Raw genomic sequence first — 46394 nt, 5'->3', positions numbered from 1 at the left:
CACGGAAATCACCAAAATACTTCGTGATCGCCGCCGTCAGCGTCGTCTTGCCGTGGTCAACGTGACCGATCGTCCCGATATTGACGTGCGGTTTCGTCCGTTCAAACTTTGCCTTTGCCATCTAGGGCCTCCTGATCGCGGGGCGTGGCTTGACAGGCCCCCGGGTTAGTGTGCGCCGCGATTTATAAGGCGGTCGAGGAAAAATCAAGGGCGCGCGTGGGGTTTGTCACTGCCGCCGCGCCGAGCCTGTCGCAGGCCGGACGACCCTGCGGGAACCGCTTGCCCGCAGCGCGCGTTCGCGTCTCATCGACGCCGTGCTCGGCGGCGCGGACCCAACGAGAGGACAGAACCATGAGCTTGATGAAATCGCTTGCCCGTGTCGCCGCCGGTGTGATGCTGGCCAAGGGAATCGGTGCCGTCATGAAGAACCGTCAGTCGGGTTCGGCCGGACAGCGTCCGACAGGTTCGCATTCAGGTCATGGCGGGCTGCTGGACAGTATTCTTGGCAACAACACCTCGGGCGGCAGCGGCGGCAGCCTCAGCGACATGCTGGGCCAGGTGCTGGGCGGTCGACAGTCGGGATCGGCTGCGGGAAGCGGCCGGCCCTACGGCGGCGCGAATTCCGCTGGCGCCCAGGGGGGGCTTGGCGGCATTCTGGATCGTCTGGGCGGCAGCGGCGGTAAATCCGGCGGGCTCGGCGGCATCCTGGGGCAGCTTGGCGGTGGACGCACCGGTCAGGCCAGCAGCCAAGGCGGACTGGGCGACCTGCTTGGGGGGCTGCTTGGCGGGTCCGCTGCCGGTGCGGGTGCAGCCACGGCAGGCGGGCTGGCGCGCAAGGATTCGCAGGCCAGCAACGACGCAAGCTTCGGCGAATTGTTCAACGATTCGGTATCGCGCAACGACGAGCCCGAGATCGCTCCGACCCCGGAACAGAACGCCGTCGCAGGGCTGATGCTGAAGGCGATGATCCAGGCCGCCAAATCGGACGGCACCATCGACGACGCCGAAAAGCAGCGGCTTCTGGGTCATCTGGGTGACGATCTGGACGATGAGGAACGCCAGTTCATCCGCGAACAGATGGCGGCACCGGTCGATGCGCAGGCCCTGGCGCGCGAGATTCCCGCGGGCATGGAATCGCAGGTCTATCTGATGTCGCTGCTGGCGATCGATTTCGACAGCGCGGCCGAGGCGCGCTATCTGCACGATCTGGCACAGTCCATGCGGCTTGACCGCGACACCGTCAACGCGATCCACAGCGAGGCCGGCGTCACGCTGCTTTACAGCTGAGCGCCGACTTGGCAGATCATCGCAAGTTCGTGATCCGGTCCGAGTTTGATTGATCGGCATGGCGGGCTCTGCCAAGTTTCCACAGGAAGCTAAGACGCAGAAAACGTCATCATTTCATACAGGAGCCAGCCATGCGCCTCACCACCTCTGCCGCGATCTGCCTTTTCGCCGCCCTTCCCGTCATTGCTACGGCACAATCCGCCGAAGATGCGCTTGAGGCGCGTCACGGATATATGAAGATGCTTGCGATCAACATGGGCAAGCTGTCGGCCATGGCAAAGGGAGACATGGCCTATGACGAGGCTGCCGCGTCGACCGCCGCCGCGAACATCGTCGCGCTGACCCAGTATGATGTGCCGTCCCTGTTCATCGAAGGCACCGCCGAGGGCGAGGCCGAAGGGTCCGAGGCATTGCCCGCGATCTGGGAAAATCCCGACGATTTTGCGACCAAGTTCACCGAACTGGCCGATGCGGCGGCGGGCAGCCCCGAAGCCGTGATGGGCGGGCAGGACAATATCGGCCCGGCACTGCAGAAGCTGGGCGGAGCCTGCAAGGCATGCCACGACGACTATCGCAAGAAAGACTGATGTCAGAGGATCAGGCACGCAGGGTCAGGGTCTGGGATCCGGCCCTACGTTTCTTCCACTGGGCGTTGGCTGCATTGGTCGTGACGACATGGATGCTGGGCAAGTTCGGCCCCAACGTCATGACCCTGCATTTCTGGTTCGGCTATGCGATCATCGCATTGCTGTTGTTCCGCTTGGTTTGGGGGCTGGTCGGTCCCAGATCCGCCCGCTTCTCCAGCTTTGTCAGGGGACCGGCGGCCGTTCTGGGCTATGTTCGACATCTCGGCCGGCGCGAGCCAAGTCACTGGCCGGGCCACAACCCGCTGGGGGCACTGTCCGTCATCGCGATGCTGGCAGCCCTCGCCTGGCAGGTCGGGACGGGCCTGATCTCGGACCCGGACGATTTCATCAATGTCGGACCGCTGGCCGACAAAGTCGGCAGCGAAACCGCGGGTGACGCGGTCGGCTGGCATCACTGGGGTGCGACAGCGATCCTGATCCTGGTCCTTCTGCATGTCGCCGTGATCCTGTTCTATCGCGTCTGGAAGAACGAGGATCTGGTCGGGCCGATGCTGACCGGCTGGAAATGGGTGCGCAAGCGCTGATCCCGAACACCGATTCGACCGGGCCCTGCCCGGTCACATCGCGCACGCGGCGGGCCTGCCCGCCGCGTTCATCCTGATTGCAGGACAATCAGCAATAACGAGCGAGGGGACAAGCCCCTCGCGCATGACCTGACCAGCGACCGTGGGTCGCCGGTCGGAAGGGTCGGCAATGCGCAGCGGATCAGGCGAACTTGTTGTCGCGCGGAAAGCCGCGCGGTGCCATGCGACCGGCGCCCGCGCGCTTGCCAAGCCATTCGCCCAGATCGCTTTCGGTGCGGGTCTTGCCGCCGCTCATCGGCCAGCTCAGCCCTTCGGCCAGCGTCACGAAGGTGGCATCCGACAGGCTGTCGGCCGCCAGCAGCCCACCGCCACTGCCAAAGCGTTGCAATCTGACACCCTTGCCGCGCGCCATCTCGGGCAACTCGGTCAGCGGAAAGACCAGCATCTTCCTGTTGGTGCCGACGACCGCCACATGATCGCCGCTGACGGGCTTGCACAGCAGCGCCTCGCCGTTCAGCACCTGCTTGCCGGTCTTGGTCTGCGCCAGGATGTCCGAGGCCGCGACCACGAAACCGTCACCCGCCTTCGAGGCGACCAGATATTTCTCGCCATCGCGCCAGGGGAAGACCGCAATCACCTCTGCCTCGTTAGGCAGTTCGACCATCAACCGCAGCGGTTCGCCCATGCCACGTCCCCCGGGCAGGCCGTTCGCGGGCAGCGTGTAAAAGCGGCCGTTCGAGGCAAAGACCATCAGCTTGTCGGTCGTCTCGGCGTGCAGCGCGAAGGCCGGGCCGTCGCCGTCCTTGAACTTCAGTTCGGCATCCAGCGGCTGATGCCCCTTCATCGCGCGGATCCATCCCATCCGGGACAGGATCACGGTCAGCGGCTCTCGCTCGATCATCGCATCCATGTCGATCGGCTCGACATCGGCAGCCTCGGTGATCAGCGTCCGGCGCTGGCCCTCGGGCGTGGACTTGCCGAACAGGTTGCGGACCTCCTTCAACTGATCGGCGATGCGCGACCACTGCGCGGCCTCATCGGCCAGCATCGCCTGCAGCGTCTCGCGTTCTTCCAGCAAACCGTCGCGTTCGGCGCGCAACTCGATCTCTTCCAGCTTGCGCAAGGCGCGCAGGCGCATGTTCAGGATCGCCTCGACCTGCACATCCGACAGCCCGAACTCGGCGATCATCACCGCCTTGGGATCGTCCTCGTAGCGGATGATCTCGATCACCCGGTCAAGGTTCAGATAGGCGATCAGATAGCCTTCCAGCACCTCAAGCCGGGCGGCGATCTTGTCCAGACGGAAATTCGCGCGCCGGACCAGCACCTCGCGGCGGTGATCCAGGAACGCGCGCAGCACCTCTTTCAGCGAACAGACCTTGGGCACGCGCCCGTCGATCAGCACATTCATGTTCAGGCTGAAACGCACCTCAAGATCGCTGACGCGATACAGCGCAGCCATCAGCTGTTCGGGGTCGACATTGCGCGCGCGCGGTTCCAGCACGATGCGGACATCCTCGGCGGATTCGTCGCGCACATCGGCCAGGATCGGGATCTTCTTGGTCTGGATCAGCTCGGCCAGCCGCTCGATCAGACGCGATTTCTGAACCTGGTAGGGAATTTCGGTGACCACGATCTGCCACTGGCCGCGGCCCAGATCCTCCTGCTCCCACTTGGCCCGGACGCGGAAGGCGCCGCGGCCGGTGCGATAGTTCTGGGCGATCGTATCAGCGCTTTCGACAATCACGCCGCCGGTCGGAAAATCCGGCCCCTTGATCAGCGTCGCCAGCGTGTCGTCGCGCGCATCAGGCGTCTTGATCAGATGCAGGCAGGCGTCGATCACCTCGTGCAGGTTATGGGGCGGGATGTTGGTGGCCATGCCCACCGCAATCCCCGACGCGCCGTTGGCCAGCAGGTTCGGAAATGCTGCAGGCAGCACGACGGGTTCGTTCAGCGTGCCGTCGTAATTGGGGCGGAAATCGACCGAATCCTCGGTCAGCCCGTCCATCAGCGTCTCGGATGTCTGCGCCAGCCGCGCCTCGGTATATCGCGCGGCGGCCGGGTTGTCGCCGTCGATATTGCCGAAGTTGCCCTGCCCGTCCACCAGCGGATAGCGCATGGCGAAATCCTGGGCCAGGCGCGCCATCGCATCATAGATCGCAGCGTCACCGTGGGGGTGATAATTGCCCATCACGTCGCCGGTGATCTTCGCGGACTTCCGGAAGGCGCCGTTCGGCGAAAGACGCAGTTCGCGCATCGCGTAAAGAATGCGGCGATGCACAGGCTTCAGGCCATCGCGCGCATCGGGCAGTGCGCGGTTCATGATCGTGGACAGCGCATAAGTCAGATATCGCTCGCCGATGGCGCGGCTCAGCGGTTCGGACTGCGTGTTCCGTTCGGGGTCGATAGGAAGATCGTCGGACATGACGCATTGGATAGGCCGCGCGGCGATGCCGGTCCAGCCGGAATTTCACCTTCGGAACGGGGCAAGCCGCATGGCGTTGTTCCGGGCGATCGGATAAAAAGGCCACAGTCGGCCATCAGGGGAACGACGGCAGCGAAAATGATAAGACTTCTTGTGTTGATGTCCGCGACGCTGGTCGCACTTTACGCCGTCATGTCAGTCTATGGGGCAGGCGATCCGCGTGCGCAAAGACAGCAGACCGCGTCCCCTTCGCCACGCTCTGCCGCGCAGGACGCTGGCGCGCGGGATCTGATCGCGCGCCCCGAAGGTCGCACGCCCCCTGCGACGACCGGCGCTGCACCAGCACCCGGGAACAAGGATGCCGATGCGCCCTCCGCGGCGCCCGAAGTCGTCAGCGTTGCGACCCAGACGCCCGAGCGGGTCCAGCAATTTCCCGGACCCGCGCTGCGTCCTTCGCCCGAATATGCGGGGCAGGAGCAGCAGGCAGTCGCAGCACCGCCGCCCGGCGCGCAGGGCCCGATTCTCTATGTTACGGGCAGCAGCGTGAATTTCCGCGCCGGACCCTCGACTGGGGACCGGGTGATCGGTGCGCTTGGTCAGGGGGCGGCGGTCGAGGCGCTGGGGCCGACCGACGGCGCCTGGGTCAATATCCGCGATACAAGCGGGCGCACCGGCTACATGTCGGGCCAGTTTCTGACCAGCAACGCGCCGAACTGACATGACTGGACGGGTACTGATCACCGGCTGCTCGTCGGGCATCGGTCTGGATGCGGCGCGCCGGATGCAGGCCGAAGGCTGGCAGGTGGTCGCAACCTGCCGTCGGGAAGCAGACATCGCCGCCCGCCGCGCCGAGGGGATGGAATGCCATCACCTGGAACTTGCCGATCCGGAAAGCATAACCCGGCTGGTCCGGCAGGTATTGTCCGGCGGACGGCTGGACGGGCTGGTGAACAACGCGGCCTTTGCGCTGCCCGGCGCAGTCGAGGATATTTCCCGCGACGCGCTGCGCGCCATTTTCGAGGCCAATCTTTTTGGCACGCATGACCTGACGACGCGGCTGATCCCGCATTTCCGCGAACATGGCGGCCGGATCGTCAATATCAGCTCGGTTCTGGGTCTGGTCGGGATCCCCTGGCGCGGTCCCTATGTCGCCACGAAGTTCGCGATGGAGGGGCTGACCGACGTCCTGCGCCTGGAGATGCACGGCACCAAGGTGCAGGTCGTCACGATCGAACCGGGACCGATCGCCAGCCGCATCCGGGTGAACGCGATCCCGCATTTCGAAAGATGGGTGAACTGGCAGGACAGCGCACGGGCCCAGCAATATCGCGACACGCTGCTGAAACGGCTGTATCATCCGTCCGGCAAGGATCGCTTCGAATTGCCGCCCTCGGCGGTCAGCGACCGGATCCTGCGGGCGCTGACCGCGACAAGACCCGCGCCGCGCTATTACGTCACCACCCCAACCTGGCTGTCGGGCGTCGGCCGCAGGCTGCTGTCCACGCGCGCACTGGACTGGGTCGCCCGCCGCAGCTAGGGTCAGCCGCGAAAGGCGGTGCCCATGCAAGACAAGCCCCTGTTCTATCTGGTCGTGCTGGCCGTTCTGGTGGTGCTGGCGATCCTTGTCACCGGCATCGGCGGCTTTGCCAGGGGCGGTGAATTCAACCGCAAGCATGGAAATCGCCTGATGCGCTGGCGGATCATCGCGCAGGCGGTGGCGGTCGCGCTGATTCTTCTGTTCCTGTGGATGAGGTCCGGCTGATGGTCGTCCTGAACAAGATCTATACCCGCACCGGCGACAAGGGCGATACCGCGCTGTCCGACGGCAGTCGCGTGGCCAAGCATGACCCCCGGGTCGAGGCCTATGGCACGGTGGACGAACTGAACGCCACGCTTGGGCTGTGCCGCCTGCACGCGGGCGGTCGCATGGCCGACCGGATCGCGGTGATCCAGAACGACCTGTTCGACCTGGGCGCCGATCTGGCACGTCCCAACATGCAGGCGGACGATCAGGCAGGCTATCCGGTGCTGCGCATCGTCGATTCACAGGTCGCGCGGCTGGAATCCGAGATCGACGAGATGAATGCCGATCTGCAGCCGCTGCGCAGCTTCATCCTGCCCGGCGGCTCGGTGCTGGCGGCGCATCTGCATCTGTCGCGCACCGTCGCCCGCCGGGCCGAACGTCGTGCGACCGAGCTGGCGACCGGAGGCGATGCCAACGGCGCCGCGATCCGCTATCTGAACCGGCTCAGCGATTGGCTTTTCGTCGCCGCCCGTCAGGCCAATGGCGGCGGGACCGAAGACATCTTGTGGGTCCCCGGCGCCAGCCGTTAGCGCCCCACAACGCTGCGTCGCGGCAATGCTGCGCCGCAAACGCGGCGTCCGACGACGTTTTTCTGCTGTAAATGGGCAGAACCTGCCGATAACAAAGCCACGACAAAGGACGCAACCAAGGGAGAGCAGCCACATGAAGGTTCTCGTGCCGGTCAAGCGCGTGATCGACTACAACGTGAAGGCCCGTGTGAAAGCGGACGGATCTGGTGTCGATCTGGCGAATGTGAAGATGTCGATGAACCCCTTCGACGAGATCGCTGTCGAAGAGGCGATCCGGCTGAAGGAAAAGGGTGTCGCCGAGGAAGTCGTCGCGGTCAGCATCGGCGTCAAGCAGGCGGCCGAAACGCTGCGCACCGCGCTGGCCATGGGCGCCGACCGCGCGATCCTTGTGATCGCTGCCGATGACGTGCACCAGGACATCGAACCCTTGGCCGTCGCCAAGATCCTGAAAGCGGTGATCGACGAGGAGCAGCCCGGGCTGGTCATCGCCGGCAAGCAGGCGATCGACAACGACATGAACGCGACCGGCCAGATGCTGGCGGCCCTGCTTGGCTGGAGCCAGGCGACCTTCGCCAGCAAGGTCGAGATCGAGGGCGAGACCGCCAAGGTCACGCGCGAGGTCGACGGCGGTCTGCAGACCATCGAGGTCAAGCTGCCGGCGATCGTCACCGCCGACCTGCGCCTGAACGAGCCGCGCTATGCCTCGCTGCCCAACATCATGAAGGCCAAGAAGAAGCCGCTGGACGAAAAGACCGCCGCCGATCTGGGCGTCGACGTCGCGCCGCGGCTTGAAATCGTCTCGACCCGCGAGCCCGAGGGCCGCAAGGCCGGGATCAAGGTCGGCTCGGTCGACGAGCTGGTGTCGAAACTGAAAGAAGCGGGGGTCGTGTGATGGCTGTTCTTCTGCTGGGTGAAGTCACGAATGGCGAACTGAACCGCGATGCCACGTCCAAGGCCGTGGGTGCGCTGAAATCCCTGGGCGACGTGACGGTGCTGTGCGCAGGCGCACATGCCAAGGCGGCGGGCGAGGAAGCTGCCAAGATCGACGGCGTGGCCAAGGTGCTGGTCGCCGAGGATGCGCTGTATGGCCACCGGCTGGCCGAACCGGCCGCGGCGCTGATGGTGTCCCTGGCGGGCGATTACGACCATATCGCCGCCCCGGCCACGACGGATGCCAAGAACATCATGCCGCGCGTTGCGGCACTGCTGGACGCGATGGTGATTTCGGACGTGTCGGCGGTAATCGACGCCGACACCTTCGAACGCCCGGTCTATGCCGGCAACGCCATCCAGACGGTCAAGTCGAAGGATGCCAAGAAGGTCATGACAGTCCGCACCGCCAGCTTTGACGCGGCGGGCGAAGGCGGCCCGGCGCCGGTCGAGGCGATCTCGGCGGCCGAGGATCCGGCGCTGTCGAAATGGGTCGGCGACGAGGTGGCCGAAAGCGACCGTCCGGAACTGACCTCGGCCGGGCGTGTCGTGTCGGGCGGACGCGGTGTCGGATCAAAGGACGATTTCGCGATCATCGAAAAGTTGGCCGACAAGCTGGGTGCCGCCGTCGGCGCATCCCGCGCAGCGGTCGATTCGGGCTATGCCCCGAACGACTGGCAGGTCGGTCAGACCGGCAAGGTCGTGGCACCGGAACTTTACGTCGCCGTCGGCATCTCGGGCGCGATCCAGCACCTTGCCGGGATGAAGGACAGCAAGGTCATCGTCGCCATCAACAAGGACGAGGAAGCGCCGATCTTCCAGATCGCCGATTACGGCCTGGTGGGCGACCTGTTCACCACCGTGCCGGAACTGACCGAAAAGCTGTAAGCGGCATTCGATCCAGAAAATCTTCCCGTCGTTCAATGCGGGAACCGGGGGCTTGCCCCCTGCCGACCGCCCCCACCCGGGGGCGGTTTTGCATTGCAGCATCTGGCCGCGACCCCTATCGTCGCGGCGTCAGCAAGAGAGGTGGGGACATGACGATTCAATCGGTTGGTGTGATCGGTGCGGGTCAGATGGGCAACGGCATCGCCCATGTCTTCGCGCTGGCTGGATATGATGTCCTGCTGACCGATGTCAGCCAGGACGCGCTGGACAAGGCGCTGAGCCTGATCGACAGGAACCTGGAACGTCAGGTCAGCCGCGAGAAGATCTCGGCCGAGGACAAGAAGGCCGCGATGGGCCGGATCTCGACCACGCTGCGGCTGTCCGACCTGGGAAAGACCGACCTGGTGATCGAGGCCGCCACCGAACGCGAGACGGTCAAGCAGGCGATCTTCGAGGACCTGCAGCCGCATCTGAAGCCCGAGACGATCCTGACTTCGAACACCTCGTCGATCTCGATCACGCGGCTTGCCAGCCGCACCGATCGGCCCGAGAAGTTCATGGGTTTCCACTTCATGAACCCGGTTCCGGTCATGCAGCTGGTAGAACTGATCCGCGGCATCGCGACCGATCAGGCCACCTTCGAGCTGCTGCACGAGGTGGTCAGGAAACTGGGCAAGACCGCCGCCAGCGCCGAGGATTTTCCGGCCTTCATCGTGAACCGGATCCTGATGCCGATGATCAACGAGGCGGTCTATACGCTGTATGAAGGCGTCGGAAACGTGAAGTCGATCGACGAATCGATGAAGCTGGGCGCCAATCACCCGATGGGGCCACTGGAACTGGCCGATTTCATCGGACTGGATACCTGTCTTGCCATCATGAACGTGCTGCACGACGGTCTGGCCGATACCAAGTATCGCCCCTGCCCTCTGCTGACGAAATATGTCGAGGCCGGCTGGCTGGGCCGCAAGACCGGGCGCGGCTTCTACGACTATCGCGGAGAGACGCCAGTTCCGACACGCTGAATGTCGTTTTTGGGCGCGAAGCGTGCAGCAATTCATCATTGACTGGCGGAACAATCAAAAAACCGACAGGAAGGGAAATCCATGACCACCCTGAAGATATCGACCGTTGCGTTGCTGCTGACGGCGACGGCTGCGCCCGTTCTGGCAGACGAGGCTGCGACCTGCGGCACGGTCCGCTATTCCGATCCGGGCTGGACCGACATCACGGCCACCAACGGGGTCGCGGCAACCTTGCTGGAGGGTCTGGGTTATACGCCCGAGATCGCGACACTGTCGGTTCCGGTCGGCTACGAGGCGCTGAAGAACGGCGACACCGATCTGTTCCTGGGCAACTGGATGCCCGCGCAGCAGAAATTCCGCGACGACCTGGACGCGGCCGGCACCATACAGGAACTGGTCCAGAATCTGGAAGGCGCCAAGTTCACCCTTGCCGTGAACGCACCGGGCGCCGAGGCCGGCGTGGCGGATTTCGCGGATCTGGACGCGCAGAAGGATGCCTTTGACGGCAAGATCTACGGGATCGAGCCCGGCGCGCCCGCGAACCAGTCGATCCAGGCGATGATCGATGCGGACGAATTCGGCCTTGGCGACTGGACGCTGGTCGAATCCGGCGAACAGGCGATGCTGGCTCAGGTCGGCCGGAACGCGAATGCCGGCACGCCGACCGTATTCCTGGCCTGGGCGCCGCATCCGATGAACGAAGCGCTGCAGATCACCTATCTGTCCGGTGGCGACGAACGGTTTGGTCCGGATTACGGCGGTGCGACGGTGCACACCCTGGCGCGCACGGAATGGGTCGAGGCCTGCCCCAACGCCGCCAAGCTTTTCGGTCAGCTTGTCTTCGACGTGTCGATGGAAAACGTCCTGATGGGCAAGATCCTTGAAGATGGCATGGACGCGAAAGAGGCTGCCAGGGGCTGGATCGCGGATCATCCCGAGGTCGCGGCAACATGGCTTGAGGGCGTGACGACGCTGGACGGCCAACCCGGTAACGACGCTGTCATGGCTGCGGTAAGCAAGTGAAACCCAATATCCTGATTCTGATGGCGGATCAGCTGTCGGGGGTGCTTTTCCCCGACGGCCCCGCCGACTTTCTGCACACGCCCAACCTGCGCAGGCTGGCCGAACGCTCGACGCGGTTTGCCAACAGCTATACCGGCAGCCCGCTTTGCGCGCCCGGCCGGGCCAGCTTCATGTCCGGGCAGCTGCCGCGACGCACGCGCGTCTATGATAACGCGGCCGAATTCTGTTCCGACATCCCGACCTACGCCCATCATCTGCGGCGCGCGGGCTATCAGACCTGCCTGTCGGGCAAGATGCATTTCGTCGGTCCCGACCAGATGCACGGGTTCGAGGAACGGCTGACGACCGACATTTACCCGGCCGATTTCGGCTGGACGCCGGATTATCGCAAGCCGGGCGAACGGATCGACTGGTGGTATCACAATCTGGGCTCGGTCACCGGTGCAGGCGTCGGCGAGATCAGCAACCAGTTGGAATATGACGACGAGGTTGCCTATAACGCCTGCCGCAAGCTGTATGATCTGGCGCGCGGAAATGATGCGCGCCCATGGTGCCTGACGGTCAGCTTCACCCATCCGCATGACCCGTTCGTCGCCCGCCGCAAATACTGGGACCTGTATGAGGGGGCGCCGGAACTGGCCGCGCCCGAGGCTATTCCCTATGACCGACAGGACCCACATTCCAAGCGGCTGATGGATGCCTGCGACTGGCGCAATTTCGATATCAGCGACGACCATGTCCGGCGGGCAAGACAGGGCTATTTCGCCAATATCAGCTATGTCGACGACAAGATCGGCGAGATCCTCGATGTGCTGGAAAGCACCGGGCAAGAGGCGATCATCCTGTTCCTCTCGGACCATGGAGAGATGCTGGGCGAACGCGGGCTGTGGTTCAAGATGAGCTTCTTCGAGGGCTCGGCGCGCGTGCCTCTGATGATCTCGGCGCCGACGATGCAGGCCGGGCTGGTCGAAACGCCGGTCAGCACGATCGACGTGTTGCCCACGATCTGCGATCTAGCGGGCATCCCGATCTCGGATATCGCGCCCTGGACCGACGGTGAATCGCTGGCCGACGGCGGCGCAAATCATGGCCCCGTCGCGATCGAATACGCCGCCGAAGGCAGTATCGCGCCTCTGGTGGGATTGCGGGACGGACGCTGGAAATACGTCGCCTGCAAAGCCGACCCAGAGATGCTGTTCGACCTGCAGGCCGATCCCCATGAACGCCACAATCTGGCCGAAGATCCCGCCCACGCGGAAACGCTTGGCCGGATGCGCGGGATGGCGGATCAGCGATGGGATCTGGACGGCTATGACGCCGAGGTGCGCCAAAGCCAGGCGCGACGTTGGATCGTCTATGAGGCGTTGCGCAACGGATCCTATTATCCGTGGGACTATCAGCCTCTGATGAAGGCGTCCGAACGCTACATGCGCAACCACATGGACCTGAACGTCTTGGAGGAAAACCAGCGCTTTCCACGCGGCGACTGACCGAATTCCGCACGGGGAAACATTCGAGGGGGCCGGTTTCCCGGCCCCCGCGTCTTCGGCTTGACCAGCGGATCAGTTGGCGGGCTTGTCGCCGCGCTGTTCCATGAACTGATCGAATTCCGCCTTGTCCTTGGCCTCGCGCAGCTTCTGCAGGAAGTCGATGAACTCGCGGTGTTCATCTTCCAGGCGCTTCAGCGTCTCGTCGCGATAGGCATCGAAGGCCGAGTTTCCGGTGGGCGCGGCGTGATAGCGCGGCGCGTGGCTGCGTTTGCTGCATCCGAACATGCGTTTGCTCCAGATCATATAGGCAAGGATGGCTAGACCGACCGGCCAGAACAGCACGAAACCAAGGATCATCGCCACGATCCATGCGGCCTTGCCGCGTTCGTCCAGCCAGTCACGGGCGCGGCCCAACGGCCCCGGACCGCGCGAGGCGTTCAGCGGGTAGGCCGACATCTGATACGATGCGCTGTGCATCTGTGTGATCCCTCCATGTTAATGTTAATCACATTTACATAGATGGGTGCCCGAAGGCTCGCGTCAAGTGTCGCGCAGATATTTTTCAATCGCCGATCAATCCCAGCCCGCGCAGATAGATGATGACGCCGCTTTCCAGCATTTCGGACGGCTCGACCGGGGTCCGCCCGCCGGGTTTTCCGCGCGAGAACAGTTCGACCACGCCGTGGCTCAGCGCCCAGACATGGTTGGCGACCATGCGCGGGGGTGGCCGCCGTTCGGGCGGCAGACGCTGCGCCAGTGCCTCGGCTGCTTTCAGCAACATGCCCTGGGCCCGCTCGGATGCCAGCGCCAGCTCGGCGTTTCCGGCGATGGAAATGCCGGATTCGAACATCGCCATGTAATATCCTGGGCGCTGCCGGGCGAAATCCAGATAGGCCTGCCCCATCCGCAGAAACGCCGTCAGCGCGCGCGGGCGCCCGGCATCGAACGCCGCTTCCAGCCGTGCGGCGAAATCCAGAAAACCCTGCCGCGCGACCTCTTCGATCAGATCCTCGCGCCCCTTGAAGTGCCGATACGGCGCGGCCGCCGAAACGCCCGCGCGGCGCGCGGCCTCGGCCAGCGTGAAGGCTTGCGGCCCCAGATCCTCGATCAAAGCGGCCGTCGCCTCGACCAGGGCCTGCCGAAGATTGCCGTGATGATAGGATCTGCGTTCGGACAAATCGGCGGCCTTACATGCCTTCGCCGAAATAATCGCCGACCAGCGCTTCCAGCGCGTCGGCCAATGCCTCGGCCTCGGGGCCCGAGACGGTGACGGTGACGGTCGATCCGCGCGGCGCGGTCAGCATCAGCAGTCCCATGATCGAATCGCCCGACACGCTCATCCCGTCCTTCGCGACCTCGGCCCGAGCATCGAAACGTTCGACCACATCGACGAACTTGGCGCTGGCCCGCGCGTGCAGGCCCTTTTCGTTGATGATTGCCAGTTCACGCGTGACGGTCTGGCTCATCTGGCGGGCGATCCCATGTCCAGGACGCTTTCCGGTGGGACGTTGTAGGAATTGATGTATTTCCGCCCGGCTTCCTTGGCGAAGGCCACGGCGTCGGCCACCGGAAGATGGCGCGACTTCGCCAGTTTCACCAGCATCGGCAGATTGGCCCCGTAAAGAATGGTCCGGTCCCGGAAGGCGCAGGCCGGCAGCGACAGGTTGGATGGCGATCCGCCGAACAGATCGGTCACCACGACGACCCCATCGCCAAGATCGACGGCATCGGCGGCGGCCCGAATCTCAGAGGTCTTGGCGGCACGATCATGGTCATCCTCGATCGCGACAGCCGCGATTCCGGCCTGCGGCCCGACCACATGCTCTACCGCCGAACGATATTCCCGCGCCAGTCCACCATGCGCTACGATGACAATTCCGATCAACGCGCCCCACCAAGTCCAGAAGCCGGCGCGCCGCGATCATCGCGGTCACGCTCGGACGAATGCTGCGCCGGTGCCGTCCCCCTGCCCCCGAAGGACAGTTGCATCGGCATTCGACGCTCCAGTTCACGATGCCTTATTGACACTGGCCACCCGGCATCTGCAAGCGCGACCGACATCTTCTCCGCCAAAGTGACGGAACGGTGTTGCCCTCCGGTACACCCAAAGCCGATCGAAACATGCGATTTGCCCTCTTCCAGATGTGCGGGCAGCAGAAACAGGATCAGATCGCGGATACGCCCGAAGAATTCCGCGAATCGGGGATCGGCGGCGACAAAGTCCTGAACCTCGGGATCCTGGCCGTTCATCTGGCGCAGCCCGGCTTCCCAATGCGGATTGCTCAGACACCGGCAGTCGAACATCAGATCCACGCCGCGCGGCACCCCGCGCTTGTAGCTGAAGGAATGCAGCGACACGCTGAGCCCGTGATCGGGACGGATGTCGAACCAGCGGGTCAGTTCCGCCTTGAGGTCGTGCGGGGACAGTTCGCTTGTATCGACCAGCACTTCGGCGCGCGATCTGATCGGCCCCAGCAGATCCAGCTCGTTCGTGATCCCGGACAGGGGCGAACCGTCGGGCGCCAGCGGATGGCGGCGACGCGTTTCGTTGTAGCGGCGCACCAGCACATCCAGCGCGCAATCCAGAAACAGCACTTCGGGCGCATAGTCCGGATTGCGGGTCAGCCGGTCGATCATCTCGATCACATTCGCCGCAGAAAAATCGCGGTTGCGCACATCCAGCCCAAGGGCCAGCGGTGTGGGACGGCCCGGACCGTCCAGCAGCCGCGGGATCAGCGACAGCGGCAGGTTGTCGATCGCCTCGAAGCCAAGATCTTCAAGCACGTTGATCGCGGTCGATCGCCCGGCGCCCGATGGCCCGGTCACCAGCACAACCCTTTGTGCCTGCTGTGCGCCGGTCTGCGTGTCGTCCGACGTCGCGACCTCATGCGCCATGCCGCACCGATCTTCCATTCCCGTGTCACTACCTTTCATGCCACGCGCCCGGCCACCAGAAACTGCCGCAACGCAGCATAAAGATGCGGGCGATACGGCCCGAGAACAAGTGGCAAGGCGATACCCAAAAGGTCATGTTCTCGCGATTTCGGCAGCCGATCCGTCTCGGACCGGCCCAGATCGGCGATCGCGGCCAGTTGGACGGGGCCATGATCCGACGCCGCAAGAATCCCAACGCCACGCGCCTCGATGCGTCCGCACAGCGGCGCGGGGCAACTGGCGATCAGCGCCGCGCCATCGCGGGTCACATCAGTCCGGTCATCGGCCACAAGCGCCGCGCCGACCGCCATCATCTGCAACGCGAGACATGATTTTCCCGCCCCCGACGGACCCAGAATCAGCAGACCGCGCCCGTCGACCGCGATTGTCGTGGCATGAAGCTGCACCATGCGAATCACCTTTCCTTCCCGATCATTGCCGGAATTGGTTAACTTTGCGCCCGAAACGCCGCCGAGCGACCTATGTTGGCGATAACATTTTACGTTTGCGCTAACCGTTAGCGCGCCCGTCTTTTTTCAGCTCCCGCGCATGCTATAGCCCGCGCATACTGCGTCACGGAACTGTCGCAGGCGAGCATGAAGTCAGGAGCGTTACAGACATGAACACGCGCGTAAACCCGAACTGCCGACTGGAAGATCAGGGTATTGAGGGCCTCGGCCGGGTTTATTACAACCTGCTGGAACCCGCTTTGATGACCGAAGCGGTCGCCCGCGACGAAGGGCGGATTGGTCTTGGCGGCGCCTTTCTGGTGACGACGGGCGCCCATACCGGCCGGTCGCCCAAGGACAAGTTCGTGGTCCGCACCCCCGATGTCGAAGACACGATCTGGTGGGAAAACAACAAGCCGATGGCCCCCGACGCCTTCGACCTGTTGCATCAGGACATGCTGGCGCACATGAAGGGCCGCGACTACTTCGTTCAGGATCTGTTCGGCGGCGCCGATCCCCAGGAACGGTTGGATGTCCGCGTCGTCACGGAACTGGCATGGCACGGTCTGTTCATCCGTCACCTGCTGCGCCGCCCCGAAGCCGCCGAACTGGCGACCTTCAACCCCGAGTTCACGATCATCAACTGCCCAAGCTTCAAGGCCGACCCCGCACGCCATGGCTGCCGCGGTGAGACCGTCATCGCACTGAACTTCCAGAAGAAGCTGATCCTGATCGGCGGCACCGCCTATGCGGGCGAGAACAAGAAATCGGTCTTCACGCTTCTGAACTACATCCTGCCGGGCAAGGGCATCATGCCGATGCATTGCAGCGCCAACCACGCGCCGGGCGATCCCGATGACAGCGCGATCTTCTTCGGCCTGTCGGGCACCGGCAAGACGACGCTGTCGGCCGATCCAAGCCGCGTGCTGATCGGCGATGACGAACATGGCTGGTCGGATAACGGCATCTTCAACTTCGAAGGTGGCTGCTATGCGAAGACCATCAACCTGTCGGCCGAGGCAGAGCCTGAAATCCACGCCACCTGCTCGCGCTTTGGCACCGTGATCGAGAACATGGTCTTTGATCCCGACACGTTCGAGCTGGATTTCGAGGACAACTCGATCACCGACAACATGCGCTGCGCCTATCCGCTGGACGCGATCTCGAACGCGTCGGAAACCAGCCTTGGCGGGCACCCGAAGAACGTGATCATGCTGACCTGCGATGCCTATGGCGTGCTGCCGCCGATCGCGCGCCTGACGCCGGCGCAGGCCATGTATCACTTCCTGTCGGGCTTCACCTCGAAGACACCGGGCACCGAGGTCGGCGTGACCGAACCTGTCCCGACCTTCTCGACCTGCTTCGGTGCGCCCTTCATGCCGCGCCGCCCCGAGGTCTATGGCAAGCTGCTGGCCGACAAGATCGCCCAGTACGGCGCAAGCTGCTGGCTGGTGAACACCGGCTGGACCGGCGGCGCATTCGGCGAAGGCTCGCGCATGCCGATCCGCGCCACCCGCGCGCTGTTGTCAGCCGCGCTGGACGGCAGCCTGAACGATGTCGAATTCCGCAAGGATGCGAATTTCGGGTTCGAGGTGCCGGTATCGGTGCCGGGCGTGTCGGACGTGCTGCTGGACCCGCGCCAGACATGGGCCGACCGTCAGGCCTATGATCGGCAGGCACAAAAGCTGGTCCAGATGTTCAGCGACAATTTCGCGCAGTATCTGGAAGCCATCGACGACGAAGTGCGCGCCGCAGCCATCGGCTGAAGGGCAGCGCAAGACCTGCGAAAAGGCCGCGCCCGCGCGGCCTTTTCCTCATTCGCCGGGCAGGCCGTCCCGGGCGCTCGCGCCCACAAGCCAATGCAGGAACGCGGTCATGGCCGGGGTCGCCCGACGATCCGATGGCCATGCCAGATAATAGCGCCCGGCCGGGACGCTGACGCCGAACGGCTGCGTCAGCCGCCCCTGGGCGATGTATCTTTCGAACATGGCCACCGGCAGCAGCGCCGCACCCGCGCCGGATGCCGCCAGTTCGGCAAGCGCCACCGAACTGTCAAGAACCGGCCCCTGCACCGCCGGACAGACCACGCCCGCGGCGTCAAACCAATCGGGCCATTCCGCGCTGCGATAGCTGCGCAACAAGGTCACCTGCGCCAGATCGGCCGGATCCAGCAGCTGCCGCGCCAGGTCCGGCGAACAGAGCGGCGACAACGGGGCCTCGATCAGCGGCACCACCTCGTGCCCGGTCCATCCGCCGGTGCCAAACCGGATCGCCATGTCCAGCCCCTCGCGCAGGATCTCGACCCGGTTGTTGTTGGTCGCGATGCGCAGATCGATCCGGGGATGCGCGCGCCGAAACGCGTCAAGCCGGGGCATCAGCCAGCCAAGCGCAAAGGTCGTGTTCACACCAACCTGCAGCACCTCAATGTCGCGCCGGGCGTTCAGACGCTCGATCGCTCGTGACATCGCATCGAAACCCTGCTCCAGCACCGGAAACAGAAGGCGCCCCTCATCGGTCGGCGCCAGACCGCGCGAGGTGCGCAGAAACAGCTTTGCCCCGATCAGATCCTCCAGTCGGGCGATCTGATGGCTGACGGCAGCCTGGGTCACGCGCAATTCGGTCGCGGCCTTGGTGAAACTGCCTTGACGCATCGCGACCTCGAACACGCGCAGCGCGTTCAGCGGCAGATCGGGACGGTCCATGAAATTACCTCACCTAATGACAGGCCATAAGATTTGTCGTTTGCGCCGCTTCTGCAAGCCGAAATAGAAAAGTCTCATGACATGACCTCATGTCCTGACCCGCGCCCACCGGCGCAAATCATGAAGGAAATCACCATGCGGTTGACCGCCTCTTCCCTGTCGCAGATGGCGGCAGGGTTCGCCCTCGGCCTGTCTCTGGCCGGCGCCTCGCTGGCCGAAACACCTGTCGAAACACTTGCCGCCACCGTCGCGCAGATCGAAAGCCAGTTCGACAGCCGCGTCGGCATTGCGATTGTCGATACCGGGTCGGATTTTACCTGGTCCCATCGCGACGATGAACGCTTCCTGATGAACAGCACGGTCAAGGTGCCGATCTGCGGCGCCGTTCTGGCCCGCGCCGATCTCGGCAACCTTGCGCTGTCCCAGAAACTGCCCGTTCAGCAATCGGACCTCGTGGAGTATGCACCGGTCGCGGAAAGGCATGTGGGCGGCGAGATGACGATCGCGGAACTTTGCCTCGCCGCGATCGACCAAAGCGACAATACGGCCGCCAATCTTCTGATCGATCATCTGGGCGGACCGCAAGCCGTCACCGGGTACTTCCGCGACCTGGGCGATCGGGTCAGCCGTCTGGACAGGTACGAACCCGCACTGAACCGCTTTGCGCCGGGCGATCCACGCGACACGACGACCCCGGCGGCCTTTGCGGAATCGCTGCGCAGGATGCTGCTTGGCGATGCGCTGTCCCCCGTCGCGCGCGATCAGTTGACCGAATGGATGCGCCATGGCGGCGTGACCGGCAAGCTTCTGCGCCGTGACGCCCCCGCCGGCTGGCGGATCCTCGACAAATCGGGCAGCGGCGACCACAACCGCAACATCGTGGCCGTCATCAACCCTGATGATGCTGCACCATGGATCGTGACGATCTTCCTGTCCGACATGGACGCCGATTTCGCCACCCGCGACGCCGCACTGCAAAGGATCGGCAGCGATGTCGTGGCGCTGATCCGCGGCTGACCTGCTGGCATCTCGGCAGCAACAACAAACCCCGCGCCACCGCGCGGGGTTTTCGTATCGCGTCGGGCGGCCATCGGCCGCCCGTCCTTGTGACAGCGGACAGGATCAGCCGATCTTGCCGCCGCCCTGCTTGGTGATCGCCACGACCGACGGACGAACCGGCATCGCATCGTCGAAATCGGGCCAGCGGGTTGACAGATCCTCGTAATAGGACGGACGGCCAAAACCTTCCCAGTCATCGCCGCCATCCGCCGGATGCTGCACCGCCACGAAGAAGGTCGTCAGATCCGGCGTCGGACACGGGCCACACATCTCGGCACCGACCGGCACGCGATAGAACAGCCGCGAGGTGCCGCGTGCGGCGCCTTCGGTATCCATCGCCCACAGGCCGTCCGTCCGGCCGGTATCCGACGGCGAATTGCCGTCGGTCGACACCCACAGCCGCCCATCGCTGTCCACCGCGCAGTTGTCCGGCATCCCGAACCAGCCATTCGCGGTCGTCTCGGTCGAGAAGGTCGCGCCCACCTCGGCGATCGACGGATCGCCGCACTGGACCAGGATTTCCCACTTGCCGGTCAGGGCCGCCAGATCGCCGCCATCCTCGCTGATCTCGATGATGTGGCCGAATGCGTTCTCCACGCGCGGGTTGGCGGCGTTCGCCTCTTCGCGCTTGGTGTTGTTGGTCAGCATGACATAGGCACGGCCGGTCTCGGGGTTCGGCTGGATATCCTCGGGCCGGTCCATCGGCGTCGCTTCCAGCAGGTCGGCGGCGCGGCGCGTCTCGATCAGCACGTCGGCCTGGCTTTCAAAGCCGTTCTCGGCGGTCAGCGGGCCTTCGCCGTGAATCAGCGGCAGCCATTCGACATTGCCGCCTTCGTCGAAGCGCGCCACATACAGCGTGCCCTCGTCCAGCAGATCCATGTTCGCGGCGCGGTCATCGGGGTCATAAGTGCCCGCGGTCACGAATTTATAGACATAGTCGAAACGCTCGTCGTCACCCAGATAGAAGACCACGCGGCCGTCCTTGGCCAGCGCGCTTTCGGCACCTTCATGCTTGAAGCGGCCAAGGGCGGTGCGCTTTTTCGGGGTCGATGCAGGGTCGTTCACATCCACCTCGACGACCCAGCCGAAGCGGTTCGGCTCGTTGGGTTCCTTGGACAGGTCGAAGCGGTCGTGGAACCTGCCCCAGTCATAGCTGCCGCCGGGAACGCCGACGCGCTCGTAGTTGGCGGCTTCGGCATGATCGGCAGGCAGTTCGCCGGTGAAATAGCCGTGGAAATTCTCCTCGGCCATGATGTAGGTGCCCCACGGGGTCACACCGCCGGCGCAGTTGTTGATCGTGCCCAGCACCTCCGTGCCGGTCGGGTCGGCGTTCGTTTGCAGACGTGCGTGGCCCGCGGCAGGTCCGGTGATCTGCATCGGCGTCTTGGCAGTGATGCGACGGTTCATCGCGCCGTCCAGAACCGGCTGCCATTTGCCGTCCACCTTGCGGATCTCGATCACCGTGCCGCCATGGGCCGCCATCTCGATATTGACGCGATCCTCGGTTGCCTCGGCCACCGTGATCTCGCCTCCCTCGATGGTGACGATGCCCGGGAACATCAGGTGTTCGTTGGTGTATTCGTGGTTCACGACCAGCAGGCCGTGATCGTCGGCCCCCTCCAGCGGGATGAAGCCCACGAAATCGTTGTTATAGCCGAACTGGCGTTCCTGCGCGGCCTCGGACTGGTTCGTCGGGTCGAATTCGGGCGCATCGGCAAAGATCTTGTCGCCCCAGCGCAGCAGCACATCGGCGTCATAGCCTTCGGCGACGTGATGATCGGCATCGACACCGGCCTGGACCTCGGGGAAATCGAACACCGATCCTTCGACAGCGCCCTGCGCATGGGCGTCACCGGCCGCAAGGATCGCCATCGGGCTGACCGTGGCCGAGATCGCGACCGATGCCATCGATCCGCGCAGGAAACCGCGGCGCGAGAAGCGGGCGGCGATGATCTCGCCCATGGTCGGGGTCTTGGTGGGGTTCAGGCCGGGTCCGTCGGCCTGTTCCAGCTGGCTGGTCCGGAACACATGGCGGGAAGGCTGATCGTCTTTCATGGCGCTCTCCTGGCTGGATGCTGGGCGCGGCCCACGTCATGCGCAGGCCGGTCCCCATCCGCTTAGGCAAGCTGCGTGACGATCAGGCGACAGTGCCGCAAAGCTTTGGTGACGCCGCACCCGGACCGAAAAACCCGCCGGACAGGACCGGCGGGCGCATCAAGGAACGGTCGCAGATCATCAGACCCCAAGACACCAGCGCATCACCGCCTTCTGGGCATGCAGACGGTTCTCGGCCTCGTCCCAGATCACTGAATGCGGGCCGTCCATCACGGCACTTGTGACCTCGTCCTCGCGATGGGCGGGCAGACAATGCATGAACAGCGAATCGGGCTTGGCGCGGGCCATCAGCGCCTCGTTCACCTGATAGCCGCGCAGCTGGTTGTGCCGGCGTTCCTTGGCCGATTGCGGATCATGCATGCTGACCCATGTGTCGGCAAAGACCAGATCGGCGCCCTCGACCGCCTTCGCCGGGTCACGCTCGATCGTCACGCCGACACCCTGCGCGCGGGCGAATTCCAGCGCCTCGCGTTCCGGGTCCAGCGGCGGCGGTCCGGTGAAGGTGAAGTCAAAGCCGAACTGCCCCGCCGCGTGGATCACGCTGGCGCAGACATTGTTGCCGTCGCCCACCCAGACCACCTTGCGGCCGCCGATCGGGCCGCGATGTTCCTCGAAGGTCATCACATCGGCCATGATCTGGCACGGATGGGTGCGGTTCGTCAGCCCGTTGATGACCGGCACATCGGCATATTCGGCCATCTCCTGCAGGGTTGCCTCTTCGAAGGTGCGGATCATGATCAGATCGACATAGCGCGACAGCACACGGGCAGTATCGGCGATGGTCTCTCCATGACCCAACTGCATCTCGGACCCCGACAGCACCATGGTCTGCCCGCCCATCTGACGCACGCCCACGTCAAAGCTGACGCGGGTGCGGGTCGAGGGCTTCTCGAAGATCAGCGCGACCATGCGCCCGGCCAGCGGCAGGTCGTCGTCCGGCGTACCCTTTGGGCGATTGTTGCGCGCCGTCTTCATGGCCTGCGCCTGGTCGATGATCGACCGCAGGTCGTCCTTGGCGGTGGTGTGGATGTCCAGAAAATGTTTCATCTGCGTGTCTTTCGGCGATTTCTTTCAGCAAGCCCGCTTGTGGCGGGCGGGTCAAGGGGGCGCTGCCCCCGGCGCGCGTCCCGCGCGCTTTCCCCGGGATATTTCGGCACAGAAGATCGACCTCATCGGTGTCGCGTCATGACGCGGACCGGGTGGCCTTCGCTGTCGATGCGGATGGAATCGCCCGCAAACCCCGCCTTTTCATAGGCGCGAATCGCGCGCAGATTGGCCGGGTCGGGGTCGATCACCAACAGCGGCGCATCTTCCAGCAACCTGTCACACAGGACACGCAGCCACGCCCCGCCATGGCCGCGACCCTGCGGCGCCCCGAACACGTCGATGGCCACCGCTTCGGCGGGCAGATCGGCGAAATGCGGCGCGAGCCAGTGATGGGCGGGATAATATTGCGCATACCCCAGCGGGGTCGAACCCAGAAACGCGATCAACTGCCGCATGACGGGATTGCCGAGATCCTCGGACACCAGCGCGATTTGCCGGTCTGGCCCCTCCCACCATTCCGCCACCACCGGATCGCGCAGCCAGTCTGCCAGCGTTGGCAGATCGGCGCGTGTGACCGGCCTGAAGCTGTAGTCGTCAGGCATCGAGGCTGGCGGCCGCCCGGTCCAGCCTTGCGACGGCCTCGGCGATGTCCTCATCGGTGATGTTCAGCGGCGGCAGCAGGCGCAGCGTGCTATCGGCGGCCGGCACGGTCAGGATATGCTGGGCATAGCCTGCCTTGACCAGATCGGCCGGCGCGGCGCGGCATTTCAGCCCCAGCATCAGCCCCTGCCCGCGCACGCCATCAAACACGTCCGGATGAGCCGCAACCAGACCCTCCAGCTTCTGGCGGAACAGCGCGGCCTTGCGATTCACCTCGGCCAGGAACGCATCGTCCGCGACGATCTCCATGACCCGCGCGCCCACCGCGCAGGCCAGCGGATTGCCGCCATAGGTCGATCCGTGGGTGCCCGCGACCATGGCCTTGGCCGCGTTTTCGGTCGCCAGCACCGCCCCCAGGGGGAAACCGCCGCCGATGCCCTTGGCAACCATCATGATGTCGGGGACGATCCCTGCATATTCATGCGCGAACAGCCGGCCGGTCCGGCCCATGCCGCACTGCACCTCGTCCAGAACCAGCAGCGCACCGACGCTGTCGCACAGCGCGCGGATCTGGCGCAGGTCTTCATCGGCAATCGGACGGATTCCCCCCTCGCCCTGCACCGGTTCCAGCATGACAGCGGCGGTCGATTTGGTGATCCCCTGTTTCAGCGCCTCCATGTCGCCCCACGGCAAGTGACGGAAGCCGGGCATCAGCGGACCGAATCCCTTGACCATCTTGTCTGACCCAGCCGCCGCGATGGCACCGGTCGAACGGCCATGAAACGCCCCTTCGAAGGTCAGGATCTCGATGCGGTCCGGGTCGCCGGCATGGTCCCAGTATTTGCGGACCATCTTGATCGCCAGCTCGGCCGCCTCGGTGCCGGAATTGGTGAAGAACACCGTGTCGGCGAAGGTGTTGTCCACCAGAAGATCGGCCAGCCGTTCCTGCTGCGGGATCTGGTACAGGTTCGACACATGCCAGATCCGCCCCGCCTGTTCGGTCAGCGCCGCGACCAGATCAGGGTTCGCATGACCCAGCACATTGACCGCGATCCCCGCCCCCAGATCCAGGTATCGGGTGCCGTCCGTGGCGATCGCCCAGGCGCCTTCGCCCTTTTCGAAAGAGATCGGCGCGCGGTTATAGGTCGGCAGGACGTGCGACATCATGGCGGGTTCCCCGGATGGCATGACAGATTGTGATGGCAGACGTGATCGGACGGTGACTGTATCCCGGCAAGGCCGGGCGTCAACGTCGGGGACGGGCGTGTATGGCGGTCCATGCGATCATGGCAAAGCCCATAGCGCCAATTTGCGCGTCGCGCAATCACGGTTTCATGCGGTATCCCGAATTCAGCCAGCGCCAGCCGACCGCCAGGATCGCCGCCACGACCAGCGTGCAGATGATCAGCCCACGCAGCGGCGGCGCATCACTGACCCCGGTCACGCCGAAGCGCGCACCGTCGATCAGGTAGAAGATCGGATTCCAGTGCGACAGCGTGCGGAACGGCTCGGGCAGGGTCTGGACCGAATAGAAGGTGCCCGACAGGAACGACAGCGGCGTGATGACGAAATTCGTGATCGCCGCCATCTGGTCGAATTTCTGCGCCATGATGCCGGCAAGAATCCCCAGCCCGCCCAGCAGCAGCGCGGCCAGCAGCACGAAGGCGATGGCCCACAGCGGATGCGCGATGCCCGCCCCCGTCACGATCACCATGCCGGTCCCGATCACCGCCGCGACCAGCGCCGCCCGCGCGACCGACCCGCTGAGATATCCGGCCAGCAGTTCCGCCGCGGACAGAGGCGGCATCAGCGTATCGACGATGTTTCCCTGCACCTTCGCCGAGGTGATCGAACTCGAGGTGTTGGCGAAGGAATTCTGGATCACCGTCATCATCAGGATGCCCGGCCCCAGGAACTGCAGATAGGGAAGGCCCATGATCTCGCCCCGGCCGCGCCCCAGCGCCAGCGCAAAGACCAGCACGAACAGCGCCGCCGTCATCAGCGGCGCAAAGATCGTCTGCTGCCACACCGCCATGAACCGCATCACCTCGCGGGTGGCCAATGTGCGCAGACCCAGCCAGTTGACGCGGCCAAAGCGGCGCACGCCCATGGCGGGGCGATCGGTGATCCTGATATTGTCCATGCGCGCGGTCCTTGAATTCCTGCGTCCCGGGGGCTAAATCTCGGCATCCCGTTTCTGACGGGGTCAATCGCAGGTTTCAAGATGGCGGCGGGCCCGGACCCGCCCGGAAAGGCAGCCATGTCCTGGACGGATGAACGTGTCGACACGCTGAAGCGCATGTGGGGCGAGGGCCAGTCGGCCAGCGCGATCGCCAAGGAACTGGGCGGCGTGACCCGCAACGCGGTGATCGGCAAGGTGCATCGCCTGGGCCTGTCGAACCGCAGCGACGAGGCCGAGGCCGCGCCCGCGGCGGCGACGCCCGCCCCCGAACCCGAGAAGAAGGTCGAACGCAAGCCCGCACCCGCCGCCACCGCGACGCGCGCCGAGCCGCTGGCCGATCCCGGCCCCGCCATCGCCGAGCCGGAGTCCGAAGAACCCGCGACTCAGGCCGCCTTCACACCGTCGCCGCGCCGCCAGATCGTGCCGGCGGGTCAGCCCCTGCCGCCGCAACCCTCGGCCAACGAGATCAGCCCCGAAGCCCTGGCCTCGGTCCGCGAGGTCGAGAAGAAGGCCCGCAAGCTGACCCTGATGGAACTGACCGAACGGACCTGCAAATGGCCGATCGGCGATCCGGCCACCGACAAGTTCTGGTTCTGCGGCCTGCCCAGCCAGCCCGGCAAGCCCTATTGCGAGGCCCATGTCGGCGTCGCCTTCCAGCCGATGAGCTCGCGCCGCGACCGTCGCCGGTGACGGAACACGGGCAATGACCCATTTCCCCCGCCTCGCCGCGCTGGCCGTGACGCTGCGTGCCGGCCGGGTGTTGCTGGCGCGCCGTCGCAATCCGCCCGATGCCGGGCTGTGGGGCTTTCCGGGCGGCCATGTCGATCCGGGCGAGACCGCGCTTGACGCTGCCGCCCGCGAACTGGCCGAGGAAACCGGCGTGATCGCCACGCCGCGCCGCTATCTGGACAACGTCGATCTGATCCAGCGCGATCCGGCGGGGGCGTTGCAGTTCCATTTCCTGCTGGCCGCGGTCCTGTGCGATTATGTCTCGGGCGACCCGGTGGCGGCCGATGACGCGCTGGAGGCCGCCTGGTGGCCGGTCGATCACGTCCTGTCGGGCGCCCTGCCCCTGTCCGCGCATGTCGATACGATCCTGCGCGGCGCCGCCGCCCGCCACGCAGCAGTCTGACCTTGATCAGTCCTTGCGCAACGCCGCCCGCGCGGTCAGCATCGGGGAAACACCACAAGATTGGACCGATGCCATGATCCGCCTTGCCCTTTCCCTTCTGACGCTGGGGACGCCCGCCGCAGCCGACATCAGCCTGTCGATCCCCTTCGGGCCCGACGCGCAAGTGATCTCGGCACAGTTTTCCTGCGATGGCGACGAGCCGTTCCCGGTTCAATACATCAACGCCCAGCCGAACAACCTTGCCCTGCTGCCGATCGATGGCCAGCAGCGCATCTTCGTCAACGTCATCTCGGGATCGGGCGCGCGCTATGTGTCGGGTCAGTACGAATGGTGGACCAAGGGCGATCAGGCCACCCTGCGCGACGCGATGGCCGAGGGCGGAACCGACGGCGATGGGCAAAGCTGCACCGCGACAGATCCCGGCGCGACGCAATAGGGCCGCCTAAATCCCCTTGATCTGCCCCCGAACCCAGGCCCGCAGGATCACCTGCGCCACGGCCCCCTTGCGCGCCGGGGCGATCCGGTCGTGGCGGCCTTCAAGTGCCTCGGCGATTTCGGATTTCGGCACCCAGATCGCGTCCTCCAGCTCGTGCGGATCGCGCGTGATCGCCGTCGTCACAGCGCGCCCTGCGCAACCGATCATCAACGATGCCGGAAAAGGCCACGGCTGCGAGGTGACATAGCGCACCGCGTCCACCACGATCCCGGCCTCTTCCAGAACCTCGCGCCGGACGGCCTCTTCCACGGTCTCGCCCGGCTCCATGAACCCCGCCAGCAGCGAATACATCCCCTCGGGCCAGCCCGACTGCCGACCCAGCAGCACCCGGTCGCCGTCCAGCACCAGCATGATGACGACCGGATCGGTGCGCGGGAAATGCTGCCGGCCGCAGGACGGGCAATCGAACCGCCAGCCAGCGTGGCTGGCACGATTGCGATGTCCGCAATTGGCGCAGAACCCGTGCGTCAGACGCCATTCGAAAATGCCCTTCGCCGCCGCCGCGATCCCCGCGTCACGATGGTCGATATCGGCCATGATGGCGCGAAGTTCGATGAATTTGCGCGTCTCGGACAGATCCAGCGTCTGACTGTCAATGAATTGGGCGGGATGTTCGTCAGGCGGGGCCAGATAGGATACATCGGCCGCGAAATGCGCGACCCCTGCATCGTCCAGCCCCATGAACACCGTGGGTTCGGGACAATCCGCGACCAGATCCTCGGTGGCCGACAGCCACGCCAGACGGGGCCCCGATGCTGTCAGGTCGAACAGCGGCTTGCCGCGCCAGAACGGCAGCACCATGCTGTCCCGATCGGCCAGCCGTGCCGCCAGCCAGTCCGCGTCCCCGCGCAGCCGGTCGGCACGGTCCAGAAAACTGCCGGCAAAGGTCACGTCGGATTCGGGGATCATCCGACTTGCCTATCCGGACCGCTGCGGCGAGGCAAGCTGATCAGATCCATTCTGCCTTCCAGCTGACGCCCGGTCCTTGCGCCGGGCCTATCGCGGGGCCTTGCGCCCCACATGCAGGGCCACGACTTGCAGGATCAGGATCGCGGCGAACAGCTCCATCGACTCTTCGGCGTGCCCGGCAAAGCCGCTGACCCATTCCGTGACCTCGATGCCGAAAGGCGCCAGCTTGCGTCCCAGCCCGTCGATGGTCTTGGCGACGAAAAGAAGGCTGACCACCAGGACCACCAACCATTCATCTGCGCGCATCAGGGGCAAACGACGCAGGAAACCGGGCAGATCGCGGATCAGAAGCCGCATTCCGGCCACCAGGATCAACACGACGATCGCCGCCCCGATGGCCTTCTGCACAAGGGGTGCATCGCCGGAATACAGGCGCAGTTGCAGGACGCCTTCCTGGGTAAAGGCCTTGTCCCAATCCAGTTCGCGCATTCCGGCAGCACACAGCAGAACCACCGCATGCCACATGCGCCACTGACTGTTGCGAACGAAATGGACCGTCAGCCACAGCGCCGCCGCGAACCAGAAGGCTGCTGACATCCCTTCGACCGGTCCGCCCTCGTGGAACAGCGCATAGACATCTTCGGTGAAGATCAGGCAGAGCAGCGTCACCAGCGATGCGATCATGCAGCCAAGTCCGAAAACGGTCCCGGTGCCCAGGGTAATCCGTCGAGATATCCGGATCATGTCGCCCCGCCGGATTGCGAAACTCGCCGCGCGCGCATCGCGACACGGGCAAAAGATGTTCTCTGACAAGCGGCTGAGGGGGCGACAAAGGCCTTACTGTAGAATTCGGGCATTCGGCATGGCTATCGCCCGATGGCTGGCGGGACAACGCCGTCCCAGGATTGTAACACCAATTTGACAGTGCTCTCGCGAAGACCTGGCTGCTGCCGAGGCTGGCCGATCATGGATCTGCCTGCTGATCGGCTGCTGCGGCCCGTTCATCGAATTGGTGCGGATAGGAAACAGCGGTTTCTGCCGCCGCGGCGCAAGCCGCGCGTCTGCTGCTGGCCGCAAGATGCGCGCAACGTTCGCAAGCGGTGTACAGGCTGTGCACGCGCGGTGCCGCCCCGGTGCACGGGTGGTGCAGGCACCCGGCCCAGCATTTACAGGGGATCGCGGCACGTGCCCGCGCCGACCCGTTGCGCAGTGACACCAAGCAACGCCCGCCACTTTCATTCGGCCTGCAACAGGGCTAGATATCGCGCCGACTGAAAAGGACGCACCCCCATGGCCCGCCATCTGATCACCTCTGCCCTGCCCTATATCAACGGCATCAAGCATCTGGGCAATCTCGTCGGCTCGCAACTGCCCGCCGATCTATACGCCCGCTATCTGCGGGCGCGCGGGCACGAGGTGATGTTCATCTGCGCCACCGACGAACACGGCACCCCGGCCGAACTGGCCGCCGCCAAGACCGGCGAACCGGTGGCCGATTACTGCGCCCGGATGCACAAGGTGCAGACCGATCTGGCACAGGGTTTCGGGCTGTCCTTCGACCTCTATGGCCGGTCCTCCAGCGACCGGAACCGGCGGCTGACCCAACATCTGGCGGGCAAGTTGGCGGACAACGATTACATCCGCGAAGTCTCTGAAAAACAGGTCTATTCCATCGACGACGGGCGTTTCCTTCCGGATCGCTATATCGAAGGCACTTGCCCCAATTGCGGCTATGACAAGGCCCGCGGCGACCAGTGCGAGAACTGCACAAAACAGTTGGACCCGACCGATCTGATTGACCCGCGCAGCGCCATTTCCGGCAGCACCAATCTGGAGGTGCGCGAGACGAAGCATCTGTATCTGCGTCAGTCCGCGCTGAAGGATCAGATCGCCGCGTGGATCGACAGCAAGAAGGACTGGCCGATCCTGACCACCTCGATCGCGCGCAAATGGCTGAACGACGGCGACGGGCTGCGGGATCGCGGCATCACCCGCGACCTCAGCTGGGGCATCCCGGTCAAGCGCGGTGATCAGGACTGGCCGGGGATGGAGGGCAAGGTCTTCTATGTCTGGTTCGACGCGCCCATCGAATATATCGGCGCCACTGCCGAATGGGCAGACGCGAATGGCAGATCCGAAGCCGACTGGCGCCGCTGGTGGCGAACCGACGAAGGCGCCGATGACGTGACCTATACCCAGTTCATGGGCAAGGATAACGTGCCCTTCCACACGCTGTCCTTTCCGGCCACGATGATCGGATCGGGCGAGCCGTGGAAGATGGTCGATTACATCAAGTCCTTCAACTACCTCACCTATGATGGCGGCCAGTTCTCGACCAGCCAGGGGCGCGGGGTGTTCATGGACCACGCGCTGGAAATCCTGCCCGCCGATTACTGGCGCTGGTGGCTGCTGTCCCACGCGCCCGAATCAGGCGACAGCGAGTTCACGTGGGAGAATTTCCAGCAATCGGTGAACAAGGATCTGGCCGATGTTCTGGGCAATTTCGTCAGCCGGATCACCAAGTTCTGCCGCAGCAAGTTCGGCGAAGCGGTTCCCGAGGGCGGCGAATACGGCGCCGACGAGACGCGCCTGATCGCCGATCTGACAACCCGCATTCGCGCCTACCAGGACAGCATGGCGCGGATGGAGATCCGCAAATCCGCAGCCGAATTGCGGGGAATATGGGTGCTTGGCAACGAATATCTTCAGACCGCCGCGCCCTGGTCAACCTTCAAGACACACCCGGAAAAGGCCGCCATGCAGGTGCGGCTTGGGCTGAACCTGATCCGGCTTTACGCGGTGCTATCCGCTCCCTTCATCCCGTTCGCGGCTGACGCGATGCTGCAGGCGATGCGCAGTGACCAGCGCGACTGGCCCGACGACGTGGCCCAGGCCCTGACGGCGCTGCCTGTCGGCCACGAATTCGCCGTGCCCGAGGTTCTGTTCGCCAAGATCACCGACGATCAACGCGCGGAATGGGAACAGCGGTTCAGCGGCACGCGCGCCTGACCCCCCCGGTGGACTTTCCCATCCGCGCGGTCTTAGCTGGCGGCGAACCGAGAGGAGGAAGCGATGACCCACTGCATTCTGATCGGCGCCCCCGTAGATGAGGGCCAGCGCCGTCCGGGCTGCCTGATGGGTCCGGCGGCCTATCGCACGGCGGGACTGGCTGCCACGCTTGGCGCGCTTGGCCACAGCGTCGAGGATCGCGGCGATGTCACGCCCGCCCCTCCGGGCACTCAGACCTGCGCGAATGCCGCTGTCCACCACCTGCCGGAAACGATTGCCTGGACCAATGCCCTGCGCGAGGCGACAGCCGCCGCCCTGCCCGATGGCATGCCGATCATCATGGGCGGCGATCATTCGCTGGCGCTTGGCTCGGTCGCCGGTGTGGCGCTGCACGCCGCGCGCGTAGGCCGTCCGCAATTCGTCATCTGGCTGGACGCGCACAGCGATTTCCACACTGTCGAGACGACGACCTCGGGCAATCTGCATGGAACGCCCATGGCCTATGCCAGCGGCCTGCCGGGCTTTGACCCGATGCCGGCATTCCCGAATCCGATCCCCGGAGAGAATATCTGCATGTTCGGCATCCGCAGTGTGGATCCGGCGGAATATGCGGCGATGCAGCCGACCGACATCACCGTGAACGACATGCGCGTGCTGGACGAACAGGGGATCGTGGCCCCGTTGCGCGAATTCCTGAACCGCGTGCGCGCGGCCAACGGGCTGCTGCATGTCAGCCTGGACGTCGATTTCCTCGACCCCTCGATCGCGCCCGCCGTCGGCACGACGGTTCCCGGCGGCACGACCTTCCGAGAGGCGCATCTGGTCATGGAACTGCTGCACGAATCCAAGCTGGTGACGTCGCTGGATCTGGTCGAATTGAACCCGTTTCTGGACGAGCGTGGCCGCACCGCCAAGCTGATGGTCGATCTGGTCGGCAGCCTGATGGGCCGAAAGGTCTTCGACAGGCCCACCCGCAGCTACGGCTAGGGACGTCCCCGCTCCCCCTTTTGGGTCCACCCTGACGCCAGGGTGAAGCGGTCGGATCGCGGCCTTTCGCGACCGCGGAACCTCCCAAAATGGCCCAGAATGCCTCATTCTCAGACCAAGGTGGCAGGGAAAACCGGCATTTCTTGCACTTTGCGCACTGGATTGGCCACGCGCGACGCGGCAGACTGATCGCGTTCAGCGCAAGGGAGGACGCGATGAACGAGATGTCCGGAAACACCCATGCCGTCGCCCGGCTGGGCGCACAGGTCGGCGCCGCGCTGATCGGTCATGAACTGCTCGTCGAGCGGTTGCTGATCGCGTTGCTGACAGGTGGCCATGTGCTGATCGAGGGTCCGCCCGGGATCGCCAAGACCCGCGCCGTCAAGGCGCTGGCGACGCATCTGCCGGGCAGCCATGCGCGCATCCAGTGCACGCCTGACCTGCTGCCCTCCGATCTGACCGGCACGCAGATCTTTCGACCCGAAACCGGCAGTTTCGATTTCATGCCCGGACCGGTCTTTCACAGCCTTGTGCTGGTTGACGAAATCAATCGCGCACCGCCCAAGGTGCAGTCCGCCCTGCTTGAGGCGATGGCCGAACGGCAGGTGACATCGGGCGGCGTCTCGCGGCAACTGCCTGACCCGTTCATGGTTGTGGCAACCCAGAACCCCATCGAACATGAAGGCACCTTTCCCCTGCCCGAGGCGCAGCTTGACCGTTTCCTGCTGCATCTGCGGCTGGATCTTCCCGATGCCCAGTCGGAACGCGCGATTCTGGATCTGGTCGAGGCCGAGGGGCTTTCCCCGCCGGCACATGCTGCGACAGCCCTGACGGCAGGCGACGTCGCGCAGGCGCGGGCGGCGGTCGCGCAGGTTCATCTGGCCCCGGCGCTGAAGGATTTCATCGTGCGGCTTGTCATGGCCACCCGACCCGGCGGCGCGATCGCCGACTGGATCGAACACCCGGTGTCGCCACGCGGAACCCTGGCCCTGGCCGCAGGCGTTCGGGCACGGGCATGGCTGCACGATCGCGATCACGGCCTGCCCGAGGATGCCGAGGCGCTGGCCTGCGATTCACTGTCTCACCGCTTGGTGCCCACCTGGCAAGCCCAAAGCGAAGGACGCACGGGCCGCAGCCTGATCTCCGAGGCGTTGCAACAGGTTCGCCCGTGGTAGCGATCGCGGGGCTGCCGGATAGTCCGGGGATCCGGCTGCACGACACCGAATTGCTGGCCCTGCGGGACGAGATGGCAGGGCCGCAGCGCCTGCGCCCGGCGACCCGACGCCCCGGCGCCACGCCCGCGCGTCTTGAAGGTGCCGGGATGGATCTTCGCGAAATCCGCGCCTATGTCGTGGGCGACGATCCGCGGCGGCTGGATCCGGCCGCCACGGCACGGACCGGCCAGCCGCATATCCGCAGCCTGCACGAGGATCGCGACGACACGACCCTGCTGATCGCGGATTTCCGCGAACCGATGCTGTGGGGCACCGGCACATCGCTGCGTTCGGTCCGGGGTGCGCGGTATCTGGCGCGCGCGGGGTGGCAGGCTGCGCTGCGCGGCGGTTCGGTCGCGATGCTGGCGTTGTCCGGCGGCGGACTGGCCGAGATGCCGCCCGCGACGGGCGGTGCCCAGATGGCGGCGATCTGTCGGTTGCTGGCGCATCATCACGATCGGGCACTGTTGTCGCCCGCATCCCCGTCGCTGACCGAGGCGCTGTCCCATGCCGCGCGGCTGGCTCCGGCTGGCGGACGCGTGGTGCTGGCCACGCTGCCCGGCGGCTGGCAGTCGGCCCAGGCCGCACTGGCCCGGCTTGCGCGGCGCCGCGCCGTCACCGTCGCGCTGATCCTGGACGAGGCGGAAGTCCAGGCGCCGCGCACGACCGTGGCGATTCGGCAAGGCGCGGGCAGCCGGCTGGTGCGCCTTTCAGTGCCCGATCTGTCCGCCGAAATCGGACGCATCGAGGCGCTTGGTGCGCGCCCGGTCGAGATCACGCCATGACACAGCAGGAACTGATGCAGGCCTTGGCCCCGCCGCGACTGCCCTCCGACATGGCGATGCTGACATTCGCCGAGGCGCTGATGCTGTTCGGGATTGGCCTGCTGGTCGGTCTGGCAGTCTGGTCCCTGATGCGGCCGCTGCTGGTGCGCAGACCCTCGCGCCGCACCCGGATTCGCGCGACCCGCGATCTGCCGCCACAGGAACGGCTGCTGGCCATCGCCCGCATTCTGGGCCATCTGCCGACGGCGTTGCGACCTGCCGCCTATGGCGCCGCACCCCCGCCGGACCCCGCACAGATCGAACGGATCACCCGCAGGTCACGAAGATGAACCTTGCCGCGCCATGGTTCCTGCTTCTGCTGCCGCTGCCCCTGCTGGTCCGCTGGCTGTCAGCCCCCTTGTCGGTGCCGCGTCCGGCGCTAACGGTGCCTGCGCATCTGGACAGCGCTGCCCACGAAGCCCGGTCAGTCGGCGCGCGGCGCGGCCCGTGGCTTGCGGTCATCGCCTGGATCGCGCTGGTCGTCGCACTGGCGGGACCAAGAACCGAGGCGGTCAGCACCATCGTTCCGGCGTCGGGCCGCGACATCGTTCTGGCGCTGGATCTGTCGGGCAGCATGATGAAAGAGGATTTCCAGCTGGACGGTCAGCCCGTCAGCAGGCTGGACGCCGTAAAGCGGACCGCATCGGCGTTTGTTTCGGCCCGGCGCGGCGACCGGATCGGATTGGTGATCTTTGGCGAACGCGCCTATTTCGCCTCTCCTCTGACCTTTGACGTGAACGCCGTCGCCCTTGCCATCGACGAGGCACAGATCGGAATTTCCGGACGCGGCACCGCGATTTCGGACGGATTGGGTCTGGCGACACGGCGGCTGGTCCGCAGCGACGCCCCGACCCGGGTGATCGTACTGCTGTCGGACGGTGTAGACACCTCGGGCAGCGTTCCGGCAATCGAGGCCGCCAGGCTGGCGCAACGCCACGGCATCCGCGTCCATTCGGTCGCCCTTGGTCCCGACGATCTGGAACAGCAGCCGCAGTCGCGCGACGCCGTCGATGTCGCGACCCTGCGGTCAGTGGCCGAGGTGGCGGGCGGTGAGAGTTTCCGCGTCCGCAATACCGGCGACCTGCAGGCGATGAACGCCGCGCTGGACCAGCTTGAACCCAATCCCTCACAGCGTCCGCCGATGCGCTACTGGCGCGATCTGTGGATCTGGCCCGCCCTGCTGTCGGCGGCGTGCCTGACGTTCATTGCCCTCAGGAGACGCGGATGGGCGGGCTGATCCTGTTGCGCCCCTGGTGGCTGCTGGCCCTGCTGCCGGTCGCGACGCTGGCTTTCTGGTCGTGGCGGCGGGCGCCCGATGCGGGCGGCTGGCAAAGCGTGATGTCGCCACCAATGCTGGCCGCGATGCAGGCGCTGGGGCAACTTGGCGGCCGGCCTGCGGGTTGGCAGCGCTGGCTTGCGCCCGCCGCACTTGCGGTGATGGTGCTTGGGCTGGCCGGCCCGGCCCTGCCGCGCCGCGATGCGCCCTTGCTGGCCCAGACCGATGCGGTGGTGATCGCCATGGACCTGTCGCCTTCGGTCGCAAAGGGACCGGCGCTGGCCGAGGCACAACTGGCCGCCGCGACCTTGGTGCAGGGCCTTGCCGGTCGTCCGGTCGGGCTGGTTCTCTATGCGGGCGAGGCGTTCATGGTCGCGGCGCCCACGATCGACGGCGCGACGTTGGAAACGCAACTGGCGGTTCTGGACGCCGACACGATGCCCTCGGACGGCAGCCGTCCCGCCGCTGCACTGGGACTGGCGGCAAACATGCTGCAAGGGGTCCGACGCGCCGATCTGGTTGTGATATCGGACGGCGGCGGCCTGGACGGACCCACGCTGGCCGAAGCCGACAGACTGGCCGGGACGGGTGTCCGGATATCGGCCCTGAAACTGTCCGGCCGGGCCGACGGCGCACCGGCCGCACGGGACGACGCCCTGCAAGACCTGCTGCGCAACGGTGGGCGTGTCGCCCCGGCAGCAGACTCGCAGAATTTTGCCTCGCGGCTTGAACGCAGCGGCGCGGCACGGCGCGACCCGACCCTGACCGCACTGCAGTTCCGCGATCTGGGGCGGTTCATCGCCGCGCTTGCCGGGCTGTCACTGCTGCTGATGCTGCGGAGGCAGGGATGAAAGCTGCGCTGCTTGTCCTGGCGGCAGCGATCGTCGCAGTGGTGGCAGCGGGGCCTCAGGCATTCTCACGACTGGCGTTGCGCCTGGGCTGGGATGGCGCGGCCGCGCGTTTCATCGACGATCCGGCCGCGCGTGGCGTCGCCCTTTACGGCATGGGGCGATATGCGGACGCCGATGCGGCCTTTGCCAAGGCGGGACGATCGCAAACCTATAATCGCGGCCTCAGCCTCGCGGCGACGGGCGACTATCCGCTGGCGGTCGCCTATTTCGACGCGGTGCTGTTTGCCAATCCCGCGGACGAACAGGCCCGCGCGAACCGCGACCTGATCGCTGCGATGTATCCGCCCGAACAGGGCCAATCGACCGCGCCGGGCCGCATCGCTGCCGCCGGCGGTCTGGCGTCCGAAGATACCCCGATCCAGGACGCGCTGGCCAATGCATCGGGCCCTGAATGGGAACGCAAGCTGGATCGCAAGGGCATCGCGGCCAGCGACGAATGGCTTGCAACGATCACCGACGATCCGGGCGAGTTCCTGCGGCTTCGGATCCGCGCGGAATACGACCGCCGCGCGCAGCTTGGCCTGATCCGCCCGGTTGAGGGCGATCCATGGTAATGCGGATCTCGATCCTGATCTGGCTGGCGATGCTGACCGGGGCGTGGGCGCAAGGCGACACCCGCCTGATGATCCTGCACGACCACGGCAACCCGGTCGTCTCCGAGATGGTCACGCTGACCATCCGGGGCGAATACGATCTGACCGTCTCGCTCGAGGATATGCAGTTCCCGGATTCGCGGGACTATGACTGGATCCAGATTGCCCGTGACGACTGGCACAAGGAACGCGTGGACGGGCGGCTTCTGCAGATCTTCGAACGCAAGGTTGCGATCTTTCCCCGCCAACCGGGACTGCTGACCATTGGCCCGGTGACACATCACTTGACCTTCGTGACTGGCGACGAGGGACGCGAGACGGTTGACGTGACCGCTCCCCCCGCTCGCGTGAACGTCAAGCCGTTTCCGGGAAATCGTCAGCCTCTGGCGGCACAGCGATTGACCCTGACGGATGAGTTGTCGGCAAATCCCGGACAGTTGCGCAAGGACGAGGTTCTAACCCGCCGCGTGACCATCGAGGCGCTGGGAACCCTGTCGCATCTGCTGCCGCCCCGCCCCGATCTGCGTCAACCGTGGATGATCAGCTTTACCCAGCCCGAACAGCGCGAAACGATCCCGACGCCTGATGGTCCGGTCGCTCGCGTTGTCTGGGAATGGCAGCTTCGCCCGCATACCGGTGAGCCGGCGATCCTTCCCGCCGAGACGTTCCCCTGGTTCAACACCGACAACCGGCAGGTCGAAATCGCGGCGATGAAGCCGATTCCCTTCGGCCTTGCGGGATTTGGCGCCAATATCGGCGATTCTGGACCGGCGCCGCATTACCTTGGGCTGATCGGCGGGGCGATCGTCGCGGCGGGCATCATCGCCGCACTTGTCCTGCTGTTGCAGGGCCAAGGGTTCGGGCGAAAAAGCGAAGTGATCCGCCGCCTGCGCCGGTTGCTCCCCAGCCCCCATCTTCGGGCGATGCGCCTTGCGGCACGGGAAAACGATCTGCCCGCGCTGCGCGGGGCGGCCGCTGCACATCTGCACTGGCGCGGTCAGCGCGAGGCGCCAGCACTGGCAGCACTGGACCGCCAGATCTTCGCACATAACCCGCCTCGCGACTTTGACCCTATGCACTGGTTACGAGACTTCCATCGCGCGACCGCTCCGGCCCCCATCAAGGCGCCGGAATCCGGCCAGACAGGTCCAGCACGTGAAAGTGGCTGACGAGGCGATAACCCCCTTGACCCCGTTTCGCGAAAACCATAGCAAACGCAGCATTGCGGTGGGTTGGCGGAGTGGTCACGCACCGGATTGCAAAGCCCCCCAGATTCCCTTCAATTTCAAATCTTTATCCGAAAACTGTTGTCAGGACATACCGTGAACATGTGATGAACCTGCTAACCGGCTACTTTACAAGAAAATCGCAGCTTCTAAACCGTCGCGGCGCTCATGCTCCAGTGATTTTTCTACGCAGGAGAGGTCAGAGAGATGACGCGCCGGGTCCGAGTCCCTCCGGGCCTACCAATCAGCTTATATGGCATTGTTTTAATTATCATTTTTAAGATTTTGCCGCACACCGAAAAACCACGTGGGGCACAATTCTGGTTCTCTCCATTCCCGCTGAGGGAAAACGAGCCGGCGGCGAATGTTGCCGAGGCCCGCCCCTACACCTTCCACACCGGCAGTGTCTTCACGCGCGCCCTAGCCTTGGCCTGATGCTCTGGGGCCTCTGTGACAGAAACGCAGCTGGTCATGCGTACCGGCTGCATGCGGCGAAACCGGCCTACTTGCCAAGCGGCGCCGTTTCGCATCTGAGCCCGCTGACATGCGCCGCCAATCGTGATTGAATGCGCGGAAACGGAGAGGCGTCATGGGCGAGAACACGAGGATCGAATGGGCGACCCACACCTTCAACCCGTGGTGGGGGTGTACCAAGGTCTCCGAGGCTTGCAAACATTGTTATGCCGAGAGCTGGGCGAAGCGGCTAGGCCAACAAGTTTGGGGACCAAAGGTCGACCGCCGCATGTTCAGCGATGAACATTGGAAGCAACCTTTCCGCTGGAATCGCAAGGCTGCGGGAGATGCAGTGAGACCGAGGGTGTTCTGTGCTTCGATGGCAGATGTGTTCGAAGACCGTCAAGAGTTGATCACTGCACGTGTGCGCTTGTGGGATCTCATCGAGGCCACTCCCAATTTGGACTGGCTCTTGCTGACGAAGCGACCAGAGAATGTCGCGCGCCTTGCCGGCTGGGGCAAGCAGTGGCCTGCGAATGTCTGGCTTGGCACGACCGTCGAACTGCAGAAGCGTGCGGAGGAGCTGCTTCCGTTCATTGCGGCGTCTTCGGCCCAAGTGAAGTTCATCTCCGCAGAGCCATTGCTAGGGCCGCTTCAGCTTCAGCCTTGGTTGTCCGGAGATATCAACTGGGTGATTACAGGTGGAGAAAGCGGTCCGAAAGCAAGACTAGCGTCCCCTGCCTGGTTCCGTTCTCTGCTTTTGCAATGCATGGAGAATCAGGTAGCATTTCATTTCAAGCAGTGGGGGGATTGGGCGCCAGGTGACGGCGTGAATTTGCCAGCAGCCAAAGTAGCCAGAGCCGACGATGGGACTACGATGGTCCGCGTCGGGAAAAAAGCAGCTGGCCGGGCGCTGGACGGAGCTGAATGGAGCCAATTGCCATCCGCTGCTTGCGGATAGTGTAGCAACTCGTACGAGGGCAGATGGTCAAGAATTTCACCTGGAGAGCAGGGTCTGTACTGCCCAAGATCGAAGAACACAGTGATCGCAAGCTGCAAGTTATTGAGCGATACCTTGAAGTCTATTTCGACACCGTGGCGGCCAATCCTCGGCAAGATCGACTGAATATCACCCTTGTCGATGCGTTCTGTGGTGGCGGCCTATATGATGCGTGCCAAGGTGGCGCCACTCGCCCAGGCAGCCCTCTGGTTCTACTCGAAGGGGTGCGGCGGGCCGAGGCCAAGCTCAATCTTGGGCGGATTAAGCCGATCAGGATCGACGCAGACTTTCTGTTCAGCGACGCGAGAGCAGACCATCTCGAGCACTTGCAATCGACCATCCAAAGCTCAGAGTTTTCTGATTCCTTGGGATCGAGCATTCACCTGAAGGTGGGCAAGTTCTCTGACTTGCTGCCAGAGTATATCCGGCACATTCGGGCGCGCCAGACAGCTGGTCGCTCGATCTTCATTCTTGACCAGTTCGGATACAGCGATGTTCCTATGCGAAGCATGCAGCAACTATTTGCCTCGCTGAAGAAAGTCGAAGTTCTCTTGACGTTCTCCATCGATGCACTCCTGAACTATCTCGGTGATAATCCTTCCGTCGAAAGCACAATCGCACAGTTTGGAGTTGATACCAGTTTCCTGTCGAAGTGGCAGGACTGGAAGTTCGATGCTGCCCTTGGGCGAAGCACCGCTCAGCGAACAATTATGGAAAGCATCGCTTCCCAAAGCGGTGCAAAGTTCTTTACTCCGTTCATGCTTCGCTCTCCGAGCGACCATCGGTGGATGATGCTTGCTCATCTGTCTCAGAACCAAGCAGCGCGAGATAAGATGCTCGGAGTGCACTGGGAGCTTCAGAATAGCTTCAAGCACATGGGGCGAGGTAGCTTGTACCAACTTGGCTTCGACCAGCGATGTATCGAGAGCAGTGCCTCCCTTTTCAACTTCGTGGAGGGCGATCGGGCGACCATGATCACCGAGCTCGAGAGTGAGTTGCCAAGGCGGGTGTTTGATCTCATTCGAGGAGGCGAACTCGCGGTCCAGAGTTTGCTCGAAATCATCGGGAATCAGACTGCCGCGACCAACAGTGACTTGTTCTTGGTTCTCGGCGCACTTTCAGCCGATAGAGACATAGAAATTCGAAAGTCGAACGGTGGCATGAAGAGGCCAGGGACCGCTATAGCCGCAAACGACACGCTTATCTTGCCGGTCCAGCCGAAGTTCTTTTTGCCAAAGCCAGCGCGCAAGTAGCGGACAGTTTGTTCGCGCGGCTGGGAGACGTAGATGCGCGAATACCGGTCACGCGTCGCGCCTCGCCCCTGATCGCTGGTGCCTTGGTTGAAAGGCTCGCCAGTGACAGGTGGATGCCGGCCGTGGCTAGTGCCACGGCCTTCTTTCTTTTTTGCGCCAAGACATTAAATCTTTCCATGAATCCACGGGGGAAGCATGGCGCACACGCAATCAATCCAACTTCTGCTCAATGACGACAGCACGGACCACCGAACGGAGATTGGAGCGCTGTTCAAGAATGCGCGGCGTTTCGAATGTATGGTTGCATTCGCAACAATGTCGGGCTGGAGGGAAATGCAATCGCCACTGAAAAAGGCGTTGTCTAAAGGTATGGCGGCGCGGCTCGCAGTCGGCTTGGATCTTTACTACACTGATCCTGCGCTGCTTCGAGCCCTCTTTAGGTTGAGCAAGAAGCACAACCTCAAATTATACCTCAGTAATTCCCAGAGTATGTTTCATCCAAAAATTTATGCATTCGAGTCCGGCGATGGATGCAAGGTCGCTGTCGGATCGGCGAACTTCACGCAAGGCGGACTGCTTCAAAATTATGAAGCGTCGGTTCTGATCGATGATGAGAGCGGCGCGATGATGAAAAAGATCACCGGGCATTTCGATGACTTGATCGACAATTATGCGATTGTGCTGGCGACGAAGCCGCTGATTGATGGTTATGCAAAGGGTCATGCGATCAACGCTGCATGGGCGCGTTTTGCAAGGCGTCGCGCCACGCGCGCCGTCGATTCCGGCGAAGCGTCACTCGATGTTCTCGCCGGCTTCCTGCGAATGATGCAGGAAGGTGACGTATCATCGCTATTCAATGATCAGATGAAAGTCAGACGGGACAATCTTGCGGTTGCGCCGACACAGCTTCGGACCATCGCGGCGTCGAAGGGGAAAACAGCGCATGGGTTCCTGACCGAATATGAGAATCTAATCGGGTCATTCCATTCGGGCGGCCTCGACCGCGCAAAGACGCGCATTACTGACAAGCGCGAAGATTTTGTCCGCGCGGTGGCATCAATCATCGATCACGCTGATTTGTCGCCGCGTGATGCGTTCGCCACTCTCCACGCGGCGTTTGCAGACATCAAAGGTGCTGGGATCAATCTCCTTACCGAGATTTTGCACACGCTGGACAACACACGTTTTGCGGTAATGAATCAGAATGCGGTCGCGGGCCTGCGTCTCGCTGGCTATGATGAATTTCCGCTTCACCCATCGAAGGGAAGCGTGAGCCCCGACAAGTATCAGCTTTATTGCGATCAAGCGGACGCCGTGTGCAAGGCACTCGGGCTTCGCGATTTCACCGAACTCGATGCACTATTTAACTACGTTTATTGGCATGAGGATCGGCCCGATGACGACGACTGATCGACCGCCGTTCTCCCCTGGCATAATTGGACACCTCTAATAGCGGCAGCGAACGGCAGTTTTTGTCCTATGCGCAGTCGAAATCTGAATGTCTGGTGCTGGGAGCGGTCATATCGCCGTCCAACGTCCGACTTGCGGACATTTCTGCCTTTCGCTGCATGCGCAGCGTGCGATGAACGGTTTGACAACTATGGGCAGATGGTAGGCGATTGTACTTGCGAAAGCGATCGTAGCACCGCTCGAAGTTAATTGAACGGCGCTAGAAGCAACGGCTATGGTGGATAAGCCGTTTTCGCCATAAGCTAGAAGTAACTGGAGATGAGATCTAGGCATAGTTCGTTTTCGAAAAGTTCTTCGTCCACTCGGCCGTCAGGGCCAATCATGGATAAAGATGCAGTAGCACCAGGTTGAGAAAAATGAACCGGATCATGCAGGAGAAATCAAACGACTGCGGTGTCGCATGCATTGCGATGATCATAAACAAGTATGTTAACTGCCCGCAGCCCAAGGCATATAGTTTAGCTAAGAACGCCCTCTTTGGCGACGAGCCAGCCAGCTACACTGGAGTTAAAGATCTACGTCGTGCCCTACGTCATTTCGGTATCGACATTGGGAAGCAAAGATATCCCTTTAAAAAAATAAGCAAAACAGATATGGGCCTAAGCTTTGACGCTATCATCGGAACTCAACCCAACCATAATGGATACTGGCATTGGCTGGTGTGGGACGCGTCGAATCGACGTTTGATAGATCCGAATCCCAAGAAGAAAGGATTTGGACATAGGTCCGCATCTCATTACGTAAAGGTTCTCAGCGAAGGCCTACGCTAGCATGGGCTTCTGACCAGTCCTGCGGCGGCGCGGTATGCCTCTGAGAGCGCGTCGCGAGCAGTCCAAGCCCTTGCCTTGCCGTCACTGGGCTGCCGTTGGCCGGTCGGATCATCGCTGCGGAGCGACTTCGCCGGACCGGACTCTTGCGTACCGCGTAGCAGTGCCACCGCCCAAATAACCGCTGCGCGGGATGGAGCTGCCATTCAATTTGATCTATAAGAAAATTTTCTGGCTTTTGTCTTAAGGGTTTATCAGAATTTGTCACAGAATCGTAGCACTGACCGAGGTCAGTACTCCCAGTTCGCGTCGTACTCGTCATCCTCGTCGCCGATATCCCACTCCTCTACGTCGAAATCGTCGATGAAGTCGCGTCGCATTCGTGCGTGGTGGAGGTTGTCAGCCCGCCTTCTGACTCGCATAGCTCCTGTAATTGATTCTAGACCTGCCTCCACCGACAGGAAATCTACGCCACGGGCATGAAGAATCGAAAAGTATGGGTCTTGTTCGATGTGGGCGGTCGAGCCGTGACCGACGATGTTGTGACGAGGTCCCTCGTAAGCATAAAGCCACATCGATCCCCGAAGACCCTCGGCGGTAAGAGATCGATTCCAAAGAGACCGATCAATCGTGCCAATGATCAGGCCACGAGCATCTGCGGCGCTCAGAAGTAGCGCACACATCGGTTCCTCTAAGCTATAGAGCCGTTCAAAACGCTGTGCGTCAATTCTGACCTCCAACGCGATCATTAGAAACAGTAGCCATATTAGCTCGCCTGTACGGTCTTCCAGAGCGAGCGTCGGGATTCGGTGGTCAAGGAAGTCACGTACACCCTCGATATCAACGTCGTTTTGATCTCGATGACGTTCGATCAACAACTCCACGAGAAGCGAGACTATTGTGCTATTACGACGGTAGGCGTTTATGAGATGGCTCTGAATGCGACTCCAATCGCTGGTATCAACACCCAGAAAAGCTACGCGCGCGTTCTGTAACGACCATTTCTCGACATTCGTATCTGGCAGCTCTCGGACAAGACGGGCTATCTCGTAAAAGAACCGCTTGAAGTCATCTGGATCGTATGGTGGCGGTGGTCGTTGGCTGCGTGCGACGTGCTTCCAACCATTTCCCAGATATGCCGACGTTGCGACCACTGCGGACTTGTCGTGGTTCAACTCCAGTTCAAACTCGGCTGCTGCACGACGGGCTGCCGCTATCATACCCTCACCACTCAGCCCGCCAGCGCTACTGATCGTAAAGTCATCTACATATCTGGAAGCATCGCGTGAGGTCACGCCGGCTTCCTGTTTTAATTTCTCGTCCACCGCTGAGGCAATCAATTCACCGATCACCCGTGAGGTATCTGGGCCTACCGGAAGGCCAATGGTCTGCTGGTCCTGTGCATTACGGCAATAGCGGTCGAGCTTGTTTGCATAGTGATGTGAGAACTTGTCCGCCTTCGCCATTGCTTTGCCGCGGATCGCCCACGGAATCGTATGCGTATAGACGGAATGATAAAATGCGCGCAGATCAGCCGAGACGAACATTTCGCGGCGGGACGCAAGGTCGAGACGGAAATCGTCAAGAAGATCAATGTTGGGTCGCAGAATGGCTCGCGAACCGCTCCAGTCAAACATGAGCGGTGATGCGGACATGCCAGAACGCCGGCGAGCAATCGTCCGAAGCTTGACAAAATTGTCGGCAATGATTTTGGCAATGGCCATATAGGAGATCGGATTGACGACGCCATGACGTCGGTCGTTTCGGCCAAAGCGTGGGAAATGGAACCAGGTTGTCTGCGTAACAAGTCTATCGATTTGTGGCATGCCCTGAGCATTGATGTCCCGCCAGATCACCGCACGATAACGAGCGAGACCTTCTGAAACAAAACAAGGTGGCAGCTCCGGCGCAAAGAAGCCGTGCGACAGAAGTCGCCTGTACCGCATTGAGGGATTTTTGGCCGTGACCCTCCGTGCCATCCTAGTACCGCCGCACTGGTAATGGTCGTTGTTTAACGCACAGACGTAGCAAGAAGGGGATGAATGACATCTCTACACCCTGCATGCCAGCAATAATCACCGCAACTAAAATTCTTTCGGTGCCCATCGATGCGCCATCCCTGAACCCGCCAGTTATCCGCTCCGGAATCCCCGTGGTGCGTGCGATCGCGGGCGTATGTCCATCGTTTCTCCATTTCCGGATACAGAACGGAGGGTGAACGATTCGACAAGGTGGCTTTCAGTCTGGCGCCTCGATCAGCTCTGGCCCATCGTCGCGGATCCCGAATGGCGCAAGGGGATGATGCCGGAGATTGGCTCCCGCACCGATTTCCGGATCGCTGGCGCCTTTTAGCCAAGCGTCGCGCTCATCCGAGTTCAGGATCACTGGCATCCGCGTATGCACGTCATGGACAGTACTGTTGGCAGCGCGGGTCACGATCGTACAGGTCAGCAGGTCATGCCAGCGCGAGGACAAGCCCGCGAACCACAGCACCTCCTCGTTGCCGGCCGACTGGATGAAATGCGGCTGCTTGCTGCCCTTCGCTCCCGTCCATTCGTAGTAGCCCGCGGCCGGGATCAGGCAGCGCCCATACTTCCATGGCCCGCGGAATGTCGGCTTGCTGGCGGCGTCCTCGATCCGGGCGTTGAAGGTCGTCGCCTTCCATTCCTTTGGGTTATCGCCCTTGAACCAGGACGGGATCAGCCACCAGCGCGCATACTCGCCGACTCCGCCGGGATCGATCGTCAGGACGTCCTGTGTCGGCGTCACGTTGAACCTTCGCGGGATCGGATTGATCTTCAACTCCGAGAAATCATGCTCGGTCCCGCGAAGGTTCGGATCTACGAATCGTCCACACATGTGGGCAAACTAGCAGACGGCAAACGCTCCGCCCAATCATCACCGCGAGCCTTCGGTGATCTGGGAACTTCAGTGGCCCTGAGATGCCAAATGGCGTCAGCTGAAGCGCCATCGCTGCAGGTCTATTGCCATCGCAAACCCCGCCAAACGAATGAGGACCCCTTACGCAAGGTAAGGGTTCTATTCCGACACCAAATACACCAAGGAAGAGGTACTCCTAGAGCAGTCGCAGAGTTAGCATCCGGCGTAGGCCGCGGTCATACGACTTGGCGGTGCTCCGCAGCTTTCCAGTTCCATGGCAGTAGAGCGTGCACCTGGGAAGCGGTCGTTTCAGGTAGTCGTGCGAGGACGTCC

General features: G+C 63.4%; 48 protein-coding genes. 30 read left to right on the top strand and 18 right to left on the bottom strand.

The window, feature by feature from the left end; all coding sequences use genetic code 11:
• Window positions 1-121: GTP-binding protein (locus tag MU516_RS17715; protein ID WP_246954716.1), on the bottom strand; the 121-nt coding region annotated here is incomplete at its 3' end.
• A gap of 230 nt (window positions 122-351) precedes the next feature.
• Here MU516_RS17715 and MU516_RS17710 point away from each other — a divergent pair.
• The 3 genes from MU516_RS17710 (at window position 352) to MU516_RS17700 (ending at window position 2458) form a co-directional block, all read left to right on the top strand.
• Window positions 352-1287, top strand: a complete 936-nt coding sequence (locus MU516_RS17710) for a tellurite resistance TerB family protein (RefSeq protein WP_260278587.1) — start codon at window positions 352-354, stop codon at window positions 1285-1287.
• Window positions 1288-1418: 131 nt separating this feature from the next.
• The gene (locus MU516_RS17705; RefSeq protein ID WP_260278586.1) at window positions 1419-1874 is read left to right on the top strand and encodes a c-type cytochrome; all 456 of its coding nucleotides are present in this window, start codon (window positions 1419-1421) and stop codon (window positions 1872-1874) included.
• Entirely contained in the window at window positions 1874-2458 is a 585-nt protein-coding gene (locus tag MU516_RS17700; protein WP_260278585.1) for a cytochrome b/b6 domain-containing protein, read from the top strand. Before MU516_RS17705 ends, MU516_RS17700 begins: the two co-directional genes overlap by 1 nt.
• Before the next feature lie 181 nt (window positions 2459-2639).
• Here the strand turns inward: MU516_RS17700 and parC are convergent, their stop codons facing one another.
• Window positions 2640-4883 (bottom strand): DNA topoisomerase IV subunit A, encoded by a 2244-nt coding sequence (parC, locus tag MU516_RS17695; RefSeq protein WP_260278584.1) that lies wholly within the window; start codon window positions 4881-4883, stop codon window positions 2640-2642.
• 138 nt (window positions 4884-5021) lie between these two features.
• Between parC and MU516_RS17690 the strand changes: the two genes are divergently transcribed.
• The 9 genes from MU516_RS17690 (at window position 5022) to betC (ending at window position 12573) form a co-directional block, all read left to right on the top strand.
• Complete coding sequence (locus tag MU516_RS17690; protein WP_260278583.1) at window positions 5022-5600, top strand: SH3 domain-containing protein; 579 nt, start codon at window positions 5022-5024, stop codon at window positions 5598-5600.
• A gap of 1 nt (window position 5601) precedes the next feature.
• Complete coding sequence (locus tag MU516_RS17685; RefSeq protein ID WP_260278582.1) at window positions 5602-6420, top strand: SDR family NAD(P)-dependent oxidoreductase; 819 nt, start codon at window positions 5602-5604, stop codon at window positions 6418-6420.
• Window positions 6421-6444: 24 nt separating this feature from the next.
• Window positions 6445-6645, top strand: a complete 201-nt coding sequence (locus MU516_RS17680) for a twin transmembrane helix small protein (RefSeq protein WP_260278581.1) — start codon at window positions 6445-6447, stop codon at window positions 6643-6645.
• Complete coding sequence (locus MU516_RS17675; RefSeq protein ID WP_260278580.1) at window positions 6645-7217, top strand: cob(I)yrinic acid a,c-diamide adenosyltransferase; 573 nt, start codon at window positions 6645-6647, stop codon at window positions 7215-7217. Before MU516_RS17680 ends, MU516_RS17675 begins: the two co-directional genes overlap by 1 nt.
• Before the next feature lie 133 nt (window positions 7218-7350).
• A complete protein-coding gene (locus tag MU516_RS17670) occupies window positions 7351-8109 on the top strand; it encodes an electron transfer flavoprotein subunit beta/FixA family protein (RefSeq protein WP_260278579.1) in 759 nt (252 codons plus the stop codon).
• Window positions 8109-9035 (top strand): electron transfer flavoprotein subunit alpha/FixB family protein, encoded by a 927-nt coding sequence (locus tag MU516_RS17665; RefSeq protein ID WP_260278578.1) that lies wholly within the window; start codon window positions 8109-8111, stop codon window positions 9033-9035. Before MU516_RS17670 ends, MU516_RS17665 begins: the two co-directional genes overlap by 1 nt.
• Window positions 9036-9184: 149 nt before the next feature.
• Window positions 9185-10060, top strand: coding sequence for a 3-hydroxybutyryl-CoA dehydrogenase (locus tag MU516_RS17660; RefSeq protein WP_209058596.1), 876 nt, complete (start codon window positions 9185-9187; stop codon window positions 10058-10060).
• An 81-nt stretch (window positions 10061-10141) separates the two neighbouring features.
• Complete coding sequence (gene choX / locus MU516_RS17655) at window positions 10142-11083, top strand: choline ABC transporter substrate-binding protein (RefSeq protein ID WP_260278577.1); 942 nt, start codon at window positions 10142-10144, stop codon at window positions 11081-11083.
• Window positions 11080-12573: a choline-sulfatase gene (betC, locus tag MU516_RS17650; protein WP_260278576.1), complete on the top strand. Its 1494-nt coding sequence runs from the start codon at window positions 11080-11082 to the stop codon at window positions 12571-12573. Before choX ends, betC begins: the two co-directional genes overlap by 4 nt.
• 72 nt (window positions 12574-12645) lie before the next feature.
• On the opposite strand, the gene MU516_RS17645 is transcribed toward betC, so the two are convergent.
• The 6 genes from MU516_RS17645 to MU516_RS17620 all read right to left on the bottom strand — a co-directional run bounded on the left by MU516_RS17645 (window position 12646) and on the right by MU516_RS17620 (window position 15917).
• Window positions 12646-13050 carry a DUF2852 domain-containing protein gene (locus MU516_RS17645; protein WP_209058603.1) on the bottom strand — a complete coding sequence of 135 codons (405 nt, stop codon included), beginning with the start codon at window positions 13048-13050 and terminating at the stop codon, window positions 12646-12648.
• 85 nt (window positions 13051-13135) lie between these two features.
• Window positions 13136-13750 carry a TetR/AcrR family transcriptional regulator gene (locus MU516_RS17640; RefSeq protein ID WP_260278575.1) on the bottom strand — a complete coding sequence of 205 codons (615 nt, stop codon included), beginning with the start codon at window positions 13748-13750 and terminating at the stop codon, window positions 13136-13138.
• Between the two features lie 10 nt (window positions 13751-13760).
• Entirely contained in the window at window positions 13761-14039 is a 279-nt protein-coding gene (locus MU516_RS17635) for an HPr family phosphocarrier protein (RefSeq protein ID WP_260278574.1), read from the bottom strand.
• Complete coding sequence (locus MU516_RS17630) at window positions 14036-14458, bottom strand: PTS sugar transporter subunit IIA (RefSeq protein WP_260278573.1); 423 nt, start codon at window positions 14456-14458, stop codon at window positions 14036-14038. The genes MU516_RS17635 and MU516_RS17630 overlap by 4 nt, the downstream gene beginning before the upstream one ends.
• Entirely contained in the window at window positions 14455-15468 is a 1014-nt protein-coding gene (gene rapZ / locus MU516_RS17625) for an RNase adapter RapZ (RefSeq protein WP_260278572.1), read from the bottom strand. Before rapZ ends, MU516_RS17630 begins: the two co-directional genes overlap by 4 nt.
• Window positions 15469-15503: 35 nt before the next feature.
• Window positions 15504-15917, bottom strand: a complete 414-nt coding sequence (locus MU516_RS17620) for an HPr kinase/phosphorylase (RefSeq protein WP_260278571.1) — start codon at window positions 15915-15917, stop codon at window positions 15504-15506.
• Between the two features lie 209 nt (window positions 15918-16126).
• Here MU516_RS17620 and MU516_RS17615 point away from each other — a divergent pair, with 209 nt between their 5' ends.
• Window positions 16127-17722 (top strand): phosphoenolpyruvate carboxykinase, encoded by a 1596-nt coding sequence (locus MU516_RS17615; RefSeq protein ID WP_260278570.1) that lies wholly within the window; start codon window positions 16127-16129, stop codon window positions 17720-17722.
• Window positions 17723-17770: 48 nt separating this feature from the next.
• On the opposite strand, the gene MU516_RS17610 is transcribed toward MU516_RS17615, so the two are convergent.
• The gene (locus tag MU516_RS17610; RefSeq protein WP_260278569.1) at window positions 17771-18658 is read right to left on the bottom strand and encodes a LysR family transcriptional regulator; all 888 of its coding nucleotides are present in this window, start codon (window positions 18656-18658) and stop codon (window positions 17771-17773) included.
• A 135-nt stretch (window positions 18659-18793) separates the two neighbouring features.
• Between MU516_RS17610 and bla the strand changes: the two genes are divergently transcribed.
• Complete coding sequence (gene bla, locus MU516_RS17605; protein ID WP_260278568.1) at window positions 18794-19675, top strand: class A beta-lactamase; 882 nt, start codon at window positions 18794-18796, stop codon at window positions 19673-19675.
• 105 nt (window positions 19676-19780) lie between these two features.
• Here bla and MU516_RS17600 read toward each other — a convergent pair whose 3' ends face one another.
• From MU516_RS17600 to MU516_RS17580, 5 genes are all read right to left on the bottom strand, one after another.
• Entirely contained in the window at window positions 19781-21772 is a 1992-nt protein-coding gene (locus MU516_RS17600) for a PhoX family protein (protein ID WP_260278567.1), read from the bottom strand.
• Between the two features lie 180 nt (window positions 21773-21952).
• Entirely contained in the window at window positions 21953-22879 is a 927-nt protein-coding gene (gene argF / locus MU516_RS17595; protein ID WP_260278566.1) for an ornithine carbamoyltransferase, read from the bottom strand.
• A gap of 122 nt (window positions 22880-23001) precedes the next feature.
• On the bottom strand, window positions 23002-23481 hold the full coding sequence (locus MU516_RS17590; RefSeq protein ID WP_260278565.1) for a GNAT family N-acetyltransferase: 480 nt from the start codon (window positions 23479-23481) through the stop codon (window positions 23002-23004).
• Window positions 23474-24646 carry an aspartate aminotransferase family protein gene (locus MU516_RS17585; protein ID WP_260278564.1) on the bottom strand — a complete coding sequence of 391 codons (1173 nt, stop codon included), beginning with the start codon at window positions 24644-24646 and terminating at the stop codon, window positions 23474-23476. The genes MU516_RS17590 and MU516_RS17585 overlap by 8 nt, the downstream gene beginning before the upstream one ends.
• 157 nt (window positions 24647-24803) lie before the next feature.
• On the bottom strand, window positions 24804-25622 hold the full coding sequence (locus MU516_RS17580) for an ABC transporter permease (protein ID WP_260278563.1): 819 nt from the start codon (window positions 25620-25622) through the stop codon (window positions 24804-24806).
• 117 nt (window positions 25623-25739) lie between these two features.
• Here MU516_RS17580 and MU516_RS17575 point away from each other — a divergent pair, with 117 nt between their 5' ends.
• From MU516_RS17575 to MU516_RS17565, 3 genes are all read left to right on the top strand, one after another.
• Window positions 25740-26351, top strand: coding sequence for a GcrA family cell cycle regulator (locus MU516_RS17575; protein WP_260278562.1), 612 nt, complete (start codon window positions 25740-25742; stop codon window positions 26349-26351).
• Between the two features lie 13 nt (window positions 26352-26364).
• The gene (locus MU516_RS17570; protein ID WP_260278561.1) at window positions 26365-26793 is read left to right on the top strand and encodes an NUDIX hydrolase; all 429 of its coding nucleotides are present in this window, start codon (window positions 26365-26367) and stop codon (window positions 26791-26793) included.
• 73 nt (window positions 26794-26866) lie between these two features.
• Window positions 26867-27229: an MliC family protein gene (locus MU516_RS17565; RefSeq protein WP_260278560.1), complete on the top strand. Its 363-nt coding sequence runs from the start codon at window positions 26867-26869 to the stop codon at window positions 27227-27229.
• A 6-nt stretch (window positions 27230-27235) separates the two neighbouring features.
• Here the strand turns inward: MU516_RS17565 and nudC are convergent, their stop codons facing one another.
• Both nudC and MU516_RS17555 read right to left on the bottom strand, forming a co-directional pair.
• A complete protein-coding gene (gene nudC, locus MU516_RS17560; RefSeq protein ID WP_260278559.1) occupies window positions 27236-28198 on the bottom strand; it encodes an NAD(+) diphosphatase in 963 nt (320 codons plus the stop codon).
• An 87-nt stretch (window positions 28199-28285) separates the two neighbouring features.
• Window positions 28286-28942, bottom strand: a complete 657-nt coding sequence (locus MU516_RS17555) for a hypothetical protein (protein ID WP_260278558.1) — start codon at window positions 28940-28942, stop codon at window positions 28286-28288.
• A 546-nt stretch (window positions 28943-29488) separates the two neighbouring features.
• On the opposite strand from MU516_RS17555, the gene metG reads away from it, so the two are divergent.
• The 13 genes from metG to MU516_RS17490 all read left to right on the top strand — a co-directional run bounded on the left by metG (window position 29489) and on the right by MU516_RS17490 (window position 43184).
• On the top strand, window positions 29489-31207 hold the full coding sequence (metG, locus tag MU516_RS17550) for a methionine--tRNA ligase (RefSeq protein ID WP_260278557.1): 1719 nt from the start codon (window positions 29489-29491) through the stop codon (window positions 31205-31207).
• Window positions 31208-31270: 63 nt separating this feature from the next.
• Window positions 31271-32194 (top strand): arginase, encoded by a 924-nt coding sequence (gene rocF, locus MU516_RS17545; RefSeq protein WP_260278556.1) that lies wholly within the window; start codon window positions 31271-31273, stop codon window positions 32192-32194.
• 215 nt (window positions 32195-32409) lie between these two features.
• Entirely contained in the window at window positions 32410-33369 is a 960-nt protein-coding gene (locus MU516_RS17540) for an AAA family ATPase (protein ID WP_260278555.1), read from the top strand.
• Window positions 33363-34193, top strand: a complete 831-nt coding sequence (locus MU516_RS17535) for a DUF58 domain-containing protein (RefSeq protein WP_260278554.1) — start codon at window positions 33363-33365, stop codon at window positions 34191-34193. Before MU516_RS17540 ends, MU516_RS17535 begins: the two co-directional genes overlap by 7 nt.
• Entirely contained in the window at window positions 34190-34522 is a 333-nt protein-coding gene (locus MU516_RS17530) for a hypothetical protein (RefSeq protein ID WP_260278553.1), read from the top strand. The genes MU516_RS17535 and MU516_RS17530 overlap by 4 nt, the downstream gene beginning before the upstream one ends.
• Window positions 34519-35469: a VWA domain-containing protein gene (locus MU516_RS17525; RefSeq protein WP_260278552.1), complete on the top strand. Its 951-nt coding sequence runs from the start codon at window positions 34519-34521 to the stop codon at window positions 35467-35469. Before MU516_RS17530 ends, MU516_RS17525 begins: the two co-directional genes overlap by 4 nt.
• Window positions 35457-36359, top strand: a complete 903-nt coding sequence (locus MU516_RS17520) for a VWA domain-containing protein (RefSeq protein ID WP_260278551.1) — start codon at window positions 35457-35459, stop codon at window positions 36357-36359. Before MU516_RS17525 ends, MU516_RS17520 begins: the two co-directional genes overlap by 13 nt.
• Entirely contained in the window at window positions 36356-36973 is a 618-nt protein-coding gene (locus tag MU516_RS17515; RefSeq protein WP_260278550.1) for a hypothetical protein, read from the top strand. Before MU516_RS17520 ends, MU516_RS17515 begins: the two co-directional genes overlap by 4 nt.
• A complete protein-coding gene (locus MU516_RS17510) occupies window positions 36967-38181 on the top strand; it encodes a hypothetical protein (protein WP_260278549.1) in 1215 nt (404 codons plus the stop codon). Before MU516_RS17515 ends, MU516_RS17510 begins: the two co-directional genes overlap by 7 nt.
• Window positions 38182-38827: 646 nt before the next feature.
• Window positions 38828-39652 carry a DUF5131 family protein gene (locus MU516_RS17505; RefSeq protein ID WP_260278548.1) on the top strand — a complete coding sequence of 275 codons (825 nt, stop codon included), beginning with the start codon at window positions 38828-38830 and terminating at the stop codon, window positions 39650-39652.
• Between the two features lie 23 nt (window positions 39653-39675).
• Complete coding sequence (locus MU516_RS17500; RefSeq protein WP_260278547.1) at window positions 39676-40944, top strand: three-Cys-motif partner protein TcmP; 1269 nt, start codon at window positions 39676-39678, stop codon at window positions 40942-40944.
• A gap of 195 nt (window positions 40945-41139) precedes the next feature.
• Complete coding sequence (locus MU516_RS17495; protein WP_260278546.1) at window positions 41140-42354, top strand: phospholipase D family protein; 1215 nt, start codon at window positions 41140-41142, stop codon at window positions 42352-42354.
• Window positions 42355-42782: 428 nt separating this feature from the next.
• A complete protein-coding gene (locus tag MU516_RS17490) occupies window positions 42783-43184 on the top strand; it encodes a cysteine peptidase family C39 domain-containing protein (protein WP_260278545.1) in 402 nt (133 codons plus the stop codon).
• A 287-nt stretch (window positions 43185-43471) separates the two neighbouring features.
• On the opposite strand, the gene MU516_RS17485 is transcribed toward MU516_RS17490, so the two are convergent.
• Both MU516_RS17485 and MU516_RS17480 read right to left on the bottom strand, forming a co-directional pair.
• Window positions 43472-45160: an RNA-directed DNA polymerase gene (locus tag MU516_RS17485; RefSeq protein ID WP_260278544.1), complete on the bottom strand. Its 1689-nt coding sequence runs from the start codon at window positions 45158-45160 to the stop codon at window positions 43472-43474.
• Window positions 45161-45419: 259 nt separating this feature from the next.
• Window positions 45420-46040: an SOS response-associated peptidase gene (locus MU516_RS17480; protein WP_260278543.1), complete on the bottom strand. Its 621-nt coding sequence runs from the start codon at window positions 46038-46040 to the stop codon at window positions 45420-45422.
• Window positions 46041-46394 lie beyond the last annotated feature (354 nt).

The organism is Paracoccus maritimus (genome assembly GCF_025195095.1).
GTDB classification, from domain to species: domain Bacteria; phylum Pseudomonadota; class Alphaproteobacteria; order Rhodobacterales; family Rhodobacteraceae; genus Paracoccus; species Paracoccus maritimus.
This window is presented reverse-complemented; position numbering and strand designations above follow the sequence as displayed.

Bases quoted from the DNA above. Each gene is read 5' to 3' on its own strand.
- MU516_RS17660 (WP_209058596.1), top strand. From the start codon at position 9,185: ATGACGATTCAATCGGTTGGTGTGATCGGTGCGGGTCAGATGGGCAAC.
- MU516_RS17710 (WP_260278587.1), top strand. From the start codon at position 352: ATGAGCTTGATGAAATCGCTTGCCCGTGTCGCCGCCGGTGTGATGCTG.
- MU516_RS17480 (WP_260278543.1), bottom strand. From the start codon at position 46,040: ATGTGTGGACGATTCGTAGATCCGAACCTTCGCGGGACCGAGCATGAT.
- MU516_RS17555 (WP_260278558.1), bottom strand. From the start codon at position 28,942: ATGATCCGGATATCTCGACGGATTACCCTGGGCACCGGGACCGTTTTC.
- MU516_RS17700 (WP_260278585.1), top strand. From the start codon at position 1,874: ATGTCAGAGGATCAGGCACGCAGGGTCAGGGTCTGGGATCCGGCCCTA.
- rapZ (WP_260278572.1), bottom strand. From the start codon at position 15,468: ATGGCGCATGAGGTCGCGACGTCGGACGACACGCAGACCGGCGCACAG.
- MU516_RS17540 (WP_260278555.1), top strand. From the start codon at position 32,410: ATGAACGAGATGTCCGGAAACACCCATGCCGTCGCCCGGCTGGGCGCA.
- MU516_RS17675 (WP_260278580.1), top strand. From the start codon at position 6,645: ATGGTCGTCCTGAACAAGATCTATACCCGCACCGGCGACAAGGGCGAT.
- MU516_RS17615 (WP_260278570.1), top strand. From the start codon at position 16,127: ATGAACACGCGCGTAAACCCGAACTGCCGACTGGAAGATCAGGGTATT.
- bla (WP_260278568.1), top strand. From the start codon at position 18,794: ATGCGGTTGACCGCCTCTTCCCTGTCGCAGATGGCGGCAGGGTTCGCC.
- MU516_RS17645 (WP_209058603.1), bottom strand. From the start codon at position 13,050: ATGCACAGCGCATCGTATCAGATGTCGGCCTACCCGCTGAACGCCTCG.
- MU516_RS17685 (WP_260278582.1), top strand. From the start codon at position 5,602: ATGACTGGACGGGTACTGATCACCGGCTGCTCGTCGGGCATCGGTCTG.
- MU516_RS17705 (WP_260278586.1), top strand. From the start codon at position 1,419: ATGCGCCTCACCACCTCTGCCGCGATCTGCCTTTTCGCCGCCCTTCCC.
- MU516_RS17500 (WP_260278547.1), top strand. From the start codon at position 39,676: ATGGTCAAGAATTTCACCTGGAGAGCAGGGTCTGTACTGCCCAAGATC.
- argF (WP_260278566.1), bottom strand. From the start codon at position 22,879: ATGAAACATTTTCTGGACATCCACACCACCGCCAAGGACGACCTGCGG.
- MU516_RS17610 (WP_260278569.1), bottom strand. From the start codon at position 18,658: ATGGACCGTCCCGATCTGCCGCTGAACGCGCTGCGCGTGTTCGAGGTC.
- MU516_RS17490 (WP_260278545.1), top strand. From the start codon at position 42,783: ATGCAGGAGAAATCAAACGACTGCGGTGTCGCATGCATTGCGATGATC.
- MU516_RS17580 (WP_260278563.1), bottom strand. From the start codon at position 25,622: ATGGACAATATCAGGATCACCGATCGCCCCGCCATGGGCGTGCGCCGC.
- MU516_RS17585 (WP_260278564.1), bottom strand. From the start codon at position 24,646: ATGATGTCGCACGTCCTGCCGACCTATAACCGCGCGCCGATCTCTTTC.
- MU516_RS17680 (WP_260278581.1), top strand. From the start codon at position 6,445: ATGCAAGACAAGCCCCTGTTCTATCTGGTCGTGCTGGCCGTTCTGGTG.
- MU516_RS17495 (WP_260278546.1), top strand. From the start codon at position 41,140: ATGGCGCACACGCAATCAATCCAACTTCTGCTCAATGACGACAGCACG.
- MU516_RS17590 (WP_260278565.1), bottom strand. From the start codon at position 23,481: ATGCCTGACGACTACAGCTTCAGGCCGGTCACACGCGCCGATCTGCCA.
- MU516_RS17530 (WP_260278553.1), top strand. From the start codon at position 34,190: ATGACACAGCAGGAACTGATGCAGGCCTTGGCCCCGCCGCGACTGCCC.
- MU516_RS17505 (WP_260278548.1), top strand. From the start codon at position 38,828: ATGGGCGAGAACACGAGGATCGAATGGGCGACCCACACCTTCAACCCG.
- MU516_RS17565 (WP_260278560.1), top strand. From the start codon at position 26,867: ATGATCCGCCTTGCCCTTTCCCTTCTGACGCTGGGGACGCCCGCCGCA.
- MU516_RS17620 (WP_260278571.1), bottom strand. From the start codon at position 15,917: ATGGTGCAGCTTCATGCCACGACAATCGCGGTCGACGGGCGCGGTCTG.
- nudC (WP_260278559.1), bottom strand. From the start codon at position 28,198: ATGATCCCCGAATCCGACGTGACCTTTGCCGGCAGTTTTCTGGACCGT.
- MU516_RS17525 (WP_260278552.1), top strand. From the start codon at position 34,519: ATGAACCTTGCCGCGCCATGGTTCCTGCTTCTGCTGCCGCTGCCCCTG.
- MU516_RS17635 (WP_260278574.1), bottom strand. From the start codon at position 14,039: ATGAGCCAGACCGTCACGCGTGAACTGGCAATCATCAACGAAAAGGGC.
- metG (WP_260278557.1), top strand. From the start codon at position 29,489: ATGGCCCGCCATCTGATCACCTCTGCCCTGCCCTATATCAACGGCATC.
- MU516_RS17520 (WP_260278551.1), top strand. From the start codon at position 35,457: ATGGGCGGGCTGATCCTGTTGCGCCCCTGGTGGCTGCTGGCCCTGCTG.
- MU516_RS17665 (WP_260278578.1), top strand. From the start codon at position 8,109: ATGGCTGTTCTTCTGCTGGGTGAAGTCACGAATGGCGAACTGAACCGC.
- choX (WP_260278577.1), top strand. From the start codon at position 10,142: ATGACCACCCTGAAGATATCGACCGTTGCGTTGCTGCTGACGGCGACG.
- MU516_RS17510 (WP_260278549.1), top strand. From the start codon at position 36,967: ATGGTAATGCGGATCTCGATCCTGATCTGGCTGGCGATGCTGACCGGG.
- MU516_RS17485 (WP_260278544.1), bottom strand. From the start codon at position 45,160: ATGGCACGGAGGGTCACGGCCAAAAATCCCTCAATGCGGTACAGGCGA.
- MU516_RS17570 (WP_260278561.1), top strand. From the start codon at position 26,365: ATGACCCATTTCCCCCGCCTCGCCGCGCTGGCCGTGACGCTGCGTGCC.
- MU516_RS17670 (WP_260278579.1), top strand. From the start codon at position 7,351: ATGAAGGTTCTCGTGCCGGTCAAGCGCGTGATCGACTACAACGTGAAG.
- MU516_RS17575 (WP_260278562.1), top strand. From the start codon at position 25,740: ATGTCCTGGACGGATGAACGTGTCGACACGCTGAAGCGCATGTGGGGC.
- parC (WP_260278584.1), bottom strand. From the start codon at position 4,883: ATGTCCGACGATCTTCCTATCGACCCCGAACGGAACACGCAGTCCGAA.
- MU516_RS17600 (WP_260278567.1), bottom strand. From the start codon at position 21,772: ATGAAAGACGATCAGCCTTCCCGCCATGTGTTCCGGACCAGCCAGCTG.
- MU516_RS17690 (WP_260278583.1), top strand. From the start codon at position 5,022: ATGATAAGACTTCTTGTGTTGATGTCCGCGACGCTGGTCGCACTTTAC.
- rocF (WP_260278556.1), top strand. From the start codon at position 31,271: ATGACCCACTGCATTCTGATCGGCGCCCCCGTAGATGAGGGCCAGCGC.
- MU516_RS17515 (WP_260278550.1), top strand. From the start codon at position 36,356: ATGAAAGCTGCGCTGCTTGTCCTGGCGGCAGCGATCGTCGCAGTGGTG.